At 70.2% G+C, this 51,470-nt stretch carries 46 protein-coding genes, 1 tRNA gene and 4 pseudogenes; 37 read left to right on the top strand and 14 right to left on the bottom strand.

Annotated elements, in window-relative coordinates:
• Window positions 1–203: 203 nt before the first annotated feature.
• The 5 genes from ACXYMW_RS14635 to ACXYMW_RS14615 all read left to right on the top strand — a co-directional run bounded on the left by ACXYMW_RS14635 (window position 204) and on the right by ACXYMW_RS14615 (window position 3,092).
• Window positions 204–536 carry a tyrosine-type recombinase/integrase gene (locus ACXYMW_RS14635; protein ID WP_459036063.1) on the top strand — a complete coding sequence of 111 codons (333 nt, stop codon included), beginning with the start codon at window positions 204–206 and terminating at the stop codon, window positions 534–536.
• Window positions 529–843, top strand: a complete 315-nt coding sequence (locus ACXYMW_RS14630; RefSeq protein WP_459036062.1) for a tyrosine-type recombinase/integrase — start codon at window positions 529–531, stop codon at window positions 841–843. Before ACXYMW_RS14635 ends, ACXYMW_RS14630 begins: the two co-directional genes overlap by 8 nt.
• A 391-nt stretch (window positions 844–1,234) precedes the next feature.
• Entirely contained in the window at window positions 1,235–1,618 is a 384-nt protein-coding gene (locus ACXYMW_RS14625) for a hypothetical protein (RefSeq protein WP_459036061.1), read from the top strand.
• 146 nt (window positions 1,619–1,764) lie between these two features.
• Window positions 1,765–1,950, top strand: coding sequence for a helix-turn-helix transcriptional regulator (locus ACXYMW_RS14620; RefSeq protein ID WP_459036060.1), 186 nt, complete (start codon window positions 1,765–1,767; stop codon window positions 1,948–1,950).
• A 653-nt stretch (window positions 1,951–2,603) separates the two neighbouring features.
• Window positions 2,604–3,092, top strand: coding sequence for a hypothetical protein (locus ACXYMW_RS14615; protein WP_459036059.1), 489 nt, complete (start codon window positions 2,604–2,606; stop codon window positions 3,090–3,092).
• A 1,487-nt stretch (window positions 3,093–4,579) separates the two neighbouring features.
• On the opposite strand, the gene ACXYMW_RS14610 is transcribed toward ACXYMW_RS14615, so the two are convergent.
• A tRNA-Ser gene (locus ACXYMW_RS14610) sits at window positions 4,580–4,669 on the bottom strand.
• A 325-nt stretch (window positions 4,670–4,994) separates the two neighbouring features.
• Between ACXYMW_RS14610 and ACXYMW_RS14605 the strand changes: the two are divergent.
• From ACXYMW_RS14605 to ACXYMW_RS14575, 7 genes and pseudogenes are all read left to right on the top strand, one after another.
• Window positions 4,995–5,838: pseudogene (locus tag ACXYMW_RS14605) on the top strand (SPOR domain-containing protein).
• A gap of 90 nt (window positions 5,839–5,928) precedes the next feature.
• Window positions 5,929–7,113 carry a D-alanyl-D-alanine carboxypeptidase family protein gene (locus tag ACXYMW_RS14600; protein WP_459036058.1) on the top strand — a complete coding sequence of 395 codons (1,185 nt, stop codon included), beginning with the start codon at window positions 5,929–5,931 and terminating at the stop codon, window positions 7,111–7,113.
• On the top strand, window positions 7,110–7,748 hold the full coding sequence (tmk, locus tag ACXYMW_RS14595; RefSeq protein ID WP_459036057.1) for a dTMP kinase: 639 nt from the start codon (window positions 7,110–7,112) through the stop codon (window positions 7,746–7,748). The genes ACXYMW_RS14600 and tmk overlap by 4 nt, the downstream gene beginning before the upstream one ends.
• Window positions 7,745–8,887 carry a DNA polymerase III subunit delta' gene (locus tag ACXYMW_RS14590; protein ID WP_459036056.1) on the top strand — a complete coding sequence of 381 codons (1,143 nt, stop codon included), beginning with the start codon at window positions 7,745–7,747 and terminating at the stop codon, window positions 8,885–8,887. Before tmk ends, ACXYMW_RS14590 begins: the two co-directional genes overlap by 4 nt.
• A gap of 131 nt (window positions 8,888–9,018) precedes the next feature.
• Complete coding sequence (locus ACXYMW_RS14585; protein WP_459036055.1) at window positions 9,019–9,822, top strand: TatD family hydrolase; 804 nt, start codon at window positions 9,019–9,021, stop codon at window positions 9,820–9,822.
• Window positions 9,819–10,619, top strand: coding sequence for an MBL fold metallo-hydrolase (locus tag ACXYMW_RS14580; RefSeq protein WP_459036054.1), 801 nt, complete (start codon window positions 9,819–9,821; stop codon window positions 10,617–10,619). Before ACXYMW_RS14585 ends, ACXYMW_RS14580 begins: the two co-directional genes overlap by 4 nt.
• A 4-nt stretch (window positions 10,620–10,623) precedes the next feature.
• Window positions 10,624–11,553, top strand: a complete 930-nt coding sequence (locus tag ACXYMW_RS14575) for an AEC family transporter (protein WP_459036053.1) — start codon at window positions 10,624–10,626, stop codon at window positions 11,551–11,553.
• Here ACXYMW_RS14575 and pcaQ read toward each other — a convergent pair.
• Complete coding sequence (gene pcaQ, locus ACXYMW_RS14570) at window positions 11,550–12,482, bottom strand: pca operon transcription factor PcaQ (RefSeq protein WP_459036052.1); 933 nt, start codon at window positions 12,480–12,482, stop codon at window positions 11,550–11,552. The genes ACXYMW_RS14575 and pcaQ overlap by 4 nt on opposite strands.
• 88 nt (window positions 12,483–12,570) lie before the next feature.
• On the opposite strand from pcaQ, the gene pobA reads away from it, so the two are divergent.
• The 6 genes from pobA to ACXYMW_RS14540 all read left to right on the top strand — a co-directional run bounded on the left by pobA (window position 12,571) and on the right by ACXYMW_RS14540 (window position 16,798).
• Entirely contained in the window at window positions 12,571–13,740 is a 1,170-nt protein-coding gene (pobA, locus tag ACXYMW_RS14565) for a 4-hydroxybenzoate 3-monooxygenase (RefSeq protein ID WP_459036051.1), read from the top strand.
• Window positions 13,741–13,760: 20 nt separating this feature from the next.
• Entirely contained in the window at window positions 13,761–14,141 is a 381-nt protein-coding gene (gene pcaC, locus ACXYMW_RS14560; protein ID WP_459036050.1) for a 4-carboxymuconolactone decarboxylase, read from the top strand.
• On the top strand, window positions 14,138–14,869 hold the full coding sequence (gene pcaH, locus ACXYMW_RS14555) for a protocatechuate 3,4-dioxygenase subunit beta (RefSeq protein ID WP_459036049.1): 732 nt from the start codon (window positions 14,138–14,140) through the stop codon (window positions 14,867–14,869). Before pcaC ends, pcaH begins: the two co-directional genes overlap by 4 nt.
• 5 nt (window positions 14,870–14,874) lie before the next feature.
• Window positions 14,875–15,489 (top strand): protocatechuate 3,4-dioxygenase subunit alpha, encoded by a 615-nt coding sequence (gene pcaG, locus ACXYMW_RS14550; protein WP_459036065.1) that lies wholly within the window; start codon window positions 14,875–14,877, stop codon window positions 15,487–15,489.
• Between the two features lie 7 nt (window positions 15,490–15,496).
• Window positions 15,497–16,333: a beta-keto acid cleavage family enzyme gene (locus ACXYMW_RS14545; protein WP_459036048.1), complete on the top strand. Its 837-nt coding sequence runs from the start codon at window positions 15,497–15,499 to the stop codon at window positions 16,331–16,333.
• A 150-nt stretch (window positions 16,334–16,483) separates the two neighbouring features.
• Window positions 16,484–16,798: a hypothetical protein gene (locus ACXYMW_RS14540; protein ID WP_459036047.1), complete on the top strand. Its 315-nt coding sequence runs from the start codon at window positions 16,484–16,486 to the stop codon at window positions 16,796–16,798.
• On the opposite strand, the gene ACXYMW_RS14535 is transcribed toward ACXYMW_RS14540, so the two are convergent.
• On the bottom strand, window positions 16,795–17,730 hold the full coding sequence (locus ACXYMW_RS14535) for an aminotransferase class IV (RefSeq protein WP_459036046.1): 936 nt from the start codon (window positions 17,728–17,730) through the stop codon (window positions 16,795–16,797). The genes ACXYMW_RS14540 and ACXYMW_RS14535 overlap by 4 nt on opposite strands.
• Window positions 17,731–17,911: 181 nt before the next feature.
• Between ACXYMW_RS14535 and ACXYMW_RS14530 the strand changes: the two genes are divergently transcribed.
• The 7 genes and pseudogenes from ACXYMW_RS14530 (at window position 17,912) to ACXYMW_RS14500 (ending at window position 24,677) form a co-directional block, all read left to right on the top strand.
• Complete coding sequence (locus ACXYMW_RS14530; RefSeq protein WP_459036045.1) at window positions 17,912–18,877, top strand: metal ABC transporter solute-binding protein, Zn/Mn family; 966 nt, start codon at window positions 17,912–17,914, stop codon at window positions 18,875–18,877.
• 10 nt (window positions 18,878–18,887) lie between these two features.
• Window positions 18,888–19,733, top strand: a complete 846-nt coding sequence (locus ACXYMW_RS14525; RefSeq protein WP_459036044.1) for a metal ABC transporter ATP-binding protein — start codon at window positions 18,888–18,890, stop codon at window positions 19,731–19,733.
• Window positions 19,730–20,632, top strand: a pseudogene (locus ACXYMW_RS14520) (metal ABC transporter permease); the annotation flags it as partial. The gene ACXYMW_RS14525 and the pseudogene ACXYMW_RS14520, both read left to right, overlap by 4 nt.
• Window positions 20,633–20,652: 20 nt before the next feature.
• Window positions 20,653–21,576, top strand: a complete 924-nt coding sequence (locus tag ACXYMW_RS14515) for a metal ABC transporter permease (RefSeq protein ID WP_459036043.1) — start codon at window positions 20,653–20,655, stop codon at window positions 21,574–21,576.
• Window positions 21,577–21,799: 223 nt separating this feature from the next.
• Complete coding sequence (locus tag ACXYMW_RS14510; protein ID WP_459036042.1) at window positions 21,800–23,017, top strand: NAD-dependent epimerase/dehydratase family protein; 1,218 nt, start codon at window positions 21,800–21,802, stop codon at window positions 23,015–23,017.
• Complete coding sequence (locus tag ACXYMW_RS14505) at window positions 23,014–23,844, top strand: glycosyltransferase (RefSeq protein WP_459036041.1); 831 nt, start codon at window positions 23,014–23,016, stop codon at window positions 23,842–23,844. Before ACXYMW_RS14510 ends, ACXYMW_RS14505 begins: the two co-directional genes overlap by 4 nt.
• Window positions 23,841–24,677, top strand: coding sequence for an NAD-dependent epimerase/dehydratase family protein (locus ACXYMW_RS14500; protein WP_459036040.1), 837 nt, complete (start codon window positions 23,841–23,843; stop codon window positions 24,675–24,677). Before ACXYMW_RS14505 ends, ACXYMW_RS14500 begins: the two co-directional genes overlap by 4 nt.
• Here ACXYMW_RS14500 and ACXYMW_RS14495 read toward each other — a convergent pair.
• A complete protein-coding gene (locus ACXYMW_RS14495; RefSeq protein WP_459036039.1) occupies window positions 24,671–24,964 on the bottom strand; it encodes a glucose-6-phosphate isomerase in 294 nt (97 codons plus the stop codon). The two genes, ACXYMW_RS14500 and ACXYMW_RS14495, sit on opposite strands and share 7 nt — an antisense overlap.
• 179 nt (window positions 24,965–25,143) lie before the next feature.
• On the opposite strand from ACXYMW_RS14495, the gene ACXYMW_RS14490 reads away from it, so the two are divergent.
• From ACXYMW_RS14490 to ACXYMW_RS14480, 3 genes are all read left to right on the top strand, one after another.
• Window positions 25,144–27,006: an ABC-F family ATP-binding cassette domain-containing protein gene (locus ACXYMW_RS14490; protein ID WP_459036038.1), complete on the top strand. Its 1,863-nt coding sequence runs from the start codon at window positions 25,144–25,146 to the stop codon at window positions 27,004–27,006.
• 272 nt (window positions 27,007–27,278) lie between these two features.
• The gene (locus ACXYMW_RS14485; protein WP_459036037.1) at window positions 27,279–27,914 is read left to right on the top strand and encodes a MarC family protein; all 636 of its coding nucleotides are present in this window, start codon (window positions 27,279–27,281) and stop codon (window positions 27,912–27,914) included.
• A gap of 44 nt (window positions 27,915–27,958) precedes the next feature.
• Window positions 27,959–28,540 carry a retropepsin-like aspartic protease family protein gene (locus tag ACXYMW_RS14480; protein WP_459036036.1) on the top strand — a complete coding sequence of 194 codons (582 nt, stop codon included), beginning with the start codon at window positions 27,959–27,961 and terminating at the stop codon, window positions 28,538–28,540.
• Here ACXYMW_RS14480 and ACXYMW_RS14475 read toward each other — a convergent pair whose 3' ends face one another.
• Both ACXYMW_RS14475 and ACXYMW_RS14470 read right to left on the bottom strand, forming a co-directional pair.
• A complete protein-coding gene (locus tag ACXYMW_RS14475; protein WP_459036035.1) occupies window positions 28,541–28,999 on the bottom strand; it encodes a DNA polymerase III subunit chi in 459 nt (152 codons plus the stop codon). It abuts the gene before it with no gap.
• 28 nt (window positions 29,000–29,027) lie between these two features.
• Complete coding sequence (locus tag ACXYMW_RS14470; protein WP_459036034.1) at window positions 29,028–30,500, bottom strand: leucyl aminopeptidase; 1,473 nt, start codon at window positions 30,498–30,500, stop codon at window positions 29,028–29,030.
• 152 nt (window positions 30,501–30,652) lie between these two features.
• Here ACXYMW_RS14470 and lptF point away from each other — a divergent pair, with 152 nt between their 5' ends.
• Genes lptF through rsmA form a run of 6 tightly spaced genes read left to right on the top strand, consistent with a single transcriptional unit; the run spans window position 30,653 to window position 38,110 of the window.
• Window positions 30,653–31,765, top strand: coding sequence for an LPS export ABC transporter permease LptF (gene lptF, locus ACXYMW_RS14465; protein ID WP_459036064.1), 1,113 nt, complete (start codon window positions 30,653–30,655; stop codon window positions 31,763–31,765).
• A complete protein-coding gene (gene lptG / locus ACXYMW_RS14460) occupies window positions 31,762–32,856 on the top strand; it encodes an LPS export ABC transporter permease LptG (RefSeq protein WP_459036033.1) in 1,095 nt (364 codons plus the stop codon). Before lptF ends, lptG begins: the two co-directional genes overlap by 4 nt.
• Window positions 32,853–35,015, top strand: coding sequence for an LPS-assembly protein LptD (locus tag ACXYMW_RS14455; protein ID WP_459036032.1), 2,163 nt, complete (start codon window positions 32,853–32,855; stop codon window positions 35,013–35,015). Before lptG ends, ACXYMW_RS14455 begins: the two co-directional genes overlap by 4 nt.
• Complete coding sequence (locus ACXYMW_RS14450) at window positions 35,000–36,283, top strand: peptidylprolyl isomerase (protein WP_459036031.1); 1,284 nt, start codon at window positions 35,000–35,002, stop codon at window positions 36,281–36,283. Before ACXYMW_RS14455 ends, ACXYMW_RS14450 begins: the two co-directional genes overlap by 16 nt.
• Complete coding sequence (pdxA, locus tag ACXYMW_RS14445) at window positions 36,280–37,278, top strand: 4-hydroxythreonine-4-phosphate dehydrogenase PdxA (protein ID WP_459036030.1); 999 nt, start codon at window positions 36,280–36,282, stop codon at window positions 37,276–37,278. The genes ACXYMW_RS14450 and pdxA overlap by 4 nt, the downstream gene beginning before the upstream one ends.
• Entirely contained in the window at window positions 37,268–38,110 is an 843-nt protein-coding gene (rsmA, locus tag ACXYMW_RS14440) for a 16S rRNA (adenine(1518)-N(6)/adenine(1519)-N(6))-dimethyltransferase RsmA (RefSeq protein ID WP_459036029.1), read from the top strand. The genes pdxA and rsmA overlap by 11 nt, the downstream gene beginning before the upstream one ends.
• 42 nt (window positions 38,111–38,152) lie before the next feature.
• Here rsmA and ACXYMW_RS14435 read toward each other — a convergent pair whose 3' ends face one another.
• From ACXYMW_RS14435 to speB, 5 genes are all read right to left on the bottom strand, one after another.
• Window positions 38,153–38,860, bottom strand: a complete 708-nt coding sequence (locus tag ACXYMW_RS14435) for a DUF4167 domain-containing protein (protein ID WP_459036028.1) — start codon at window positions 38,858–38,860, stop codon at window positions 38,153–38,155.
• Window positions 38,861–39,067: 207 nt separating this feature from the next.
• Window positions 39,068–39,910 carry a peptide chain release factor N(5)-glutamine methyltransferase gene (gene prmC / locus ACXYMW_RS14430; RefSeq protein ID WP_459036027.1) on the bottom strand — a complete coding sequence of 281 codons (843 nt, stop codon included), beginning with the start codon at window positions 39,908–39,910 and terminating at the stop codon, window positions 39,068–39,070.
• Window positions 39,907–40,956: a peptide chain release factor 1 gene (gene prfA / locus ACXYMW_RS14425; protein ID WP_459036026.1), complete on the bottom strand. Its 1,050-nt coding sequence runs from the start codon at window positions 40,954–40,956 to the stop codon at window positions 39,907–39,909. Before prfA ends, prmC begins: the two co-directional genes overlap by 4 nt.
• A 304-nt stretch (window positions 40,957–41,260) precedes the next feature.
• Window positions 41,261–41,671: a DUF1499 domain-containing protein gene (locus tag ACXYMW_RS14420; protein WP_459036025.1), complete on the bottom strand. Its 411-nt coding sequence runs from the start codon at window positions 41,669–41,671 to the stop codon at window positions 41,261–41,263.
• A gap of 23 nt (window positions 41,672–41,694) precedes the next feature.
• Window positions 41,695–42,660 carry an agmatinase gene (gene speB / locus ACXYMW_RS14415; protein WP_459036024.1) on the bottom strand — a complete coding sequence of 322 codons (966 nt, stop codon included), beginning with the start codon at window positions 42,658–42,660 and terminating at the stop codon, window positions 41,695–41,697.
• Window positions 42,661–42,756: 96 nt separating this feature from the next.
• Here speB and mazG point away from each other — a divergent pair, with 96 nt between their 5' ends.
• Together mazG and ACXYMW_RS14405 are read left to right on the top strand one after the other, a co-directional pair.
• Window positions 42,757–43,566, top strand: coding sequence for a nucleoside triphosphate pyrophosphohydrolase (gene mazG / locus ACXYMW_RS14410; RefSeq protein ID WP_459036023.1), 810 nt, complete (start codon window positions 42,757–42,759; stop codon window positions 43,564–43,566).
• 207 nt (window positions 43,567–43,773) lie between these two features.
• Window positions 43,774–44,775 (top strand): Fe(3+) ABC transporter substrate-binding protein, encoded by a 1,002-nt coding sequence (locus ACXYMW_RS14405; protein ID WP_459036022.1) that lies wholly within the window; start codon window positions 43,774–43,776, stop codon window positions 44,773–44,775.
• A 116-nt stretch (window positions 44,776–44,891) separates the two neighbouring features.
• Here ACXYMW_RS14405 and ACXYMW_RS14400 read toward each other — a convergent pair.
• From ACXYMW_RS14400 to ACXYMW_RS14390, 3 genes and pseudogenes are all read right to left on the bottom strand, one after another.
• Window positions 44,892–45,044: pseudogene (locus ACXYMW_RS14400) on the bottom strand (IS6 family transposase); the annotation flags it as partial.
• A 197-nt stretch (window positions 45,045–45,241) separates the two neighbouring features.
• Entirely contained in the window at window positions 45,242–49,354 is a 4,113-nt protein-coding gene (locus ACXYMW_RS14395; RefSeq protein WP_459036021.1) for an Ig-like domain-containing protein, read from the bottom strand.
• 246 nt (window positions 49,355–49,600) lie between these two features.
• The gene (locus tag ACXYMW_RS14390; RefSeq protein ID WP_459036020.1) at window positions 49,601–50,704 is read right to left on the bottom strand and encodes a helix-turn-helix transcriptional regulator; all 1,104 of its coding nucleotides are present in this window, start codon (window positions 50,702–50,704) and stop codon (window positions 49,601–49,603) included.
• A gap of 113 nt (window positions 50,705–50,817) precedes the next feature.
• On the opposite strand from ACXYMW_RS14390, the pseudogene ACXYMW_RS14385 reads away from it, so the two are divergent.
• Window positions 50,818–51,056, top strand: a pseudogene (locus tag ACXYMW_RS14385) (transposase); the annotation flags it as partial.
• Window positions 51,057–51,470 lie beyond the last annotated feature (414 nt).

Raw genomic sequence — 51,470 nt, 5'->3', positions numbered from 1 at the left:
CCTGGCTCAACGACTACAACACCGTCCATCCACATTCCGCGCTGGCAATGCGCTCGCCCGTCGAGTTCAGATCAGCGCTCAACTCCAGCCAGGCTGTCCGGTGAAATGGGGGGCACTCCAGGTGGTCCGGTTTCAGTCTTAGTGCATGACGGTTCTCGGCGCCAAGGTAGATGTCTGGGGCGGGTGTGATCCGCCATCGCGGGATGGCCAGTGAATATGGCGGCAAGACAACCCGGCCGACACCATCGCTTCCGCCCTGCCTCGCCAGCAGAAAAGCCAGGAGCCGCGCAAGTCCGTGCCCTTATGCCGACCTGCCGCGCTTTATGGCGGAACTGGGCACGGCCAGAGCCGGCGACCTGACCAAGCTGGCGCCGGAACTGGTCATCCTCACGGCCTGCCGATCCGGCGAGGTTCGTTTGGCCCGGTGGGAGGAAATCGACCTGGAGCGCGCCGAATGGACCATCCCGGCGGAGCGCATGAAGGCAAAGAAGGCGCACCGCTTTCCGCTATCGGGCTCTGGGGACGCGCATGGGTGATACCAGCGGCCTTGTGTTCCCCGGCACCAAAGCGGGCAAGCCGATCTCTGACATGACGTTGACGAAGCTAGTCAAGGCGATGGGCTATGACGTGCACGTTCACGGCTTCCGCTCGCCGTTCAAGGTCTGGGCGCAAGAGCGGACGAACGTGCCACGCGAGGTAACGGAAGCGGCGCTGGCGCACACCATCGCAAACAAGGCAGAGGCGGCTTATGCCCGGTCCGATCTGTTTGAAAAGCGTAGAGATTTGTCGGTTAACTGGTCAGAAGAAATCAACGACTGTGCGAAATCTTTTAGAAAAGCTTGATGTTCCACCCTATAAATTATGTCCCGTTTTCACAACTCGCTGAATACCCTCACGCAGTCTCAGTGGACTATACAGGGGCGAAAATTTGGAAAGACAGGAAGGAAATCCTTCGCCGGGGTAATGAAAACCTTTTTTAACCTATGTGCGAAGGAAATTCGAATTGTAGCCTCTTGGTGCATTGGTAAAGGCTTAGAATTGTATAAACCTACCATTTGTTCGCCGGCGGGCCAACTTTTTAAAATTTCGGACCCCCTCACTCGTCACATAGATCAAATCGCCGTCCGCGCCTACAGTTGGCCAACACGAGACAATGAGTACTTACGTTCGGTATGGGAAGCAATCGATGTGGATGACCCCACTACCATTCTCTTCAATGGATTCATCTACATAGATGTATTTTCCGGCACAGTATGTGTCAGGAATTGCCCTGAGGAAGGCACGCCGAGAAAAATCTCTTACCCCTTGGTATGAGCACGAGGTGAAAGCCATCAAGAGCTTTGACGGCTGGGCAATATGCTTTCCACAAGAACATTTCCCGGACTCAATGCACTCTTTTCTCGATGACCTTGAGCTCAATGAAGACATATTACATGAATTCACCCACCCATCTCCTGCACACCAAAAGAATGTTGGTCGTCCGTCGAAGCGTCTTGCCGCGCGGAAGGCTTACCGACGCGTTCTCCCGGCTGGCCACGGAGACCTACCTTGGAAAGTCGTTGCGGCTCAACTCTCCGAAATTCTGGGCACTTCGCTGGCGCCACGAACAATTAAATGAGCGCTATCGGAGGACAAAAACACCACAAACGGGTCTTAAACGCGCCAAAATGAGCCTCCGTATTTTGCCGAAATTGACGCCCTTCTGTAACGATGAATGAGAGTGATGTTCTGGCAAGGCTCAACGGAAGCTAAGGAGATGCTGCCTTGCCTGAACGACATTACTGCCGTCCCACCGTCGAAGAATTGACCGGCCTTAGTCGCTCGACGATCTACTCACTTATGGACCGCGGAGACTATCCGCGCCCGATAAAACTCAGTGCCCGCATCGTCGCCTGGCCCGAAAGCCGGATTGACACCTGGGTCGCCCAGCGCGCATCCCGCCAATTGTAAGAAACCCGCAACCCGGATTCCGGGGCGCGGGCTTCGAACACTTCGCGGGCTGAACACCGCGAGGCATATCGCGCTGCATCCCGTCCGGCAAGGACGGAGTATCCATATGACATCCCACGAACGGTTCTATTCGAGCCCTACCCAAACATTCTGGGCTTGTCGCTCCCTGATCGACGGCCGCACCATCAGCCACAAGACGGAGATCCGCAGGTTCGCGGCTGGCGGCTCGCCGCGATCTGTGAACGGCTTCGCCGCCAATACAACTGGCCGATCCTGACCGAATACAGCGGCCCGGAGAACACGGCGTATTACCGGCTGGCACAAGGCTACGACCTTCGCCGACTCCGCTTCCCGCCCTCGGTCTGGTCCCTCGCAGACGAGGTGGCGCGATGACGGCCCGGCAGATCGAACGCCTGCGCCGCCGTCCCGGCCTGAGCCGCCCCGTGGCCCGCCTGGTCGCGTCCCTCGCCTTCGGGGTAACCGGTGACCGGTAGAACCTACCGGCTGGAAGTAGAGGCGCGCGATTGCCGCCTCTACCGCCTCCCTGGCCCGGGCGTGGCGCCCGGGACGCCGCCTTTGATGCTCGGCACCTGCCGCAGCCCCCGGATTGCAACAACGCTTCTGATGGCGCTCGCCGCGCAGGAGGTGAAAGCGTGAGCCGCAAGACCTTAAAGCGCGGCAGCGGCGGCCGGCACGTCCAAACCAGGGAATGGTTTCAGGCGATGGAGGCTTGGGCCACTCTGAAGCCCGACCCGCGGGCGCTCTACATCGAGCTGAAGCGACGGTACAACGGCACGAACAACGGGCGCATAAGGATGGCGGTGCGCGAGGCGGCGGAGCTTCTGAACGTTCACTTTAACACCGTGCGGTCGTACTTCGCGGACCTGATCGACCGCGGTTTGGTGCAAGAAACCCGGCGCGGACATCTCGGCGCCGAAGGCCGCGGCATCGCCACCACCTGGGCGTTGGCCGAACTCCCCGGCGCGGACGGTCCGCGACCAGACCTGTCCTTCAGCACCTGGTCGCCAAAGCGCGATCCCGGCCCGAAATCGGTGCAGGCCTGTCACGATGGTTGTGCACGAACGGCCGATCCGCACCGGCGAGCCCCGCCTGGCAGCACGAAAACTGTGCCATGCTCCTAGACGAGCCTGCCACAACACGGGTGCCATTCTATACATCTAGCCATGGGCCGCAGCATCGGATGGCGTGTGTCGCGGGGCATCACCCAGAAGCGGTACGGGCCGGGACGGCGCAAACGGTCTAATGGTGCGCACTGCCCCAAATCGCGCCCTCATGGCATGGGCGACCAACCGAGCGAGCGCCTTGATGTGTACGGTCTCCCACCGCCGAGTTCCGAGATGGGCGTGGCATCGCGCCCGTTGCCGACCAAGGGTGGTCGCCAGAACTTAGACGAGTTCGCCAAAATGGTCGACGGTTCGTTTGCGTGTGAAACCTGCCTGGCGGATGTATTGCATCGGCCAGGCAGGCGAGGGATGGCATAAAACCTAGGGTGAAAAGCCTTCTGGGTAGAATGCTCCAGGGTGTCGCAACCCCTAGCTCCAGTGCATCGGGCTACTAGGTCCGCGGCCAAATGACCTGACCGCATATCGCTGATTCTTGTTATCCGCTCTTACCGAAACGCGACGGCAGATGCCGATTCTGGGTTTCGGGGAACCGCGGCCTGCACTGTCCGGCGAGCCGTGAAGCATGACGCACCCCTTTTGCGACACACTGTGAACGCCGCGCCTACGCAAAGCCGCCCAGCCGCGGGCTATATGTTATGAAATGTTGCCAGCCATCTTATCGGCAGCGATCTGGAACATGCGGTCCTGTAGCTCGGGGGACGGGAGGGAGCGCGCGAGCGCCCGTTGCGTCTCGCCAGGCGAGCTCGTGGCAACGCCACGCCAGAAGACATCACAAGAAAAAGGAGCAACCCCCTCACGGGCGACGCCAAACCACTCCGGGCAGTCAAAAGCCATGGCCGAGAACCCTCAGTACCTCGTTTCGATGTTAACCAGTTTGCAAGATCTGCCAGCACCGAGGAATCGGGTGAATCCCGTGCGCTCTGTTCATCCATCAGTCATAGCCGGCCGAACCGGGCGTATCGTTATCAGTTCCGAAACGGCTCGCTCTGCTTCGCCGCGAATTCGCCACAAATGGCGCGACGCGTTGCGACGAGCTCGTGAGGTGACGATGTCACGAGGTGAGGCGTCACAGATTGACCTGCGCGTTAACACATTCAGCGCACAGTTCGCGCACAGAACGCTGCTCAGCGATGTCGCGGGTTTCCTGTCCGCGACGCATCGTGTATCCTCAATCGTCCTACTGGGCCGCCCTCGGGCGGCTCACTTTTTGCTTACGATCAAGCGACGTCGGTTGGACATGACGCTAGGGGGGGCCAAACCTAAGCTGAACCGCACAGGTACCGGTGGTCTACGACAATAAAGCGCAGTCACATTTCAGACCTTCCGGGCGAGAGGTAACAAGCGCCACCGTGACCTTCTCACGCAACTCGGGGCGCTCAACCCTATCAGAGCCGAAGCGCGCGAATGTTGGCGGGTAAAATGGGGGACGCAGGGGCAGCTCAGTCCAGAAATGTATTATTTTTTATGGGTTTAACCAAAAACATTGGCGGAGGCTGTGGGATTCGAACCCACGGACCCCGTGAAGGGTCAACGGTTTTCAAGACCGCCGCATTCGACCGCTCTGCCAAGCCTCCGACAGCGCCGTGCCTAGCTTCCGCGCCACGATTCTGGAAGCCGCGGCGGAGAAAAACCGCCGGCTCCGCGGCGGAGACTTTTCTTGTCCCGCGCGAGCCGGTAGGCTGCGGCCTGCCAGCGCCGCGGGGGTTCGGCAGCCGCGGGACCAGCGCCGGGAGGCGCGCCCCGGCGGGACCTGCGCGGGGGCCGATCCGGGGCACGGGCGCGCGGCGTGGCGGGACAAGAACCGGCGGAGCCGGCGGCCCGGGGCTGAAGCAGGGCAAGAACGAGGGACAGGCACTCCATGAGCACAGGATTTGCAATCTCGGGGCGGGCCGCCGCCGCATCCCGGGCCGCGCCGGCGCGGCGCTGACCGGGCTGGCGGCGCTGGCGCTTCTCGCGGGCTGCGAGGGCGGGCCGTCCTCGCGTCCCGGCAAGGGCGAGGCGGCGACCCGCGGCGCGGCCGGCGCCACGGTCACCGCGGAGCGCGACGTCGAGGCCCCGGAGGTCTTCCAGGCCGTCGAGAGCGGGCTCTGGGACGGCCGGCCGTCGCTGGGCGGCGTCTGGGTCGCGCATCCCTCGGTCCAGGAGCCCGAGCGGGTGATCATCCGCAACGAGACCAACGGCCAGTTCGTCATCGGCGCGCTGTTCCGCCGCGAGATCGAGAATCCCGGGCCGCGGCTGCAGGTCTCCTCGGATGCCGCGGCGGCGCTGCAGATGCTGGCGGGCCAGCCGGCGATGCTCAACGTCGTCGCGCTGCGCCGCGAGGAGGGTCCGGCCCCCGCCGCCCCGAGCGGCGATCCGGCGGTCCTGGCGGGCGCGGCCGAGCCCGCCGAGGCGGAGGCGCCCGGCGGCCTCGCCGTCCGCGGCACCGGCGCCCGCCGAGACCGTCGCGGCCGCCCCGGCGCCCGCCCCGGCCGCGGCCGCGCCGGCGGCCTCGGGGCTCGGCTCGCCGCTGGCCAAGCCCTATGTCCAGATCGGCATCTTCAGCGTCGAGCAGAACGCCGAGAACACCGCCACGGCGATGCGCCAGGCCGGCATGGTGCCGACGATCAAGAGGCAGGAATCCTCGGGCAAGACGTTCTGGCGCGTGGTGGTGGGCCCGGCCCAGACCGACGCCGAGATCGCCACCCTGCTGGAGAAGATCAAGGCCAAGGGCTTCACCGATGCCTATGCGGTGGGCAGCTGACGCCCGCGACCGCGAAACCGTGACTGGGCAGGCTGACCCGGGCGCTGTAGCCTTCCCGACCGACCCCGTCCGAGACCCGAGGAGTTGCCGATGAACCCCGTCCTGCGCGCCCCCCTGGCGGCCCTGTTCGCCCTCGTCGCCGCAATGGCGCTCGCCGCGGGCCCGGCGCTGGCCTTCGACACCAGCGCCCGGGCCGCCTTCGTGCTCGACCAGAAGACCGGCACGGTGCTGCTGGCCAAGAATGCCGACGAGGCGCTGCCGCCGGCCTCGATGTCGAAGCTGATGACCCTCTACATGGCCTTCGAGGCGGTCAAGGAGGGCCGGCTCGACCTCGAGGAGCGCCTGCCGGTGAGCCAGCACGCCATGTCCTACGGCGGCTCGACGATGTTTCTCGACACCACCGACCGGGTGAAGGTCGAGGACCTGCTGCGCGGCATCGTCGTGCTCTCGGGCAACGATGCCTGCGCGGTGATCGCCGAGGCGCTGAGCCCGGACGGCACCGAGCGCGGCTTCGCCGAGCTGATGACGCGGCGCGGCCAGCAGATGGGCATGACCAATTCGGTGTTCAAGAATTCCAACGGCTGGCCGGCCGAGGGCCACGTCATGTCGATGCGCGACCTGGCGCTTCTGGCCTCCAAGCTGATCGAGGACTTCCCCGACTTCTACCCGATGTTCGCCGAGCAGCGCTTCGAGTTCGACGGCCGGGCGCCGCAGAACGTGCGCAACCGCAACCCGCTGCTGGGGCTCGGGATCGGCGCCGACGGGCTCAAGACCGGCCACACCCAGGCTGCGGGCTACGGCCTCGTGGGCTCGGCCCAGCAGGGTGACCGGCGGGTGATCTTCGCGATCACCGGGCTGGCCAGCGAACGCGCCCGGGCCGAGGAGAGCGAGGCCATCGTCAACTGGGCGTTCCGGCAATTCGCCGAGAAGACCATCGCCAAGGGCGGCGCGCGGATCGCCGAGGCCGAGGTCTGGATGGGCGCGCAGGACCGCGTCGGGCTGGTCTCGGACAAGGATGTCGACCTGCTGGTGCCGGTGCTGACCGGCGCGCCGCTCGAGGCCGAGGTGGTCTATACCGGCCCGCTGCAGGCGCCGATCGCCAAGGGCCAGAAGCTGGCCGACCTGCTGGTCCGGCCCGAGGGCCTGCCCGAGCACCGGGTGCCGCTGGTGGCCGAACATGCCGTGCCCGGCGCCGGCTTCGTGACGCGGGTGATGACCGCCGCCGGGGTCCTGCTGAAGCGGATGGTGCCGGTCTCGCAGGACGTCATGGGATGACCCGGGACGGGCGCGGCCTCTTCATCAGCTTCGAGGGCATCGACGGCTCCGGCAAGTCGACCCAGGCGCGACGCTTGGCCGAGAGCCTGCGCGCCGCGGGCCGCGACGTGGTGCTCACGCGCGAGCCCGGCGGCAGCCCCGGAGCCGAGGAGATCCGCGCCCTGCTGCTGACCGGCGATCCCGAGCGCTGGTCGGCCGAGACCGAGCTCTTGCTCTTCACCGCGGCGCGGCGCGACCATGTCGAGCGCACCATCCGCCCGGCGCTCGCGGCCGGCCGGGTGGTGATTTGCGACCGCTTCGCCGATTCCACCCGCGCCTACCAGGGCGCCACCCGGGGCGACCTGCGCGCCCGCGTCGATGCGCTCCACGCGCTGATGATCGGGCTCGAGCCCGACCTCACCTTCGTCATCGACATGGATCCGGCCCGGGCGCTGGGCCGCGCCGAGGCGCGCGCCGGGGGCGAGGCGCGCTTCGAATCCTTCGGGCTGGAGATGCAGCAGGTGCTGCGCCGCGCCTTTCTCGACATGGCGGCCTCGGCGCCGCGCTTCCAGGTGGTCGACGGCGACCGCCCCGCCGACGCGGTGGCCGCCGATCTGGCCGAACGCGCGGCCGCGGCCCTGCGGGTGACCGCGTGAGCGAGCCCGCCGCCCTGCCCGAACCCGACCGGCTGGAAGGCGCGCCGCATCCCCGCGACACCGCCGCGCTGCTGGGACAGGAGGCGGCCGAGCGGGCCTTCCTGGACGCCTTCGCCGCGGGCCGGCTGCACCATGGCTGGCTGATCACCGGGCCGCGCGGCGTCGGCAAGGCGACGCTGGCCTGGCGCATCGCGCGCTTCCTGCTGGCCCATCCCGACCCCGAGGCGGCGGACGGGCTGTTCGGCGCGCCGCCGGTGCCGGACCGGCTGGAGATCGCGCCCGACCATCCGGTGGCGCGCCGGGTGGCGGCGCTGTCGGAGCCCGGGCTCACCCTGCTGCGCCGCGGCCCGACCGAGAAGGGCGACCGGCTGGCCACCGAAATCCTGGTGCGCGAGGTGCGCAATCTGAAGCGGCGGCTGGCACTCTCGGCGGCCGATGGCGGGCGCCGGGTGGTCATCGTCGACGCCGCCGACGAGATGAACGTGCAGGCGGCCAACGCGCTCCTGAAGCTGCTCGAGGAGCCGCCGGCGCGCTGCGTGCTGCTGCTGGTCTGCCACCAGCCGGCGCGGCTCCTGCCGACCATCCGCTCGCGCTGCCGCGAACTGCGCCTGCGCCCGCTCGCCGCGTCCGACATGGCCGCCGCGCTGGCCCAGGCCGGCGCCGAGATCCCCGAGGCCGAAGCGGCTGCGCTGGCCGAGCTCTCGGCCGGATCGGTGGGGGCGGCCTGGCGGCTCCTGGCGCTCGACGGGCTGGCGCTCTACGACGAGATCCTCGAATTCTTCGCCGCCCTGCCCGACCTCGACCGCACCCGGGCGCTGGCGCTCGCCGACCGCGTCGCGCTGCGCGGCCGCGAGGCCGAGCGCGACCTGCTGGTGGAACTGGTCGACCTGGCGCTCACCCGGCTGGCCCGGACCGGCGCGCTGGGGCAGCCGCCGGAGCGCCCGGCGCGCCCGGGCGAGCCGGCGATCCTCGCCCGCCTGGCGCCCGGCCCGGCGGCGGGCCGGGCCTGGGCCGAGACCGCGCAGGCGGCCGGCGAAAAGGTGCGCCGCGGGCTCGCCGTCAATGTCGATGCCGCGGCGCTGCTCTTCGACATGCTGCAGACCCTGCGCGACACCGCGGCCCGCGTCCGCGCCGCCTGAGCCGTCCCGCAGCCCCCGGCCCCAGCCCCGGCCCCTGACCGCGCTCCTGCCGCGCGCGCAAGCCCGGGCCCGCCTTGAATCTCCCCCATCGATCCTAGATACCGGCCCCGACCCCGGAGGATCAGGACGCCATGAAGCCCGCGCCCATAACCGACAGTCACTGCCATCTCGACTTCCCGGATTTCGACGAGAACCGCGCCGAGGTCATCGCCCGGGCGGTGGAGGGCGGCGTGCACCGCATGGTGACGATCTGCACCCGGCTCAGGAACGAGCCCGCGGTGCGCGCCATCGCCGAGGCGCATGACCCGGTCTTCTACGCCGCCGGAACCCACCCGATGAGCGCCGCCGAGGAGCCGCTGGCCGGCGTCGAGGAGCTTGTCGCGCTGACCCGGCACCCGAAATTCGTGGCCATCGGCGAGACCGGGCTCGACTACCACTACACCTCGGACAGCGCCGAAATTCAGCAGCGCTCGCTGGCCATCCACATCGAGGCGGCGCAGGAGACCGGCCTGCCGCTGATCATCCATGCCCGCGCCGCCGACGCGGACATGGCGCGCATCCTCACCGAGGCCTGGCGCCGCAAACCCTATGCCTGCGTCATGCACTGCTTCTCCTCCGGCGCCGAGCTGGCGCGCGCGGCGCTCGACTGCGGCTTCTACCTGTCGATGTCGGGCATCGCCGCCTTCCCGAAGAGCCGCGAGCTGCGCGACATCTTCGCCGCCGCGCCGCTGGAGCGCATCCTGGTCGAGACCGACAGCCCCTACCTCGCGCCGCCGCCCTATCGCGGCAAGCGCAACGAGCCGGGCTACACCGTCCACACCGCCAAGGTGGGCGCGGAACTCTTCGGCCTCTCCTACGAGGCCTTCGCCGCCGCCACCGAGGCCAATTTCGAGCGGCTCTTCGCCAAGGCCGCGTCCTGGGACGCCGCTGCATGACCGGCGAGCTGCGCGCCACCATCCTCGGCTGCGGCTCCTCGGGCGGGGTGCCGCGGCTGGGCGGGCATTGGGGGGCCTGCGACCCCGCCGATCCGCGCAATGCCCGGCGGCGCTGCTCGCTGCTGGTCGAGCGCGAGACCGTGGACGGCATCACCCGGGTGCTCATCGACACCTCGCCCGACCTGCGCGCCCAGCTCCTCGATGCCGGCATCGGCGAGCTCGACGCGGTGCTCTACACCCATTCCCATGCCGATCACGTGCACGGCATCGACGATCTGCGGATGATCGTCTTCAACATGCGCCGGCGCCTGCCGGTCTGGGCCGACGGCCCGACCCAGGAGGCGCTCTACGCGCGCTTCGGCTATGCCTTCATGCAGCCCGCCGACAGCCCCTATCCGCCGATCCTCGACATGCACACGATCGCCGGGCCGGTCACCGTCGAGGGCGCCGGCGGTGCGGTGACCTTCGAGCCTTTCGCGGTGCATCATGGCAGCATCGATGCGCTGGGCTTCCGCGTCGGCGGCCTCGCCTACCTGCCCGACGTGGCGCAGATCCCCGATGCGGCCTGGCCCAAGCTCGACGATCTCGACATCTGGATCCTCGACGCGCTGCGCCGCGATCCGCACCCCACGCATTCGCATCTGGCGCAGTCGCTCGACTGGATCGCCCGTGCCCGCCCGCGCCGCGCGGTGCTGACCAACATGCATATCGACCTCGATTACGCGACCCTGCAGGCCGAGACCCCGGATCATGTCACGCCGGCGCACGACGGCATGGTCCTGCGCCTTCCGACCTGAACGGATGCAGTCGCTTCTCGAGGTCATCCTGCCGGTCTTTTTGGTGATCGGCGCCGGCTACGCCGTGGTCTGGCGCGGCATTTTCGCGGATTCGGCGGTGGACGGGCTGATGGCCTTCACCCAGAACATCGCCATTCCCTGCCTGCTGTTCCGCGCCATCTGGACGCTCGATCTCGGCGCCAGCTTCCGCTGGGAGCTGCTGGTCTCCTTCTATGCCGGCTCGGCCGCCGGCTTCGCGCTCGGCTCCGGCGTGGCGCGCTACGTCTTCGGGCGCGAGTGGGAGGACAGCGTGGCCATCGGCTTCTGCTGCCTGTTCGCCAATTCGCTGCTGCTCGGCCTGCCGATCACCGAGCGCGCCTACGGCGCCGGGTCGCTGGAGGCCAACTACGCCATCATCGCCATGCATTCGCCGTTCTGCTACGCCCTCGGCATCACCGCGATGGAGATCGCGCGCGCCCGCGGCACCTCGCCCCGCGCCCTGCCGGGGCGGGTCTTGAAGATGATGCTGCACAACGCGCTGGTGATCGGCATCCTGCTCGGCGCCGCCTTCAACCTGCTCGGCCTGGGCCTGCCCCGCCCGGTGACCGAGGCGCTCGACATGATCATCCGCGCGGCGCTGCCCGCGGCGCTGTTCGGGCTCGGCGGCGTGCTCTACCGCTACCGCCCGGACGGCGATTTCCGCATCATCGGCTTCGTCTGCGCGGTGACGCTGCTGCTGCATCCGGCGATCACCTGGGGGCTCGGCCGGACCTTCGGCCTGACCGTGGCGGAGTTCCGGTCCGCGGTGGTCACCGCGGCCATGGCGCCCGGCGTCAACGCCTATGTCTTCGCCAACATGTATGGCCGGGCCAAGCGCGTCGCCGCCTCCTCGGTGCTGCTCGCCACCGGGCTCTCGGTGCTCACCACCTGGGTCTGGCTGGCGCTTCTGCCCTAGCCCGGGTGCGGCACAATCCCGGCCCGCGGCAGCGCCCGGTCGAGCGCCGCGCGCAGCATCTGCCATTCCGGGCCGGTGCCGCTGCCCTCGCGCACCGTGAGGCCGACCGGGCCCAACGTCATCTCGGTGGCGAAGGGCAGCCGGGTCAGCATGCCCGCCGCCACCTCGGCCGCCACCACGCCCTCGGAGATGACCCAGACGGCATCCGCGCGCTGCGTCTCCGCGCGCCCGAAGGCGCCCGAAACCGTCTCGATCCGGCGCGGCAGCTCGGCGATGCCGTGGGCCAGGCAGAAGCGGTCGACGAGGCCGCGGATCGCCGCCCCCTTGGGCGGATAGATCACCGGCCAGTCGGCGATCCGGCGCGGGTCGGTCTCGCCCGCCAGCGGGTGGCCGGGGCGCACGATGAAGGCCACCCTCTCGTCGTAGAGCTGGGTGAAGCTCAGCCCGGTCATGCTGTCGGTGCCGCCCATCCGCCCGATCACCAGATCCAGCGTGCCGCGCCGCAGCAGGTCGATCAGGTAGTCGTGCGGCCCGTCGATCAGCTCCAGCACGGTGCGCGGCGAGATCTCGGCATAGGCCTCGAAGAGATGCGGCAAGAGCCGCGCCGCCACCGAGGGCAGCGCCCCCACCGCGAAGCGGCGCCGACCGCCCTGCCGCGCCATCTCGCCGACCTCGCCGACGCCCTGAGCCAGGGCTGCGAGGCCGGTCTCGGCGAAGCGCCGGAGCACCTCGCCCTGCGGCGTCGGCCGAACCCCGGCGCGCGAGCGGTGAAACAGCCGCGCGCCGAGAATCTCCTCGAGCTCCTTCAGCGTCTTCGAAACCGCCGGCTGGGTCAGCGCGAGGGTCTCGCCGGCGCGCTTCAGGCTGCCGGTCCGGGCGATCTCGACGAAGGTCTGGAGATGGCGCACCTTGATGCGGCGATCGAGCATTGCTTTCCTTTTATGGCAAGTATCGGCGCCCAGAACTCATTTTACTTTTCGATCGGGGAAAGGCAAATCGGAACCAAGGAGGACCGACATGCGGACACAAGTGGCGATCATCGGCGGCGGCCCGGCGGGGCTCCTGCTTGGACAATTGCTGACCCGGCGCGGCATCGACAACGTCGTGCTCGAGCGCCGCACCAAGGAGTACGTGCTCGGCCGCATCCGCGCCGGGATCCTGGAGGCGGGGCTGGTGGGGCTTCTCGAGGAGGCCGGGGTGGCCGACCGGTTGCACCGCGAGGGCTTCGTCCATGACGGCACCCACATCGCCTATGGCAACGACGAGTTCTCGATCAACTTCAAGGAATTGACCGGCAAGACCGTGACCGTCTACGGGCAGACCGAGGTGACGCGCGATCTCTACGCCGCGCGCGAGAGCGCCGCCGCGACGACGCTGTTCGAGGTCGATCACGTGCGCATCGAGGGCGCCGACAGCGATGCCCCCGCGGTGGTCTTCGAGCAGGACGGACAGGAGAAGCGGCTCGCCTGCGACTTTATCGCCGGCTGCGACGGCTTTCACGGCGTCAGCCGGCAGGCGATCCCGCTGTCGGTGCGGCGCGAATACGAAAAGGTCTATCCCTTCGGCTGGCTCGGCATCCTGTCGGAAACGCCGCCGGTCGATGACGAACTGATCTATTCCGGCTCTGAGCGCGGCTTCGCGCTCTGCTCGATGCGCAACGCCAACCTGTCGCGCTACTACATCCAGTGCTCGCTTTCGGACCACGTGGAAGACTGGAGCGACGCCAATTTCTGGGAGGAGCTGAAGCGCCGCATCCCCGAACGCGCCGCCGACAAGCTGGTCACCGGGCCGTCGATCGAGAAGAGCATCGCGCCGCTGCGCTCCTTCGTCTGCGAGCCGATGCGCTGGGGCCGGCTGTTCCTCTGCGGCGACGCCGCCCATATCGTGCCGCCGACCGGCGCCAAGGGACTGAACACCGCCGCCTCGGACGTCCAGTACCTCTACAACGCGCTGCGCCACCATTACGAGGACGGCGACGACAAGAGCCTGGAGCGCTATTCCGAGCAGGCGCTGGCCCGGGTCTGGAAGGCCGAGCGCTTCTCCTGGTCGACCACCAACCTGCTGCACCGCTACCCGCACCAATCGCCCTTCGACCTGAAGATGCAGCAGGCCGACGTGGCCTTCCTGCGCTCCAACCGCGCCGCGCAGCAGGCCTTTGCCGAAAACTACGTGGGCTTGCCCTACTGATCCGCCCGAGGAGACCCGAGATGACCGACCGCTACGCCACCGGCATGCAGGTGCGCCGCAAGGTTCTGGGCGACGCCCATGTCGACCGCGCCGAGGCCGCCAGGACACCGTTCGACACGCCGTTCCAGGAGATGATCACCGAGACCGCCTGGGGCAATGTCTGGGCCTCCGACCGGATCAGCCTGCGCGAACGCTCGATGCTGACCCTGGCGCTGCTTGCCGCCACCGGCAATTTCGAGGAGATCCCGATGCATATCCGCGCCACCGCGAATACCGGGGCGAGCCGCGAGGACGTGCTCGAGGCGTTCCAGCACGTCGCCATCTATGCCGGGGTGCCGCGTGCCAACCACGCGCTGAAGCTCGCCAAGCAGACCTACGCGGAAATGGGAGACACGCCATGACCCGGCCCGAGGGCAGCTATTTCGCCCGCGACCTGAACCGCCACCCGCCGGCCCTGACGCCGGGCTACAAGACCTCGGTCAAGCGCAGCCCGCAGGCCGCCAAGATCGCCATGCCGACGACGCTGTCGGAAGAGACCGGGCCGGTCTTCGGCCACGATATCCTGGGCGAGCTGGATCACGACATGATCCACAACTTCGCCGCCCCGGGCGAGTCGGCCATCGGGCCGCGCATCGTGGTCTACGGCCGGGTTCAGGACGAGACCGGCCGCCCGGTCCCGGGCGCGCTGATCGAGGCCTGGCAGGCCAATGCCGGCGGCCGCTACCGCCACAAGAAGGAGGGCTATCTTGCCCCCCTCGACCCGAATTTCGGCGGCTGCGGGCGCTGCATCACCGACGAGAACGGCTTCTACGAGTTCCGCACCATCCAGCCCGGCCCCTATCCCTGGCCGAACGGGCCGAACGACTGGCGCCCGGCGCATATCCACCTGTCGATCTTCGGCCCGGCCTTCGCGCAGCGCCTGATCACCCAGCTCTATTTCGAGGGCGACCCGATGATCTGGCTCTGCCCGATCGTCGGCACCATCGACAGCCGCGAGGCGATCGAGAGCCTCGTGGCCCGGCTCGACATGACCGCGACGGTGCCGATGGATGCCCGCGCCTACCGCTTCGACATGGTGCTGCGCGGCCGGCGCCAGACCTTCTTCGAGACCCGCAAGGAGGGCATGTGATGCCGATGACCCGCCTCGACTACCTCGCCGAGACCCCGTCGCAGACCGCGGGCCCTTATGTCCATATCGGCCTGACCCCGAATTTCGCCGAGATCGGAGGGGTTTACCCGGAGGATCTCGGGCGGAGCATGAAGACCGGCCCGGTCCAGGGCGCGGAGATCACCCTGCGCGGCGCGGTCTATGACGGCTTCGGCAAGCCCCTGACCGACGCCATCGTGGAGATCTGGCAGCCCGACGCGGCGGGGCTCTTCAACTCGCCCGCCGAGACCCGCGGCGCGGCCGATCCGAACTTCACCGGCTGGGGCCGCACCCCGGGCGACGCCGAGACCGGCGAGTTCACCTTCGAGACCGTGAAGCCGGGCCGGGTGCCGTTCCGCGACGGCCGCCTGCAGGCGCCGCACGTGACCTTCTGGATCGTCGCCCGCGGCATCAATCTCGGCCTGCAGACCCGGATGTACTTCGCCGACGAGGACGCGGCCAATGCCGAGGATCCGGTGCTGGCCCGGATCGAGCACCGCAGCCGCATCGCCACGCTGCTCGCCCAGCCCGAGGGCGCCGGCGCCTACCGCTTCGACATCCGGCTGCAAGGGCCGGACGAAACCATCTTCTTCGACATCTGAGGCGATCATGACCAAACCCTGCATCATCTGCGTCGCCATCACCGGCTCGCTGCCCACCAAGGCCGACAACCCGGCGGTGCCGATCACCGTCGCCGAACAGGTCGAGAGCACCCAGGAGGCCTTCGAGGCGGGCGCCAGCATCGCCCATTGCCACGTCCGCAACGACGACGGCACGCCGTCCTCCGACCCCGACCGCTTCGCGCGGCTGAAGGAGGGCATCGAGACGCACTGCCCGGGCATGATCGTCCAGCTCTCCACCGGCGGCCGCTCCGGCGCCGGCAAGACCCGCGGCGGCATGCTGCCGCTGGCGCCCGACATGGCCTCGCTCTCGGTCGGCTCGAACAATTTCCCGACCCGGGTCTACGAGAACCCGCCCGACCTCGTGGACTGGCTGGCCTCGGAGATGCGCGCGCACCAGGTCAAGCCGGAGATCGAGGCCTTCGACCTGAGCCACATCCACCAGGCGGTGGCGATGAACCGCGACGGGCGCATCCCGGGCCGGCTCTACGTGCAGTTCGTGATGGGCGTGAAGAACGCCATGCCGGTCGACCGCGACACCTTCGACTTCTACATCGCCACCATGAAGCGGCTGGCCCCCGAGGCCGAATGGTGCGGCGCCGGGATCGGCCGGCACCAGGCGACGCTGAACGAATGGTGCATCGCCGCGGGCGGGCATTGCCGCACCGGGCTCGAGGACAATATCCGGCTCGACCGCGACACCCTGGCGCCGTCGAACGCGGCACTGGTGCGGCGCACCGTCGAGCTCTGCCAGAAGCACGATCGCCCGGTCGCGACCTGGCAGCAGGCGCGCGAGATCCTCGATCTGCCGCTGCGCGCCGCCTGACCTGCCCGCCGCCCGGCGCTTGCCTTCGGGCGGCGCCGGGCGTATGGGCAAAGCACGCGCCGATTTGAGTTCAGATTGCGGGCGCGAAACAAATGCAGCTAAAGCGGAAGGGCCCCCGGCGCCTTTCGTCAGTGTCCGAGGAGTGCCGCCATGGAGACCGTTCTCCAGCCCTGCCCGATCCCGCTCGACCGCATCGCCGCCCTGGCCCGCGCCCTGCCCGGCTGCCGCCTCGAGCACCGCGCCGTGCTGACCTGCGACGACCCCGCCCGCGGGCTGGCCCGCGCCGCGACGCTGATCGCCGCGGCCGGGCTCGAGATCGTCGCCTGCGCCTGCGACGCCAGCGGCCGCATCACCGCCACGCTGGGCGATGCGGACGGAGGCGGCGCCGAACGCTTCGCGCGGGGGCTCGCGGGCAGCGGGCTCGCGGTCGCGGAGTGGCGCACCGACGCGGTCTTCCGCCCCTAGCCCGCCTGCTCGCCCACGTGCCGGCGGATCAGGTCGGCATAGAGCGCGCGAATGCGCTGGGTCATCGGCCGCTCGCCCGACCCGATCGGCTTGCCGTCGATCGAGGCCACCGGGGTCTGGGCCCCGAACGTGCCGGTCAGGAACGCCTCGTCGGCGCCGTAGGCCTCGTAGAGCGAGAAGTTCTTCTCGTGGACCGGGATGCCGTTCTGGCGGCAGAGCTCGATCACCTTGGCCCGCGTCACCCCGTTCATGCAGTAATCCCCGGTCGAGGTCCAAACCTCGCCGCGCCGCACGATGAAGAAGTTGCAGGCATTGGTGGTGTTCACGAAGCCCTGCGGGTCCAGCATCAGCGCCTCCTCGGCGCCCGCGGCCTCGGCCTGCAGGCAGGCGATGATGCAGTTCAGCTTGGAATGCGAATTGAACTTCGGATCCTGGCTGTGCGGCAGGCCGCGGACCTGCGGCACGGTGGCCAGGCGCACTCCCTCGGCCAGCGTCGCCGCCGGCTTCGAATGCTCCATGATGATGACCACGGTGGGGCCCGAGCGCGACAGGCCGGGATGCTGGAACGGCTTGTCCTTGACGCCCCGGGTGACCATCAGCCGGCAATGCGCGTCGGTGGTCATGCCGTTGGCCGCGGCGGTGCGGCGCAGCGCCCGCAGGATTCCGCCGCGGTCGAGCACCGGGTCGAGCGAGACCGCCCGGCAGGAGGCGAAGAAGCGGTCCATGTGCTCGTCGAAGAACGCCCAGACGCCGTCATGGAGGCGCATCCCCTCCCACATCCCGTCGCCCAGCATGAAGCCGGAATCGTAGACCGAGACCTTGGCCTCGGCGCGCGGCAGCAATTCGCCGTTGACGTAGATCAGGATGTCGCGGTTCCGCGGATCGGCCTCGGCATCGTGGGTGGTGCGGGCTTCGGCGTGCGGGTCGGTCATGGCGGGATCCGGGAACGGGGGCGCGGTGCCGCCTGTCTAGCAGGCCGCCCGCGGGTCAGGAACCGGCCAAAACGGCGGGGCGTCCCGCGGCTTGTTGCGAATGATTTGCAGGAGCATTGACTTTTGCGAACGATTCTCAATATCACTGGCGTCAGGACATGCGGAGATGCGGAGGATGGCGATGAGATTCGGACGGCGGACATTTCTGACGGGGCTGGCGGCGCTGGGGCTGACGGCGCTCGGGCTGGGGGCGCCGATGGCGCGGGCCGAGGCGCCTCTGGCGGTGGTCGCGACCACCGGCATGATCGGCGACGCGGCGCAGCGGGTCGGCGGCGACCTGGTGTCGGTGCGGGCGCTGATGGGCCCGGGCATCGACCCGCATGCCTACCGCCAGACCCGCAGCGACATCGCCGCCATGGCGCGCGCCGACCTGGTGCTGTGGCACGGGCTCTATCTCGAGGCGCAGATGGAGGAATTCCTGCACGGCCTGGCCGCCCGCACCGAGGTGGTGGCGGTGGCCGAGGCGCTGCCGCGCGACGCGCTGATCGCCCACGACACCTATGCCGACAAGTTCGACCCGCATGTCTGGATGGACCCGACCCTCTGGGCCGGTGTGGTCGACGAGGTGCGCGCCGCGCTGACCCGCGCCGCGCCGGACCATGCCGAGACCTTCGCCGCCAACGCCGCCCGGCACCGCGAGGAGCTGGAGGCGCTGGCGGAGTACAATGCCGGCATCCTCGGCACCGTGCCCGAGGAGGCCCGGGTCCTCGTCACCGCGCATGACGCCTTCGGCTATTTCGGCCGCGCCTACGGCTTCGAGGTGGTGGGCATCCAGGGCATCTCGACCGAATCCGAGGCCGGGCTGGCGCGCATCGCCGAGGTCGTCGACCTGCTGGTGGAGCGCGGCATCCGCGCGGTCTTCGTGGAAAGCTCGGTCTCCGACCGCAACATCCGCGCCCTGATCGAGGGCGCCGCGGCGCGCGGTCACAGCGTGGAGATCGGCGGCGAGCTCTATTCCGACGCGATGGGTGAGCCCGACACCTACGAGGGCACCTATCTCGGCATGATCGACCACAATGCCACGACGATCGCCCGCGCCCTGGGCGGCGAGGCCCCGGAACGGGGCATGTCCGACCTGCTGAACTGAGGAGCCCCGCATGCGCGACACCGCACCGCTCGCCTCGTCCCCGCGCTCCGCGCCCGAGCCCCCCGGCGCGCGCGCGACCGCCGGCGCGCCCCGCCCGGCCGCCGCCGAGGAGCCGCTCCGCGTCGCGGGGCTGAGCGTCGCCTACGGCGCCGCCCCGGCGATCCGCGACATCACGGCGGGGTTTCCCGGCGGCGCCATGTCGGCCATCATCGGGCCGAACGGCGCCGGCAAGTCGACGCTGCTGAAGGCGGCGCTGGGGCTGGTCCCGGCGGCCGCCGGCGAGGTCCGCGTCTTCGGCGCCGAGGTGGCGCGGATGCGGCACCGCATCGCCTACGTGCCGCAGCGCGCCGCCATCGACTGGGATTTCCCGGCCAGCGCCGCCGACGTGGTCGAGATGGGGCTCTACCGCCGCTCCGGCCTGTTCGGCCGGATGACCCAGGCGCTGCGCGCCGAGGCCCGGGCCTGTCTCGCCCGGGTCGGGCTCGAGGAGTTCGGCGACCGCCAGATCGGCCAGCTGTCGGGCGGCCAGCAGCAGCGCGTCTTCATCGCCCGGGCGCTGGCCCAGCGCGCCGATCTCTACCTGCTCGACGAGCCGCTGGCCGGGGTCGACGCGGCTACCGAACGCGCCGTAATCGACGTGCTCAAGGCGCTGAGGGCCGAGGGCCGCACGGTGATCTGCGTGCATCACGACCTGTCGACCGTGCGGGCCTATTTCGACCACGTGCTGCTGATCAACGGCCGCCGCATCGCCGAGGGCCCGGTGGCCGGCACCTTCACCGCGGCCAATCTCGACGCCACCTATGGCGGCCGGCTCGGTGCCGCCATCGGCGACCTGCCAGCCCGCTTCCCGTCATGAGCCCGTTCTTGTCCGCGCTGCTGCTCCAGGCCGGCTACAACGCCGCGCTGGTGGCCGCCGGGGCGGCGCTGCTCGGCGCGGCCTCGGGTGCTGCCGGCACCTTCCTCTACCTGCGCAAGCGGGCGCTGGTCTCGGATGCCATGGCGCATGCCACCCTGCCCGGGATCGCACTCGCCTTCATGCTGATGGTGGCGCTGGGCGGCGACGGCCGGGCGCTGCCCGGCCTGCTGGCCGGGTCGGCCGCCACCGCCGTTCTGGGCCTCTTCGTGGTCGACTGGATCACCCGCCACACCCGGCTGCCGGAGGATGCCGCGATCGGCGCGGTGCTCTCGGTCTCCTTCGGCGCCGGGGTCGTGCTGCTGACCGTCATCCAGACCATGAGCGCCGGCCGCCAGGCCGGGCTCGAAAGCTTCCTTCTGGGCGCCACGGCGGGGATGCTGCGCAGCGACGCGCTGACCATCGCCGCGGGCGGCGCGCTGGCCATGGCGGCGACCTGGGCGTTGCGCCGGCCGATGACGCTGGCGGCCTTCGATCCGGGCTTCGCCGCGGCCTCGGGCTGGAACCTGCGCCGCATCGACCTGGCGATGATGACGCTGGTGACGCTGGTCACCGTGGTCGGGCTGAAGATCGTCGGGCTGATCCTGATCGTCGCGCTGCTGATCATCCCGCCGGTGGCGGCGCGGTTCTGGACCGACCGGGCGGCGCGGGTGCCGTGGATCGCCGCCGGCATCGGCGCGGCCTCGGGCTATCTCGGCGCCGCGCTCTCGGCCTCGGCGCCGGCGCTGCCGACCGGGCCGATCATCGTGCTGACGCTGGCGGCGATCTTCGCCGTCTCGATGCTGGCGGCGCCGCGGCGTGGCGTGGCGGCGGCGGCGCTGCGGCGGCGGCGCACCGCGCGCGCTCTCAGGGGGGCGGCGTGATGGGCGCGGAATTCGTGCAATTGTCGCTGACCCCGATCTTGATCGGCGTGCTGGCCGCGATGGCCTGCGCGCTGCCGGGCAATTTCCTGCTGCTGCGCCGCCAGGCCCTGGTGGGCGACGCCATCTCGCACGTGGTGCTGCCCGGGCTGGTGGCGGGGTTCCTGGTCAGCGGCGCGATGACGGCGACGCCGATGCTCTTCGGTGCCGGCGGGGCGGCGCTGGTCGCGGTGCTGCTGATCGAGGCGGTGCGCCGCTTCGGCCGGGTCGAGCCCGGCGCCGCGATGGGGGTGGTCTTCACCTCGATGTTCGCCGCCGGCGTGCTGATCCTCGAGCGCACCGACACCTCGTCGGTGCATCTCGACGTCGAGCACGCGCTGATGGGCAACCTGGAATCGCTGATCTGGTTCGGCGCCGAGGGCTGGGGGTCGCTGCTCGACCCCGCGACGCTCGCCACCCTGCCGCCGGAACTGGGCCGCATCGCCGCCGCGGCGGCGGTGATCGCGCTCCTGACCGTTGGCTTCTGGCGCTGGCTGGCGCTCTCGACCTTTGATGAGGGCTTCGCGCGCAGCCTCGGCATCCCGGTGGGCGCGGTGGGGCTGGGGCTGGTCGCGGTGGCGGCGCTGGCGGCGGTGGCGGCCTTCGACGCGGTGGGCTCGATCATCGTCATCGCGATGTTCGTCTGCCCGCCGGCGGCGGCCCGGCTGATGACCGACCGGCTGGCCCGGCAGGTGGCCTGGAGCTTGGGCTTCGCGGCGCTTTCGGCGATCCTCGGCTACGTGCTGGCGGGCTACGGGCCGCTCTGGCTGGGCAGCCCCCACGCGGTCAGCGCGGCTGGCATGATCGCGGTGGTCTCCGGGGTGATCCTGGGGCTGGCCTGCCGCTTCGGGCCCTGCCGCCGCCGGACCGGCGGCGCCCCGGCCTGATCCGGCGCGGCAGAGCGCCGCCGACGCCGCGTCCAGGTCGCGTCCCGGGCGCGTCCCGGGCGCCGCCGGGACCGGGCGCGCGGGCCCGCGGCGGCAGCCGTGCCGCGGCCGAATCCCGACGCGGCTTGCGCGGGGCCGCGCGGGTCATCAAACTTTGGCTTTACACCGTGCGGGCCGAACGATAGCCGCTTCGGCCAACACGCATAGACGAAAGGCTCGGCCCATGCGCATCGCCATTCTCGGAGGGGACGGCTTCGTCGGCTGGCCGACCTGTCTGCACCTCTCGGCCCAGGGGCACGAGGTCCACATCGTCGACAACCTGAGCCGCCGCTGGATCGACACCGAACTGGGCGTGCAGTCGCTGACGCCGATGGATTCGATCCAGGAGCGCTGCCGCATCTGGAAGCAGGTCTCGGGCGAAACCATCCGCTTCCACCTGCTCGACCTCGCCAAGGAATACGAGCGCCTCAAGGGCTGGCTGATCGAGCACCGTCCCGACGCCATCGTGCATTTCGCCGAGCAGCGCGCCGCGCCCTATTCGATGAAGACCGACCGCCACAAGGTCTACACCGTCACCAACAACACCAACGCCACCCACAACCTGCTGGCGGCGATGGTGGAGGCCGATCTCGACGCCCATCTCGTGCATCTGGGCACCATGGGCGTCTACGGCTATTCGAGCGTCGGCGCGCCGATCCCCGAGGGCTATCTCGACGTCGAGATCGACACGCCCACGGGCAAGAAGGGCCAGCAGATCCTCTACCCGACGAAGCCCGGCTCGGTCTATCACATGACCAAGTCGCTCGATCAGATCCTGTTCCAGTTCTACGCCCAGAACGACGGGCTGCGGATCACCGACCTGCACCAGGGCATCGTCTGGGGCACCCATACCGACCAGACCCGCCGCCACGAGCAGCTGATCAACCGCTTCGACTATGACGGCGATTACGGCACCGTGCTGAACCGCTTCCTGATCCAGGCGGCGATCGACTACCCGCTGACCGTGCACGGCACCGGCGGCCAGACCCGCGCCTTCATCCACATCCAGGATTCGGTGCGCTGCATCGAGCTGGCGCTGAAGGACGCCCCGGCGCGCGGCGACCGGGTGAAGATCTTCAACCAGATGACCGAGACGCACCGCGTCCGCGACCTCGCGGACCTGGTGGCGAAGCTCACCGGCGCCCGCGTGGCCTACCTGCCGAACCCGCGCAAGGAGGCCGCCGAGAACGACCTGATCGTCGACAACGCCCAGTTCCTCGCGCTCGGGCTCGACCCCACCACGCTGGCCGAGGGGCTGCTGGCCGAGGTCGTCGACGTGGCGAAGAAATACGCCCACCGCATCGACCGCAGCCGGGTGCCGGCGGTCTCGGCCTGGACCCGCGAGCTGGGCAGCCGGGTGGAGCGCGACCCGGAGGGCAAGGCGCTCAAGTCGGCGTCGTGAGCGCGCTCCGGCCCGAGCGCCCGGCGGGCGATCCCCGCGCCTTCGTCACACTGGTGACCAACGCGGATTTCGCCCGCGGCGCCGCGGCGCTGCTGCACTCGCTGGCGCTGACCGGCAGCCGCGCGGACCGCGTGGTGCTCCACACCGACGCGGTGCCCGACGCCGCGCTGGCGCCGCTCCGGGCCGCCGGCGCGCGGCTGGTTGCGACCGACCTGCTGCCGACCTCGGACGAATTCAACGCCGCCCATGCCAAGGACCGGATCCACGGCCGCAACCCCTTCACCAAGGGCGAAAAGCCGCCCTTCCACACTCCGCTCGACAATTTCGCCAAGCTCCGGCTCTGGCAGCTCGATTACGCGCGGGTGGTCTTTCTCGACGCCGACACGCTGGTGCTGCGCCGCATCGACCGGCTCTTCGACTATCCCGAGTTCAGCGCCGCGCCCAACGTCTACGAGAGCCTCGCCGACTTTCACCGGCTGAATTCCGGCGTCTTCACGGCGCGGCCCGACCCGGCCACCTTCGATGCCATGCTGGCGCGGCTCGACGCGCCCGGCGCCTTCTGGAAGCGCACCGACCAGACCTTCCTGCAGGATTTTTTCCCCGACTGGCACGGCCTGCCGGTCTTCGACAACATGCTGCAATATGTCTGGTTCAACCTGCCCGCGCTCTGGGACTGGCAGGCCATCCGCGTGCTGCACTTCCAGTACGAGAAGCCCTGGCAGGACCATGCCAAGGCGGACCGCCTGCGCCCGCTGATCGCGCTCTGGCACGCCTATGAGCGCGGCGAGAGGCCCGATCTGGCCGCCCTGCCCGCTCCCGCGTCATGAGGATCGCGCTGACCGGGGCGAGCGGCATCGCCGGCGGCGCGCTGCGGCGCGGGCTGGGCGAGGCGGAGATCGTCACGCTGGGCCGCACGCTCCTGCCCGGCCTGCCGCATCTCGGCTGGTCGCTGGGCGCGCCCACGCCCGACCTCAGCGAATGCGACGCACTGATCCATGCCGCCTTCTCCCATGTGCCCGGCCGCTACCGCGGCGGCGAGGGAAGCGACCCCGAGGGCTTCCGCCGCGCCAATCTCGACGGCACCCGCCGGCTGTTCGAGGACGCTGCGGCGCAGGGCGTCGGGCGCATCCTGTTCCTGTCCTCGCGCGCGGTCTTCGACGGCCACCCGGCCGGCACGCCCCTGCCCGAGACCCTGCCGCCGCGCGCCGCCTCGCTCTACGGTCAGGTCAAGGCCGCGGCCGAGGAGATCCTGTTCGGCCTGCCGGTGACGGGGATCGCGCTGCGTGCCACCGGGCTCTACGGGCCCGGCCCGGCGATGAAGTGGGGCGACCTCTTCGCGGCGTTCCGGGCCGGGGAGCCGCTGCCGCCCCGGCGCGGCACCGAAATCCATGTGGACGATCTGGCCGCGGCCGTGCGGCTCTGCCTCGCCCTGCAGGAGGGCGGGCCGGTCCACGTCTCCGACCTGCTGCTCGACCGCCACGACCTTCTGGCGGAGGCGGCGCGGGTGATGGGCTGGACGCGGCCGCTGCCGCCGCGCTCCGCCGATCCGGTCAGCGTGCTCGACTGCGCGCGGCTGCGCGCGGCCGGGTGGCGGCCCGGCGGCTGGCCGAGGCTCGCCGCCGAACTGCCCTCCTATCTCGACGCGGCCGCGTCTCAGTAGCCGTAGCCGCCCGGGCACGGCGCCGGCTGGCCGTTGGGATAGCGGCAGGACACGGTGCGCGGCTGCGGCCGCGCGGTGCCGGCGGCGAGCGTGGAGCCGGCCGCGGCGCCGGCCAGCGTGCCCATGATCTTGCCGGTGCGGTCGGCATCCATCCGGTCGGCCACGGCCAGCCCCGCGGCGCCGCCGGCCAGGCCGCCGGCCGCGAAGCGCTGGTCCGGCGTCAGGTTCTGACAGCCGGCGAGGGCCACGGTGCCGGTGGCGAGGAGAATCATCAGGGTCTTCTTCATGGGAGCAATGCCTTTCTGCCCGAGTTGATGGGTCAGGCTGTACGCCCGCCCCCGCGGACAAGCGAAATCGCCGCGCTGTCATGCGATAACACATTGCCGGACATCACTTTTTCAGGGCGGCGCGCGCCCGGCGCACAGGACGCTTTCCGCCCGCCCCGGGCTCTGCTAGAGCGCGCCCCATGCTGAAGATCGAGGACATCTCCTATTCGGTCGAGGGCCGCCCGCTCTTCGAGGGCGCCTCCGCGACCATCCCGGCGGGCCACAAGGTCGGCCTCGTCGGTGCCAACGGCACCGGCAAGACCACCCTGTTCCGGCTGATCCGCGGCGAGCTGACGCTCGATGGCGGGGCGATCTCGCTGCCGGCGCGGGCCCGCATCGGCGGCGTGGCGCAGGAGGTGCCGTCCTCGGGCGTGAGCCTGATCGACACCGTGCTGGCCGCCGATACCGAACGCGCCGAGCTGATGGCCGAGGCCGAGGCGGCGACCGACGGCACCCGCATCGCCGAGGTGCAGACCCGGCTCGCCGACATCGACGCCTGGTCGGCCGAGGCGCGCGCGGCCTCGATCCTCAAGGGGCTGGGCTTCGACGACGACCAGCAGCGCCAGCCCTGCTCGGCCTTCTCGGGCGGCTGGCGGATGCGGGTGGCGCTGGCCGGCGTACTCTTCGCCCAGCCCGACCTGCTGCTACTCGACGAGCCAACCAACTATCTCGACCTCGAGGGCGCGCTCTGGCTCGAGAGCTACCTCGCCAAATACCCCCACACGGTGATCGTGATCAGCCACGACCGCGGCCTGCTGAACCGCGCCGTGGGCGGCATCCTGCATCTCAGCGAGAAGAAGCTGACCTATTGGCAGGGCCCCTACGACCAATTCGCCCGCCAGCGCGCCGAACAGCGCGCAGTGCTGGTCGCCGCGGCCAAAAAGCAGGACGCCCGCCGGGCCCATCTGCAAAGCTTCGTCGACCGCTTCAAGGCCAAGGCCTCGAAGGCCAAGCAGGCCCAGAGCCGGGTCAAGATGATCGAGAAGATGCAGACCATCACCCTGCCCGAGGAGGCGGCGGCGCGGGTCTTCAGCTTCCCCGCCCCCGAGCAGCTGTCGCCGCCCATCATCCATATCGAGGGCGGCGCCACCGGCTATGGCGACCGCAACGTGCTGGCGCGGCTCGATCTCCGCATCGATCAGGACGACCGCATCGCGCTGCTGGGGCGCAACGGCCAGGGCAAGTCGACGCTGGCCAAGCTGCTGTCGGACCGGCTGGACCTGACCGCGGGGCGGATGACCAAGGCGTCGAAGCTCAGGATCGGCTATTTCGCCCAGCACCAGGTCGACGAACTGCGCGTCGAGGAGACGCCGCTGCAGCACCTGCAGCGCGCCCGCCCGGAAGTGGCGCCGCCCAAGCTGCGCGCCCGGCTGGCCGGGTTCGGCCTCGGCGCGGCGCAGGCCGAGACCGAGGTCGGGCGGCTCTCCGGCGGCCAGAAGGCGCGGCTCTCGCTGCTCTTGGCGACGCTCGACGCGCCGCACATGCTGATCCTCGACGAGCCCACCAACCATCTCGACATCGAGAGCCGCGAGGCGCTGACCGAGGCGCTGAACCTCTATGACGGCGCGGTGATCCTGGTCAGCCACGACATGCACCTGCTGTCGCTGGTGGCCGACCGCCTCTGGCTCGTGCACGACGGCACGGTGACCCCCTTCGAGGAGGATCTCGAGGCCTATCGCCGGATGCTGCTGACGCCCGAGAAGCCGGCCCGCCCGGCCCGCGCCGCGGCCCCGGCGGCCCGGCCCGCGCGTCCGCCGCGCGAGCGCATCCTGGCGCTGCGCGCCGATCTCCGCCGCGCCGAGGAGCGCGTCGCCAAGATCGAGGAGATGCGCGACCGGCTCGCCAAGAAGCTCGCCGATCCGGCGCTCTACGAGACCGCCCGCGCCGGCGAGCTCGAGACCTGGAACCGGAAGTACGCCGAGGTCATGGAGGGCCTCCAGAAGGCCGAGGCGCTCTGGCTCGCCGCCCAGGAAAAACTCGACGCCGCCGAAACCCCCGCCTGACCCAGGCCCGCCCGCTTCTTCTGAGCAAAAATATCCCGGGGGAGTCGGCGCAAAAGCGCCGACGGGGGCAGCGCCCCCTCTTCCAGTTGAACCTGCGCTGCATGTATCGACTGTTTGCCTCCCGCAGGGTCGGCGGACCCCGAACGAAGCTGCCCTCAACGGCCGGACGGCGCCGCCTCTCCCCGTCGAACCCACGCCCTGCCCCCCTCCGGACCCGCCTGCGTCCGCGCCCGGCACTTGCCAGGGCCGGCGCCGGCGGCTAAGCGCGCGGCATGGATGCGGCCTTCCTGATCTCCGCCTTCGCGGCGCTCTTCGTGGTCATCGACCCGATCGGCATCACGCCGGTCTTCATCGCGCTGACCCGCGGCGCCGATGCCGCGCACAAGCGCGCCGTGGCGCTGCGCGCCTGCCTGATCGGGGCGGCCATCCTGCTGCTCTTCGCGGTCTTCGGCGAGGCGGTGCTGGGCACCGTGGGCATCACCATGCCGGCCTTCCGCATCGCCGGCGGGCTGCTGCTCTTCCTGACCGCGCTCGACATGCTGTTCGAGCGCCGCACCAAGCGGCGCGAGGACCGGGCGGAGAATGACGGGGCGCCGGACGACCCGTCGGTCTTTCCCATGGCGATCCCGCTGCTCGCCGGGCCGGGCTCGATCACCACCACGATCCTGCTCTTCGGGCAGGCCGAGGATGCCGCCGGCATGGCGGCGGTGCTGGCGGTGATGCTGTCGGTGATCGCCATCGCGCTGCTGCTGCTGCTGCTCTCGGCGCGGATCGAGCGGCTGCTGGGCAAGATCGGCATCACCGTGGTGACGCGGCTTCTGGGCATGCTGCTGGCGGCGCTGTCGGTGCAGTTCGTGCTCGACGGGCTGGCCGCGGTGGGCTTCGCCGGCACCCCGCCCGGCACTTAACACCCCGCCCCCGCCTGCCTAGATAGACGGGGAAAGGATCCTGCATGCCCGACATTCCCTACGGCCAGCTCAGCTACCTGGTGCTGCTCGGCGCGGTGCTGGTGTTCTGGATGTTCGTGCAGAACCGCCAGGGCCTCGGCCGCAAGCTGCAGGCTCTGCTGGCCTGGGGGCTGATCTTTCTCGGGCTGATCGCGGCGATCGGGCTCTGGGACGGCATCCGGCGCACCGCGATGCCGCGGCAATCGGTGATCTCGGAGACCGGCGCGATCGCCCTGCCGCGGGCCCCGGACGGGCATTTCTACGCCACGCTCGAGGTCAACGGCGCGGCCATCCCGTTCATGGTCGATACCGGCGCCAGCGGCACCGTGCTGACGGCCCGGGACGCCGAGCGCGCCGGCCTCGATCCGGACGCGCTGGCCTACCACGCCCAGGCGATGACCGCCAACGGCACGGTGCGCACGGCGCCGGTGACGCTCGACCGGGTGGCGCTCGGACCCTATGCCGACACCGCCGTGCCGGCCTATGTCAACGCTGCCGAGATGGGCCGCTCGCTGCTCGGGATGAGCTACCTGCGGCGATTTGCGCGGGTCTCGATCGAGGGCGACCGCATGGTGCTGGCGCGCTGATCAGCGCTCGGCCTTCTTCTCCCAACGCCCCGTTTCCTCGGACCAGTACTGCGCCGCGCAGCCGGCATCGGTGAGCGCCTTCCACTGCACCCGCGCCGCCTGCACCGCCGCCGGGTCGCCGCCGTCGAAGAGCACGCAGACCCGGCTGAGCCGCTGCACTTCCGCGGCCGCGACCTCGGCGCCGTCGATCGCCATCACGCAATGCGGATCGTTGGCCGCGCCGGCGCCGTCGCAGAGCAGCACCGGCTGCGCCGCGTCATGCGGCCCGCCGGCCCGGCCATGCGGCAGGAAGCCGTCGGCGGGCTCCAGCCAGAGCCGCTGGTCGAGCCAGTCGAGCCGCGCCGGGTCGGGGCCGCGCACCGCCACCCGCCAGCCCGCCTGCAGCGCCTTGTCGAGGAGCACCGGCAGCGTCTCCTCGAGCGGCCGCCGGGTCAGGTGGTAGAAATAGGCCGCTCCCATCCGCGCCCCCTCAGCCCCGCGCCGCGGCTCAGTCGCGGGCCTCGTGATGCGACCGCACCAGCCGGTCGAGCGTCAGCACGCCCCAGCCGGTCGCGCCCTTGGGGGCCAGCGGCAGGTCCTTGGCGGCGGTGGCGACGCCGGCGATGTCGATATGGATCCACGGCAGGTCCTCGCGCACGAAGCGCTTGAGGAATTCCGCCGCGGTGATGGTGCCGGCGGCGCGGCCGCCGGAATTCTTCACGTCGGCCACCGCGGACTTGATCTGCTCGGCATAGCCCTCGCCGAAGGGCATGCGCCAGGCGCCCTCGCCCTCGGTCTCGGCCGCCTTGGCGAAGCGCTGCGCGAAGCCGTCCTCGCTGGCGAAGAAGGCGGCGTTCTCGTGCCCCAGCCCGACGATCGCCGCGCCGGTCAGGGTGGCGAGGTCGATCATCGCCGCCGGCTTGTAGGTCTCCTGCGCGTACCACATGACGTCGGCCAGGACGAGCCGGCCCTCGGCATCGGTGGAGATCACCTCGATCGTGTCGCCCTTCATCGAACGCAGCACGTCGCCGGGGCGGTAGGCGCGACCGTCGGGCATGTTCTCGACCAGGCCGACCAGCCCGACCACGTTGGCGCGGGCGCCGCGCGCCGCCAGCGCCATCATAGTGCCGGCCACGGTGGCGGCGCCGCCCATGTCCATGGTCATCGATTCCATGCCCTGGCTCGGCTTGATCGAGATGCCGCCGGTGTCGAAGACCACGCCCTTGCCCACCAGCGCCAGCGGCGGCTCGCTGCCGCCGCCATTCCAGCGCATCACCACGAGCTGCGCCGGGGTCACCGAGCCGCGGCTGACGGCAAGGAAGGCGCCCATGCCAAGCTCCTCCATCTGCGCCTCGTCGAGCACCTCGATCTCGAGCCCGAGCTCGGCCAGGGCGCGCAGCCGGTCGGCGAATTCGGTGGTCGAGAGCACGTTGGCGGGCTCGTTGACGAGATCGCGCGCGAAGACCACGCCGCGCGCCAAAGCCAGCCGGTCGCGGGCCGCCGCCGCGACCTCCTCGGGGCGGCTGCAGAGCAGCGTGGCGGGCTCCGGCGCGGCTTCGGGCTTGCTCTTGTGGTCGGTGAAGGCGTAGCCGCGCAGCGCCAGGCCGAGCGCCATCTCGGCGCCGTGCCGGGTGCCCTCGACGAGGAAGGTGACGGCGCTGCGCCCGGCCCCGCGGGCCACCGCGGCGCCGGCGCGGCGCGCTTCGGCGACATCCGGCCGACGCTCGATCTTCACCAGGTCGACCGCCTCCGCCGCCATCCCGGCGGGAAAGCCCAGCGACAGCACGTCGCCGGATTTCAGCTTGTCCCAGCGCTCCGAGCTGCAGGCGCGCAGCACCGCGCCCTTGGTGAGCCGGTTGAGCCGCCGCGCCCCCTGGCCCAGCGTGCCGTCGGCGGGGATGCAGACGGCGACCCGCCCGGCGGTCTCGGCCAGCGCGTCGAGCTCGAGGGGCTGAAAGCGGATGTCGCGAAGCTCGGTCATGCGGTCCTGTCTCCCGTTCGGTCCGGCGCCAGAGGTAACCGCCGGCGCCCGGCTTGGCCAGTGCCGGCTTTCGCGCCGGCCGCCGATCCGCTAGTCTCCGCGCCAACACGGCACCGGGACCGGGGGTGAGGTTGGGCAGATTCGACAGATACATGCTGTCGCGCTTCATGATGCTGTTCGGCTTCTTCGCGCTGGTGCTGGTCTCGGTCTACTGGGTCAACCGGGCGGTGATCCTGTTCGACCGGCTGATCGGCGACGGCCATTCGGCGGCGATCTTCCTGGAGTTCACCGCGCTGTCGCTGCCCAACGTGATCCGGCTGGTGCTGCCGATGGCGGCCTTCGCCGCCACCGCCTACGTCACCAACCGGCTGGCCGGCGAATCCGAGCTCACCGTGGTGCAGGCCACCGGCCGCTCGCCCTGGCGTCTGGCCCGCCCGGTGCTGGTCTTCGGGCTCCTGGTGATGGCGATGATGCTGGTGCTGAGCCACGCCCTGGTGCCGGCGAGCCTCGCCCAGCTGCGCGAACGCGAGGGCGAGATCGCCGAGTCGGTGAGCGCCCAGCTCCTGCGCGAGGGGGTGTTCCTGCACCCCTCGGACGCCGTCACCTTCTACATCCGCGAGATCTCGCCGGACGGCGAATTGTCGGACGTCTTCCTCTCCGACCGCCGCCAGGAGGGCCGTTCGGTGACCTACACGGCGAAGACCGCGCTGGTGCTGCGCGAGGCCGGCGAGACCCGGCTGGTGATGCTGAACGGGCTGGCGCAGACGCTGAACGAGGACGACCAGCGCCTGTCGACCACCACCTTCGGCGATTTGACCTACGACATTTCCGGGCTGATCGAGGCCGGCGGGCCGCCGCGCCCGCGCACCTACACGATGTCGACCGCCGACCTGCTGCTGCGCACCGAGGAGATGGCCGAGGCCGCCAGCGACAGCATCGGCGAGGTGCTCGAGGAGGCGCATGGCCGGTTCCAGCAGCCGCTCCTTGCCGTGGTCGCGGCGCTGATCGGCTATGCCGCGCTGATGACCGGCGGCTTCAGCCGCTTCGGGCTCGGCCGGCAGATGCTGCTGGCGATCTCGCTGATCGTCGCGGTCAAGCTGGTGGAAAGCGCGGTCACCGCGCCGGTGCGCGCCAACGGCGCGCTCTGGCCGCTGGTCTACCTGCCCTCGCTGGTGGGTTTCGTTCTGGTGGGCGGGCTGCTGCACCTGGCCAGCCGGTCGTTCAGGCCGCGCCGCGGCGCCGCCCCGGCGGAGGGCGCGGCATGACCCTGCACCTCTATTTCGCCCGGCGCTTCCTCAAGGTTTTCGGCAGCATCTTCGCGATCTTCCTGCTGTTTCTCGGCCTGCTCGACCTGATCGAGCAGCTGCGCCGCTTCGAGGGCGAGGCGAGCTTCGCCCAGGTCGCGGGCCTGACGGTGCTGAACGCGCCGGCCTCGCTCTACGAGATGCTGCCGCTGATCATGATCCTGTCCTCGATCGCCCTCTTCGTCAGCCTCGCGCGGTCGTCGGAACTGGTCGTGGCGCGCGCCGCCGGGCGCTCCGGCCTCGCCGTGCTGGCCGGTCCGGTGACGGTGGCGGCAGCCGTCGGCCTGCTCGCCGTGGCGATCCTCAACCCGATGGCGGCGGCGACCTCGAAACGCTCGGAGATCCTCGGCGAGCGCTACGCCAACGGCGATTCCAGCGTGCTGTCGATCGGCGCCGAGGGGCTGTGGCTGCGCCAGGGCGACCGCAGCGGCCAGACGGTGATCCGGGCGGCCCGCGCCAATGCTGACGCCACCATCCTCTACGACGTGAGCTTCGTGGTCTACGATTCCGACATCGGTCCGGTGCGCCGCATCGAGGCCGCCGAGGCGGAACTGGGCGACGGCGCCTGGATCCTGCGCGAGGCGCGGTCTTGGCCGCTGGCTCCGGGGCAGAACGCCGCCGCGCTGGCCGAGGACGCGGCCGAGCTGCGCATCCCCTCGACGCTGACCCGCGAGAACATCCGCGACCGTTTCGGCCGGCCCTCGGCGGTGCCGATCTGGGAGCTGCCGCAGCATATCGACGAGCTCGAGCGCGCCGGCTTCTCGGCCCGGCGGCACATCGTCTGGTTCCAGATGGAGCTGGCGCGGCCGCTGTTCTTCGTGGCGCTGGTCCTGCTCGGGGCGGGCTTCACCATGCGCCATGCCCGGCTCGGCCGCACCGGGCTCGCGGTGCTGACCGCGGTGCTGTCGGGCTTCGGGCTTTACTACGTCCGCAACTTCGCGCAGATCCTCGGCGAAACCGGCCAGATCGATCCGATCCCGGCCGCCTGGGTTCCGCCCGTCGCGTCGCTGTTCCTGGCGCTCGGGCTCATCCTGCAACGGGAGGACGGATGATCCGCCGGCTCTGCCTCTGGCTTCTCGCCTGCCTGCCCCTGTCCGCCCTCGCCCAGGGCGCCGGCCCCGCCGATCCCGCCATCCTGGTCGCCGACCGCGTGCTGGTGGAGGGCCAGTCGCGGCTGGTTGCCGAGGGCAACGTGGAGGCGCTGCACGACGGCACGCGGCTCAATGCCCGCCGCATCGTCTACGATCAGGACAGCGGCGTGCTGACCGTCGAGGGGCCGGTGCGGCTGGTCGATCCCGAGGGCAACGTGCTGATCGCCGACAGCGCCGAGCTGGAGCGCGATTTCGAGGCCGGGCTGCTGCGCGGCGCGCGGCTCGTGCTCGACCAGCAATTGCAGCTCGCCGCGGTCGAGGCGCGCCGCATCGACGGCCGCTACACCGCGCTCAACCGCGTGGCGGTGACCTCCTGCCAGGTCTGCGGCGCCGATCAGGTGCCACTCTGGCAGATCCGCGCCAGCCGCGTCATCCACGACGAGGTCGGCCAGCAGATCTATTTCGACCACGCGCAGTTCCGCATCCTCGACGTGCCGGTGGCCTACCTGCCGCGGCTGCGCGTGCCCGACCCGACGCTGGAGCGCGCCCGCGGCTTCCTGACCCCGACGCTGCGCAGCTCCACCCTGCTCGGCTTCGGCATCAAGGTGCCGTATTTCGTCCCCGTCGGCCCGCATCAGGACTTCACCTTCACGCCGTACCTGTCGCCGGTCACCAAGACGCTCGAGACGCGCTACCGCCGGGCCTTCCGCTACGGCGACCTCGAGGTGAACACCGCGATCAGCCGCGACACGCTGCGCAACGACGAGACCCGCGCCTACCTGTTCGCCGAGGGCGCGTTCCAGCTGCCGCGGCGGTTCCGGCTCGACTTCGACATCGAGACGGTGACCGACGAGGCTTATCTCGACACCTACGACTATTCCGGCAAGGACCGGCTCGACAGCGCGGTGACCCTGAGCCGGACCACCGCCGACAGCTATTTCGAGCTCGGCGCGATCCATTACGAGACGCTGCGCGACGACGAGAGCGACGCCACACAGCCGACGATCATCCTCGACGGGCAGTGGGAGCGGCGGTTCTTCCCGAAGCTCTACGGGCTGGGCGGCGAGGTCCGGCTGGGCGCCGAGGCGCATGGCCACCTGCGCTATTCCGACCGCGCCACCGACGGGCCCGACGCCGATGCCGAGATCGACGGCCGCGATGTCGCCCGGCTCACCGCCGAGGCCAGCTGGCAGCGCCGCTGGACCCTGGCGGGCGGTGTCCGGGCGGGCCTCTCGACGCATCTCTGGGCCGACCGCTTCCGCATCCGGCAGGACGTGACCAGCGCCGAGCGCGCGGCGCAGCTGACCCCGGGGGTCGCCGCCGATCTGCGCTGGCCCTGGGTGCGCACCGGCGCCGGCGGCGCGCGCTATCTCATCGAGCCGCTCCTGCAGACGGCCTGGATCGGCGGCGACCGGCTGGACATTCCGAACGACGAGAGCACCCGGGTCGAGTTCGACGAGGGCAACCTCGAGGCGCTGTCGCGCTTTCCCGCCGCCGACCGCCGCGAACGCGGCCGGGTGACGGTGGCCGGGCTGCGCTGGATGCGCCGCCAGCCCGAGGGCTGGAGCGCCGGGCTGGCCCTCGGCCAGGTCTGGCGCGCCGAGGAGGACGGCGATTTCAGCCGCTCCTCCGGGCTCGACAGCGGCACTTCCGACCTTTTGGTGGCCGGGCACATCGCCAATGCCGAAGGGCTGCGCCTGACCGCGCGCGGCCTGCTCGAGGATGCCGCAACCAGCGTCTCGAAGGCCGAGGCCCGCGCCAGCTGGGAGACCGCCCGCTTCGAGATCGGCGCCTCCTACCTGCTGATCGGCCGCGACCCAGACGAGGACCGCGAGGCGGCGCAGTCGGAATGGAGCTTCGACGGCGCCTACAACGTGAACGAGTCCTGGTCGACCGACACGTTCTGGCGCTACGACCTGGTCGAGGACCGGCTGTCGCGGGCTGGGCTCGGCATCGCCTACGAGACCGAGTGCATCGAAGTGGGCTTTTCGGTCTCGCGCCGCTTTGCCTCATCCACTAACCTCGAGCCGTCAACGGATTACGGCCTCTCGGTCGCGCTGAAGGGTTTCGGCGGGACCGGCAGCGCCAAGGAGAGACGTCGCACATGCAAGAGCTTCTGAAGACCCTGGCACCCCGGGCCGACCGTCTGCGCGCCGGCCTTCGCCCGCTGGCGCTGGCCACCGCGCTGGGGCTTGCCGCGCTGCCCGGGGCGGCACCGGCGCAGAACCTCTTCGGACCCGCGATCACCGTGAACGAGGAGGTGATCACCGGCTACGAGCTGCAGCAGCGCGCGCGCATGAACGAGGTGCTGAACGCCCCCGGCAATCCCAGCGAGGTCGCCCGCACCCAGCTCATCGATGACCGGCTGAAACTGGCCGCGGCGCGCCGTCAGGGCATCGTGCCCAGCGAGGCCGAGATCGCCGAGGGCATGGACGAATTCGCCGGCCGCGCCGATCTCAGCCGCGCCGAGTTCGTGCAGCGGCTGGGGCAGGCCGGCATCGCCGAGCAGACCTTCCGCGACTTCGTGCGCGCCGGGGTCGCCTGGCGCAACCTGGTCCGGGAGCGTTTCGGCGCCGAATCCGCGGTGCCCGAGATCCGCATCGAACGCGCCGAGCGCGCGCTTCAGGCCGAGGGCAGCGCGGTGCGCGTCGCGCTGTCGGAGATCATCATCCCGGCGCCGCCGCCGCAGGCCGAGCGGGCGATGGCGCTGGCGCAGGAGATCTCCACCTACCGCAGCGAGGCGCAGTTCGCCGCCGCGGCCCGGCAATACTCCGCCACCCCGAGCCGCGCCGAGGGCGGGCGGCTGCCGTGGCAGGACCTGACCGATCTGCCGCCGGTGCTGCAGCGCATCGCGCTGTCGCTCTCCCCCGGCGAGGTCTCCGATCCGCTGCCGATCCAGAACGGCGTGGCGATCTTCCAGCTGCGCGGCGTCGAGGAGGCGGGCTACCGCCCGGCCGAGGTGGCGCGCGTCGATTACGCCATCTATCACCTGCCCGGCGGCCGCAGCCGCGAGACCCTGGCGCGGGCGCGGGTGATCGCGGAGACCACGGATCGCTGCGACGACCTCTACGGCCTCGCCCAGGGCCAGCCGCAGAGCCGGCTGCAGCGTCAGGAGGCGGCGCCGGGCCAGATCCCCACCGAGATCGCCTTCGAACTCTCCAAGCTCGACCCGGGCGAGATCTCCACCGCGCTGACCGGCGGCAGCGGCGAGACGCTGATGGTGCTCATGCTCTGCGACCGCACCCGCGCCCGTCCCACCGGCGAGGGCGAGACCGCGGAGGAGGCGCGGCAGGCGCTGGAATTGTCGCTGCGCAACCAGCGGCTCGGCCAGCTCTCCGAGCGCTATCTGGCGCAGCTGCGCGCCGAAGCCCGCATCGTGGAGCGATGAGCCCGGCCCCCGTCGCGGTCAGCTGCGGCGAGCCGGCAGGGATCGGCCCGGAACTGGCCGAGGCGGCCTGGCATGCGCTCGGCCCCGCCCTGCCCTTCTTCTGGATCGGCGATCCGCGCCACTTGCCCGGCAGCGTGCCGCACCGGGTGATCGCCGGCCCGGCAGAGGCGGCTTCCGCCGCCCGGGACGGCCTGCCGGTGCTTTGGCTCGACTTCGACGGCCCGCGGATCCCCGGCCAGCCGCAGCCCGCCCATGCCGCGCGCGTGGTCGACGCCATCGCGCGCGGCGTGACGCTGGTGCAGGACGGCGCGGCCTCCGCGCTGTGCACCCTGCCGATCCACAAGCAGGCGCTGGCCGAGGGCGCGGGCTTCGCCTTTCCCGGCCATACCGAGTATCTGGCCCATCTGGCCGGCGGCGTGGAGGTGGCGATGATGCTGGCCTCCGACCAGCTGCGGGTGGTGCCGGCGACGATCCACATTCCCCTGGCCGAGGTGCCCGCGGCGCTGACGCCCGACCTGCTCGAGACCCGCATCCGGATCACCCATGCCGGGCTGCGCGACCTCTTCGGGCTGGCGCGTCCGCGCATCGCCGTGGCGGGGCTCAACCCGCATGCCGGCGAAGGCGGGCGGATGGGCCACGAGGAAGAGCGGGTCATCGCGCCGGTCCTGGCGCGGCTGCGCGCCGAGGGGCTGGACCTCGCCGGGCCGCTTTCGGCCGACACGATGTTCCACGCCGCGGCGCGCGCACGCTACGACGCCGCGGTGGCGATGTATCACGACCAGGCGCTGATCCCGATCAAGACGCTGGATTTCGACCGCGGCGTGAACCTGACGCTGGGGCTGCCCTTCATCCGGACCTCGCCCGATCACGGCACCGCCTTCGACATTGCCGGGCACGGCGCGGCCAACCCGGCCTCGACGCTGGCGGCGCTGCGGCTGGCCTGGCGGCTGGCCGGCGGCGCGGATCCCGAGACGAAAGAGACGCATGGCGATTGACACCCTGCCGCCGCTCCGCGAGGTGATCGCGGCGCATGGTCTGAGCGCGCGCAAGTCGCTGGGCCAGAACTTCCTGCTCGACCTCAACCTGACCGCCAAGATCGCCCGCATGGCGGGCGACCTGTCGGGCATGGACGTGCTGGAGATCGGCCCCGGACCGGGCGGGCTGACCCGCGGGCTCCTCGCCGAGGGGGCGCGCCGCGTCCTCGCCATCGAGAAGGACCGTCGCTGCCTGCCGGCGCTCGAGGAGATCGCCGCGGCCTATCCCGGCAGGCTCGAGATCCTGTCGGGCGACGCGCTCGAGATCGACCCGCTGGCGCATCTGCGGCCGCCGATCGCGGTGGCCGCCAACCTGCCCTACAATGTCGGGACCGAGCTCCTGGTGCGCTGGCTGACGCCGGCGGACTGGCCGCCGTTCTGGACCTCGCTCACGCTGATGTTCCAGCGCGAGGTGGCCGAGCGCATCACCGCGGCGCCGGGATCGAAGGCCTATGGCCGGCTGGCGGTGCTGGCGCAGTGGCGCGCCGAGGCGCGCATCGTGCTGTCGCTGCCGCCCGGCGCCTTCACGCCGCCGCCCAAGGTGTCCTCGGCGGTGGTGCGGCTGGAGGCGCTGGCGGCGCCGCGCTTCCCGGCCGATCCGCGCATCCTGTCCAACGTCACCGCCAAGGCCTTCGGGCAGCGCCGCAAGATGCTGCGCGCCAGCCTGAAAGGGTTGCACCCGGACATCGGCGATCTGATCGAGGCTGCCGGGCTCACCCCCACCGACCGCGCCGAACAGGTGCCGCTGGAGGGGTTCTGCGCCCTGGCGCGCGCGCTCGAAGCGGCGCGCTGAGGGGCTGAGGCCGCCGCGCCCGCGGGGCGCGGCGGCGTCGGATCACTCGGCGACCTTGGGCTCGGCCTCGGCGGCGGTCGCGTCCTTGTCCTTGTCCTGCTTGGGCTTGCGGGCGCGCTTGGGCTTGCCCTCGCCGTCGCCCGCCGCCTCTTCGCCCTCGGCCTTGCGGCGCGGCGAACGCCGGCGCGGCTTGGGCTTCGGGGCCTCCTCGGCGGCGCTCTCCGGGGTCTCGACGAGCCCGCTGTCGCCCTCGTCATTCTCCGAGGAGAAGTCGAGCACGTCGGTCTCGGAGGGCTGCTGCGCCGGGCGGCGCTGCTCCTGCGGACGCCGCTCCTCGGCGGCCGGGGCGGTCTCGCCCGAGGCGCGGCTGTCGCTGTCGCCCTCGGCGCTGCGGGCGTCCTGCGAATCCTGCCGTTCGGCATCGCGCTCGGCGCGTTCGCGGTCGCGCTGTGCCTGGCGGTCGCGGTTCTCACGTTCCTGCTGTTCGCGGCGATTGTCCTGCTCGCGCTGCGCCTCGGTCAGCAGGCGGAGGTAATGCTCGGAATGCTGCTGGAAGTTTTCCGTGGCGACCCGATCGTTGGCCAGCTGCGCGTCACGGGCGAGCTGGTTGTACTTGTCGATGATCTGCTGCGGCGTGCCGCGGACCTTGCCGTCGGGACCGGAGCTTTCGAAAACGCGGTTGACCACGTTCCCCATCGAGTTCCGGTTGCGGTTCGACTTGGACCGCGAGCGTGATTTGGATGATCGCATGTGTCGAGCTTCAGCCCTGCTTATGAACGTTCGGTGATCCCGTCTCGGGCGCGCCTGCGCCGGTTCAGCGGTCGAATCACGTCGCTTTCTGGCTTGATGTCGGGGGGGATCGCGAGGCCATCCGCTGGCCCGACACCCTCTGACTAAACCCTTTGCCGCCCGGTTTACAAGCGGAAATGCCCCGAAACTTCGGAATGCCGGGCGAATTCAGCGCATTTCGGCCGCCACCACCCGGTCGCGGCCGTCGAGGTCGGGCAGCACGCGCACCGCGGCGAGCCCCGCTGCGGCGAAAATCGCCGCCACCGCCGGCCCCTGGGCGGCGCCGATCTCGACCAGCAGCCGCCCGCCGGGCGCCAGATGCCCGCCCGCCCCCGCGGCGATGGCGCGGTAGGCCGAGAGCCCGTCGCCGTGATCGGTCAGCGCATCGGCGGGTTCGTGGTCGCGCACCTCGGGGGCGAGCGCCGCCATCTCGGCGGCGGCGATGTAGGGCGGGTTGGAGACGACGAGGTCGAAGCGCGACGCCGCCGGCACCGCCTGCCACCAGGCGCCGTGGGCAAACTCTGCCCGGCCCGCGCAACCCAGCGCCCCGGCATTGCGCCGCGCCACGTCGAGCGCCGCCGCGCTCAGATCGGTGCCGAGCCCGGTGGCGGCGGGCCGTTCGGCCAGCAGGGTGAGTAGGATGCAGCCGCTGCCGGTGCCGAGATCGAGCACCCGGGCAAAGCCCCGCGCCAGCGCCTCGGCCACCAGGCTCTCGGTCTCGGGGCGCGGGTCGAGCACGTCGGGCGTGACCTCGAAGCTGCGGCCCCAGAACTCGCGCCGCCCGGTCAGATGGCTCACCGGCACCCGCGCCGCGCGCCGGGCCACCAGCGCCGCGAAGGCGGCTTCCGCCTCGGGGGCGAGCGGGTCGGGCAGCGCCAGAGTCAGGCGTGCCGGCGCGATGCCCAGCGCGTGGGCGAGCAGCCGCCGCGCGTCGCGCCCCGGATCGTCCACGCCGGCCGCGTCGAGGCGGCGCGCGGCTTCCGCCAGATGCGCCGCGGCGGTCCGGCTCATGCCTCCATCTCGGCCAAGAGCGCCGCCTGCGCGTCCTCGGTCAGCGCGTCGATGATCTCGTCGAGATCGCCCGCCATCACCTGGTCGAGCCGGTAGAGCGTCAGGTTGATGCGGTGATCGGTGAGCCGGCCCTGGGGAAAGTTGTAGGTGCGGATGCGCTCCGAGCGGTCGCCGGTGCCGACCTGGGCGCGGCGCAGGCCGGAGCGCTCCGAGGCGGCGCGCTGGCGCTCGGCGTCGAAGAGCCGGGCGCGCAGCACCTGCAGGGCGATGTCGCGGTTGCGGTGCTGCGACTTCTCCGACGAAGTCACCACGATGCCGGTCGGCAGGTGGGTGATGCGCACCGCCGAGTCGGTGGTGTTGACGTGCTGGCCGCCGGCCCCCGAGGAGCGCATCGTGTCGATGCGCAGATCGTTCGGATCGATGCTGACATCGACCTCGGCGGCCTCGGGCAGCACCGCCACGGTGGCCGCCGAGGTGTGGATGCGGCCGCCCGACTCGGTCGAGGGCACGCGCTGCACGCGGTGCACGCCGGATTCGAATTTCAGCCGGGCAAAGACCCCTTCGCCGGCGATCCGCGCCACCAGTTCGCGCAAGCCCCCGAGCTCGGTGGCCTGCTCCTCGATGACCTCGACCTGCCAGCCCCGCGCCTCGGCGTGGCGCTGGTACATGCGCCAGAGATCGGCGGCGAAAAGCGCCGCCTCCTCGCCCCCCGTGCCGGGCCGGATCTCGAGGATCGCGGGCCGGCTGTCGGCGGCATCGCGGGGCAGCAGCGCCAGACGCAACCGCTGCTCGGCCGCCGGCAGATCGGCCTCGAGCCGCTCGGTCTCCTCGCGCGCCAGATCGCGCATCTCGGGGTCGTCGAGCAGCGCGCGCGCCTCGTCGAGCCCGTCGCGCAGCCGGCGCCAGGCGGCGATCTGCTCGACCACCGGGCGCAGCTCGGCATATTCGCGCCCCAGGGCGGCGATGTCGCCCGAACCCTCGGCCATGCGGGCCTCGAGATACTCGAAACGCTGGGTGATTTGGCGCAGGCGCTCTTCGGGAACCATGCCGGGTTCTGTCACCGAAAGCCGCGCTTTGGTCAAGCGGCGCGCCATGCTAGCCTGCGCCATGGCACAGACGATCTGGGCGCTTCTGCTGGGATTGGCCGCCGTCGATGACGGCGCCGCGCCGGACGCGCCGACCTATCCCGGCGGTCGCAAGATCGAGTGCTACTGCACCGACAGCACCGGCGACCGCGTCGAACTGGGCGAGGTGATCTGCCTGACCGTCGACCGGCGCAGCTTCCTGGCGCGCTGCGAGATGTCGCTCAACGTGCCGATGTGGCGCGAGATCGGCACCGGCTGCCCGAGCTCAGGCCTCCGGCCCGAGCGTGGTGAGCCAGCCCTCGACGCGGCGGCGGTTGACCCCGGCATCGGCCTGGCCGAAGCGCTGCCGTCCCCAGATCTCGATGCCGTCATCGCCGCGCTGGACGGTGGTGTAGTCGGGAAAGCCGAACCATTTCGAACGGCTGACATAGGTCGCCCGGCCCTCCTCGACGCTGCCGGCAAGGCGCTCGGTGCGCGGCGTGGACAGGATGATGCGCTCCAGCGCCGCCATCCGGTCCTCGCCGCCGGCGATCCGCCGCCGCACGCCGGAGGCCAGATCCTGGTCGGCGGTGACCTGCGGGTCGACATGCCAGCGCTCCGGGTTCGAGGGCGCGAAACGGATGAAGGCGAGGCCGAACACGACCGCCAGGATGATCAGCCAGAACAAGTACTTCACGCGGTTGCTCCCCTGCTGCGACGCTAGGCGCGGCGGCGGGTCCAGGCCCAGAGGCACAGGATCTCGGTGGCGACATGGGCGCCGGCCACCGCCGTGGCCCCCGTGGTATCGAATGGCGGCGAAACCTCAACCACATCGCCGCCGACGATGTCGAGACCGGCAAGCCCCCGCAGGATCGCCGCCGCCTGCGCCGAGCTGAGACCGCCCCAGACCGGCGTGCCGGTGCCCGGCGCGAAGGCCGGGTCGAGCGCGTCGATGTCGAAGGTCAGGTAGGCCGGGCCGTCGCCGACGATGCCGCGCACCCTGTAGGCCACCGCCTCGGGGCCGGTGCGGTGCACCTCGGCGGCGTCGATCTTGGTCACGCCCAGCATGTCGGGATTCTCGGTGCGGATGCCCACCGCGACCGACCGCGCCGGGTCGATCAGCCCCTCCTTCACCGCCTTGTAGACGAAGGTGCCGTGGTCGATGCGGTCGGGATCGTCGTCGACCCAACTGTCGGAATGGGCGTCGAACTGCACCAGCGCCACCGGCCCGTGGCGCTCGGCCACCGCGCGCAGGATCGGCAGGGTGACGAAGTGATCGCCGCCCAGCGTCAGCGGCGCCGCCCCGGCGGCGAGGATGCGGCGGATATGCGCCGTCACCGCCTCGGGCAGCGTGCGCGTGTTGGCATAGTCGAAGGCCACGTCGCCGAGATCGGCCACGGCAAAGTCCTCGAGCGGCGAGAAGCCCCAGCCATAGGGCGGGTCGCAGGGCTGCAGCAGCGACGCCTCGCGCACCGCCCGCGGCCCCAGCCGGGCGCCGGGCCGGTTGGTCACCGCCTGGTCGAAGCAGACGCCCGAGACCGCCACATCGACGCCGGCGAGGTCCTTGGTGTAGCGCCGGCGCAGGAAGGAGGGCGCCCCGGCAAAGACGTTCTCGAAGGACAGGCCGCGCAAATCCTCGCGGGTGAAGGCGTGGTCGATCTGGGTCTTGGCGTCCTCGAGAGCCATCCGGGCGGTCCCTTTCTGGTGGCACGCCGCCGGCTGGACTCCGGCGGCGCTTTGGCGCATTCGGCCCATGTGAACCCCAGACGCGGGAGAGGCGCAATGACCGACGACCTGATTCACGACCCCGCCGGCGGCATGCCCCGGCTGATCGAGATCATGCGCCGCCTGCGCGACCCCGAGACCGGCTGCCCGTGGGACGTGGCGCAGGACTTCGCCTCCATCGCGCCGTACACGATCGAGGAGGCCTACGAGGTCGCCGATGCCATCGCGCGCGAGGCCTGGGACGAGCTCAAGGGCGAGCTGGGCGATCTGCTGCTGCAATCGGTCTACCACACCCAGATGGCGGCCGAGGCCGGGCTGTTCGACTTCGACGACGTCGCCAACGCCATTGCCGACAAGATGGTGGCCCGGCATCCGCATGTCTTCGGCGACGAATCGAACGCCAAGTCGGCCGCGCAGCAGGTCGCCGACTGGGAGCGCATCAAGGCCGCGGAGCGCGCCGCCAAGGCCGAGACCGGGGTGCTCGACGGCGTCGCGAAGGGGCTGCCGGCGCTGACCCGCGCGGTCAAGCTGCAGAAGCGCGCGGCGCGGGTCGGCTTCGACTGGCCCTCCACCGACGAGGTCATCGACAAGATCGTCGAGGAGGCGCAGGAGCTGCGCGAGGCCAGTGATCCCGCCCATCGCGAAGAGGAGTTCGGCGACCTGCTCTTCGTCATGGCCAACCTCGCCCGGCATCTCGACATCGACCCCGAGGCGGCGCTCCGGGCGGCCAACGCCAAGTTCACCCGCCGCTTCGAGGCCATCGAGCAAGGCCTCGCGGCGCGCGGCAAGCGTCCCGCCGACAGCGACCTGGCGGAGATGGACGCGCTCTGGGATGCCGCCAAGCGGGCGGAGAAGCGCACCGCCTGAGGCGCCCGCGGCCGCCCCCGCCCGGCCCCTTGATCGACCCGAGCCGCATGCATGGCGCGCCGCGTGGCGGGCGCGCGCATCTTTCGGCGCGCCGGGCGCCCGCCTGCGGCAAGTTTTTTTCCGAGCGTTTTGATCGGCCATTGACCCTAGTCTTTCGCTCGGGTTTAACGGCGCCAGTCCGAAACACGTGACGGAACGGAGAGCTTCATGACCATTCGTCTCACCCCGGCGCTTCTGGCGCTGATCGCCGCGAGCCCCGCCCTCGCCGAGGTCAACATCTACTCGCAGCGCCAGCCCGAGCTGATCGCGCCGATCACCGACGCCTTCACCAAGGCCACGGGCATCGAGACCAACGTGGTCTATCTCGACGAGGGCCTGACCGAGCGCCTCGCCGCCGAGGGCGACCGCACCCCCGCCGACATCATCATGACGGTCGACATCTCGCGGCTCAGCCAGGCCGTCGAGGCCGGCGTGACCCAGCCGGTGGAGAGCGAGGCGCTCGCCGCCAACATCCCCTCCGAATTCCGCGACCCGGGCAACCAGTGGTTCGGCGTCACCACCCGCGCCCGCATCGTCTACGCCTCCAAGGAGCGCGTCGATCCGTCCGAGATCACCAGCTACGAGGATCTGGCCTCCGACCAGTGGGAAGGCCGCATCTGCACCCGCTCGGGCACCCACCCCTACAATCTCGCCCTGCTCTCGGCGGTGATCCACCACAAGGGCTATGATGCCGCCAAGGAATGGGCCCAGGGCCTGAAGGACAACCTGGCGCGCAAGCCACAGGGCAACGACCGCGCGCAGGTCAAGGCGATCTGGGCCGGCGAATGCGACATCTCGCTCGGCAACACCTATTACATGGGCAAGATGCTCGAGGACGAGGAACAGCGCGAATGGGCCGAAGCGGTCAGCGTGCTCTTCCCGGCCTTCGAGGAGGGCGGCACCCACATGAACGTCTCCGGCGTGGCGATGACGGCGAACGCGCCGCATCCCGAGGATGCCCGCGCCTTCATGGAATTCCTGGCCTCGCCGGAAGCCCAGGAAATCTACGCCGAGGTGAACTACGAATTCCCGGTCAAGCCGGACGTGCCGCGCTCCGACCTGGTCGCCGGCTGGGGCGAGTTCGAGCCCGACAGCGTCAACCTGATGGACCTCGCCGCGCTGCGCGAGGACGCGCTGAAGATCATGGAAGAGATCAACTTCGACGGCTGAGACCGCGCCGGGAGGCGCTCCGCCGCCCCCACCGCGCCGAATCCAGGCTTCGCGGCCGGCCCCCACGGGCTGGCCGTTTCCGTTTCCGGCCGCACGCCGAAAAGGGGCGACCGGGACCGGACGGTTTCATGGCTCACATCGCGGCCGCACTCGTGCGGCACGTTCTCGACGGGTCGCAACGACAGCGGAAAGCGGATCCCGAGCATGACCGCGGGCCGGATGATCTCGAGGGATGCCTTGAAACGGCGCCACAGGCTGCGTTTTCTCACCCCTGAGGCTGCGGGGCCGCAGAAGGCGGCGCACGCGAAGGTGCTCGGGCGGATCCCCTGACGCTAAAGCAATTCGGCGTCGCTCGTCACGCCAAGCAGACCTTTCAGCAAGACCGAACTGTCGTCGCTGAACGTCACCAATGTGCTGTCGTTTCCGCCCATGCCATCGGTGTCGACCTCGGACCGCGCCGCAATGCTCAGCCCCCCTGAAGGACGAGCGCCTCTCCAGCGGTATTCAGTTCGAAATCGAGGATCGTGACCGCCCCCTGCCCGGGATTGAAGACAAAGATATCGGCTCCGCTGCCGCCGGTCAGGGTATCGTCGCCAAAGCCGCCCGCCAGCCGGTCGGCGCCGCTGCCGCCGTCGAGCATGTCCGCGCCATTGTTGCCATTCAGGGTGTCGTCGCCATCGCCCCCGGTGATCGTATCGTCCCCGAAGAGGCCGTTCAGCTCTTCGGCCGCCGCCGTTCCGGCTATCCCCGATCCGAACACCCCGCTCCCGTCGGGTTCGTAGCCTTGACCGCTGGTTTGATCGACCTGGAAATTGGCCGCCGAAAGGGCATTGGCATCGGTGTTCTGCAGCAGGATCAGCGTCTGATACGCATCCCCGCCCCCGTCGAAATCGATCTGGAAAAGAGCGTCCGTACCGCTCTGAAGCAGCCGCAGGTAGCCCGCCCCGAACGGGTTCGACGCGCCGTCCCATCCCGTCAGCCGGTAGGTCAGAAGGTATTCCAGGTCGATGCTGTCCTCGGCCGGGTCGAAGTCGGTGATCGTGGCCTGGGCGTAGGGGCCGGCGGCCGAGTTCGCCGGGTCGATCACGTCCGCGCCGGCGCCCAGCGTGATCGTCGGCAGGCCCGCCTGGGACGCATTGCCGGCCAGGCTCAGACGAAGGTGATCGTCCCCCGCGCCGGCATCCACACTGTCGCTGCCATAAGCGCCCACATTCGTGATCACGTCGTTGCCGTCGCCGGCCTCCACCGTGTTGGACCCCCGGCCGAGGAGGGTGATGCTGTCATTGCCGGCCCCGCCGCGCAGGACATTGTCATCATAGCCGCGCAGAACGTCGTCACCGGCTCCGCCGTCGAGCGTGTCGCTGCCCGATCCGCTCTCCAAGACATCGTCGCCGTCGCCCCCGGCGAGGCTGTCGTCTTCCGACCCGCCATCGAGATAATCGCGCCCGGCGCCGCCGGACAGGCTGTCGTCGCCCAGGTAGCCCACCAGGGTGTCGCTCCCCGAGCCGCCGCTCATCGTGTCGTGGCCCTCGCCGCCATAGAGGCGTCCGCCGCCATCGCCGCCCTGCAGGACGTCGTTCCCGGCCTCGCCGTAGAGGTAGTCGAGATCCGTATCCGCCCCGCCGATCAGCACGTCGTCCCCGGCCCCGCCAAAGAGCGTATCCCGCCCCGCTCCGCCGTCCAGAAGGTCGGCCCCGGGCAGGCCCTCCAGCCGGTCGTCGCCCTCGCATCCCTGGATGAAATCTCCCTGGATCGTGCCGCTCAGGCTGTCGTTGCCCGCCGTGCCCTTGATCAGCGATCCGTCGAGCACCGTCAGCGTCATGGTGGTGGAGCTGGCCTGGCCGTCATCCTCCGACGCCGTCACCCGCAGGGTGTAGAGGCCGATGTCGCCTTGCTGCGGGGCATTGGCCGCGAAGGATAGCTCTCGCGTGGCGGGGTCGAAGTCCAGCCAGGAGGGCAGCGCCGAGCCGTCCTCGAGCGCCACCGAATAGGTGATCGGCCCGCCCTCGTCGTGGTCGGTGAAGAGATCGGCCGGCAGGACATAGCTGAACGCGGTGTCGTTGAAGCCCGCCTGCGGGGCCGTCGCGCCGGTCAGGATCGGCGGGTCGTCCACGCCGGAGACAATGAGCGTGACCGTCGCCGTGTCGGTGCCGCCATTGCCGTCAGAGACGGTGTAAGTGAACGTATCCTCCATCGTCTCACCCTCGGCCATCTCGTCTAGGGTGGTCGAGGTGGTCGGGTCGTAGGTGACGGTGCCGTCGCCGTTCAGGATCACCGTCGCGCCCAGCGCCGAGGTGCCGGAGACCGACTGGACTGTCAGCGTGTCGCCATCAGGGTCGGCGTCGTTGCCCAGCAGGTCGGCAGCGGCAATGCTATAAGCGGTGTTTTCGTCGGTAATGCCGCTTTGTTCGCTGCTCCAGACGTAGTTGATGCGGGAATAATCGACATGATCCCTCACATACGCAGACCAAGCATCGCCGAACGGCGCATAGTAGCCCGCCGGGTCAGCATCCTGCTTGAAGTCATCATCGAATACTTTCCATGGCTTACCCCAGCCGTCGTACCAAGCGGTATCCGTGATGGTAGCGGGATCAAGAGAGGCGGAAATCGAAATGCGGTAATCATCGGCTTGTCCGCCAAAGATCAGTGCGGCAGCTTCCTTGGCCGAGTAGACCGGGGGATTACTACCCCAAGGCGCGCCGTCGGAAACGCGATAGGATCCGATGTAAGCCAAAGTTAAGGAGAAAATCTCGTCGTTATTCGCCATCGGCGGCTCGTTGTCGTTGACGCCCTCGACCACCAGCGTGGCCGTGTTGGCCGTCGTGGCGCTGCCGTCGGAGACGTCGTAGCTCACCGTCAGCGTGCGGTCCGTCCCGGTGTCGAGCGCATCGTATTGCGACGGGTCGATGGAGATCGTGCCGTCGCCGTTGTCGGTGAAGGCCACTGCGGCGCCGAGATCGTCGGTCACCGTGATCGTCTGGGCCGACAGCGTGTCGCCTTCGGGGTCGGTCTGTCCGGCGAGCAGGTCGATGGTCACCGCGGGGTCATCCTCGGTGACGCTGCCCGCGTCGATGGGCGTGACCACCGGCGCGTCGTTGGTGCCGGTCACCGTGACGGTGACGTCGTTCACCGCCGTGGCGCCGTGCCGGTCGGTGGCCGTCACCTGCACGGTGACGTCGCGGGTTTGCCCCGCGGCCAGGTCCTGGAAATCCGCGCCCGGAGCGAAGCTCAGCGTGGTGCCGGCGATCGAGGCGCTGCCCTCGGCGGGCGCGCCGGTGACGGCGTAGCTCAGCGTGCCGCCGTCGTCGTCGCTGTCCGGGTCGGCGCCGAGCGCCGCGAGATCGACGACGACGCTCGGCCCGTCCTCGGACGCGGCGGCGATGCCCGCCGCCAGCGTCGGCGCGTCATTGGTGCCGGTCACCATGACGGTGACGTCGTTCACCGCCGTGGCGCCGTGCCGGTCGGTGGCCGTCACCTGCACGGTGACGTCGCGAGTCTCGCCGTCCGCGAGGTCCTGGAAATCCGTGCCGGGAGCGAAGCTCAGCGTGGTTCCGGCGATCGCCGCGCTGCCTTCGCCGGGCGCGCCGGTGACGGCGTAGCTCAGCGTGCCGCCGTCGTCGTCGCTGTCGATATCGGCGCCGAGCGCCGCGAGATCGACGACGACGCTCGGCCCGTCCTCGGTGGCGGCGGCGATGCCCGCGGCCAGCGTCGGCGCGTCGTTGGTGCCGGTCACCGTGACCATCAGGCTGGCCGAGGCCGTGGACCCGTCCGTCGCGGCGGTCGTGTAGGTCAGAACGACCGTGCGGGTCTCCTCCGCGGCGAGGGCATCGGCGATGGCCGTGATGCGTGTCGACCCATCCCGGTCGACTTCGATCGTGCCGAGCGGCAGGCCATCCTCGGAAACGAGGCCCCCGGAAAAGGTGCTCCCGGATTCGGCCAGCCCGGCGACGCCGGTGACAACGACCCCCGCCGCCGCGCCGGCCCCGTCGGTGGTCTGATCGTTCGCGAGAATGTTCAGAATGTTGCCGGGCGTGGGCGGCGCCGAATTCTCGGCAACGGTCGCGGCATCGTTCTTGGCCACGCCGGTCCCTTCGTGACCCAGTTTCAGCGAGCCGTCCCGGCTGCCGCCCTCCTCGCCCACGGAGGTGTAGCGGATGCCGAAATCCGCCATGTTGAGCATGTCGAGCGACAACGGGCCGGAGTCCGACACGAGCCGGAAACTCGCCGAGCGAATGTCGTCGCGCGACATGCCCGAGCTTCCGAACTCGATGCCGACGTCGAAATCTCCCAGCTCATTCGACACGCTGCCCTTGATATTGGCGTCCTTGCCAAGGGTGTCGACGTCCCCGTTCCCATAGGCCTCATCGGTCACCACGCCGCTGCCGCCATCATCCGCATGCAAAGCGAGCATCGTCGCATCCACGCCTTCCAGATCGAAGAACAGCGCGCGCAGATCGCCGATGGATGCACTGTTGTCGGCTATGCCGATCTCGAAACGCAGCGATCCGTCGGCCATTTCGCGGATGCTGATAGTGCTCCGGACCTCGCCATCGATTGTGAAGGAAATGCTGCGTTCCATCCGAGACCTCGTGCATCAAATTGCTTTTGTTCAAATGCCGCTGCACGTCGCGCAGCCGCTTATCTCGCTTCGCCCGCGCGCATGCGGGGCGATCCATTCTTTTCCGAGTCGGTCGAGCTGACTGTTACCGCACGCAGAATTCCTGCTCAGCCACCCCAAATGCAGAGGAAGCATGGCATTTCCGGCAGGCTGCGCATCCTCCATCTGGAGGTTGACGTCTCCCGAATCCCGGGCCCGTGGGCGCCGTCAGACGGCGCAACGTGCGACCAGGCTCACGAGTTGCGGCTGCCTGCAGGTTCCGGTCTTGGCGAAAGGCGCTCGGAGATAGGAGCGTACGGTTTCGAAAGTGACGCCGAGATTGGACGCGATATCCTGGGTCGACAGCCCGGCCAGAAGCGCGGCCGCAACCTCGGTTTCGCGCGCGGTCAGCCCGAACAGACGCGCGAATTCCGCCAGATCGGGATCGCCGGCGCCGAGCGCCTCCAGGAGAACAAGGCATTCGGGCCCCCGGAAGTAGCGCATGCCCTCGGCCCATGGCCAGGCCATCACCGTGAGCTTCAGGGGCATGCCGGGCGGATCGGCCACGAGAAGAACATGCGTGCCCGATCCGGTCGGCTTCACACAGGGTGCGGCCAGGCAGGCGTCGATCCGGTCGGCCACGTGCTTGTCTCGGAACGACACGCGCCCGGTGGGGCCAACCGACATGACGCGTCCGAGTTCCAGCTGCCGGAGGGCCTCGCCGCTCGACGCGCGCAGGCTGCGGCGCGGGCCGAGGACCATGGTCCCGGCACCGGGTCTTTCGGCCTCCGCCGCGTTGGGAGCCGGCCGCCGCTGATAGAACTCGAAGGCGCGCCGCAGGTCCGGGACGAGGGCCCGAAGCGCGGCGAGGGCTTCGCGCTCCGATTGGGTGTCCTGGACGTCCCCCAGCACGCTCAGGAAGAAATGGCACTCTTCCTTGCGGGTGATGGTCACCCCGATCGCCCCTTGCAGATCGTTGGGCCGGAGATAGTCGTTGTAGAACTCGGTCTTCAGCAGCGCCGCGCGGTCGAACATCGCGCTATCCGGCACCGCCACGCCGATCGGTCTGCGGGTCGCCGCCGCCATCCAGGGATTCAGGGCGCAGTAATGGTCGGCGTAAGACCGAAGGGCCGCGGGGTCCATCCCGGAGGCCAGGGAGAATGCACCCCGGTCGCGCGAGGCATCGTGGTAAAACAGCGTCGCCGCGCCGTTCGGGAGAAAGTCGCGCAGCGTATCGAGGAAATCCTCCCACCGCACCTCCCCGAGGATCGCCGACATGATCTGGCCTCGAAGATCCCCCACCCGAGATTGAAAATCGCAATGCTTGGTCATGAAATGCTTCCCCTAAATGCAGGGAGCGTAACAGGCCGAAGAGCCCTCGATCAACGCACCGACGCGGGGGGCACACGGGGTGGTGGCATTGGGGGGCCTCTGCCCTCTCGGCCCGGCATCGCACCAAGTTGCACAGCACCAATCCGATCGAGCGGCTAAACCGCGAGATCAAGCGACGCATCGACGTCCTCGGCATCTTTCCGAACGGGGCATCGATCCGGCGCCTCGTCGGTGCGATCGTGATGGAGCAGACCGAGGAACGACGGTCCAGCGCGCCAGATACAGGACGCTGGAGACGCTTGCGCCCGTCAGCGATGCGCTCAGCGTCGGCCTCCCTGCAGCGCAGAGCGACCGACCTGCTCGGCCCGCTCGGAAGCGCGAGGCCCACGGCCGGCTCCACGACCTCTCGGGACATCATCCAGGCGGTCTGCCCAATTGCACGTCACACGGCCTGCGGCGCGCGAGCGACAGGCTGGCAGAAGCTGGGGCGCCACCTCGGGACAACATGGCCGCCACCGGTCACCGCACGCTTACGAAGGTGACGCGCTACACGCAGACTATGAATCGTCCCGCCCTGGCCGCTGATGCCATTGCGAGGCCACGGCAAAACACAAACTGAACGACGAAGTCGCGATCCTGGCCTGCCCCTATCGGGTGGTCCGGTTTCAGTCTTAGTGCATGACGGGTCTCGGCGCCAAGGTAGATGTCTGGGGCGGGTGTGATCCGCCATCGCGGGATGGCCAGTGAATGGCCTCCGGAGCTGGTG

The sequence above is a fragment of the Roseivivax sp. CAU 1761 genome (genome assembly GCF_054482755.1).
Note: the sequence above shows the minus strand (reverse complement) of the source record. Positions and strands in the feature narration are given on the sequence as shown.

Bases quoted from the DNA above. Each gene is read 5' to 3' on its own strand.
- ACXYMW_RS14635 (WP_459036063.1), top strand. From the start codon at position 204: ATGGCCAGTGAATATGGCGGCAAGACAACCCGGCCGACACCATCGCTT.
- ACXYMW_RS14630 (WP_459036062.1), top strand. From the start codon at position 529: ATGGGTGATACCAGCGGCCTTGTGTTCCCCGGCACCAAAGCGGGCAAG.
- ACXYMW_RS14625 (WP_459036061.1), top strand. From the start codon at position 1,235: ATGTATTTTCCGGCACAGTATGTGTCAGGAATTGCCCTGAGGAAGGCA.
- ACXYMW_RS14600 (WP_459036058.1), top strand. From the start codon at position 5,929: ATGAACCCCGTCCTGCGCGCCCCCCTGGCGGCCCTGTTCGCCCTCGTC.
- tmk (WP_459036057.1), top strand. From the start codon at position 7,110: ATGACCCGGGACGGGCGCGGCCTCTTCATCAGCTTCGAGGGCATCGAC.
- ACXYMW_RS14585 (WP_459036055.1), top strand. From the start codon at position 9,019: ATGAAGCCCGCGCCCATAACCGACAGTCACTGCCATCTCGACTTCCCG.
- ACXYMW_RS14580 (WP_459036054.1), top strand. From the start codon at position 9,819: ATGACCGGCGAGCTGCGCGCCACCATCCTCGGCTGCGGCTCCTCGGGC.
- ACXYMW_RS14575 (WP_459036053.1), top strand. From the start codon at position 10,624: ATGCAGTCGCTTCTCGAGGTCATCCTGCCGGTCTTTTTGGTGATCGGC.
- pcaQ (WP_459036052.1), bottom strand. From the start codon at position 12,482: ATGCTCGATCGCCGCATCAAGGTGCGCCATCTCCAGACCTTCGTCGAG.
- pobA (WP_459036051.1), top strand. From the start codon at position 12,571: ATGCGGACACAAGTGGCGATCATCGGCGGCGGCCCGGCGGGGCTCCTG.
- pcaC (WP_459036050.1), top strand. From the start codon at position 13,761: ATGACCGACCGCTACGCCACCGGCATGCAGGTGCGCCGCAAGGTTCTG.
- pcaH (WP_459036049.1), top strand. From the start codon at position 14,138: ATGACCCGGCCCGAGGGCAGCTATTTCGCCCGCGACCTGAACCGCCAC.
- pcaG (WP_459036065.1), top strand. From the start codon at position 14,875: ATGACCCGCCTCGACTACCTCGCCGAGACCCCGTCGCAGACCGCGGGC.
- ACXYMW_RS14545 (WP_459036048.1), top strand. From the start codon at position 15,497: ATGACCAAACCCTGCATCATCTGCGTCGCCATCACCGGCTCGCTGCCC.
- ACXYMW_RS14540 (WP_459036047.1), top strand. From the start codon at position 16,484: ATGGAGACCGTTCTCCAGCCCTGCCCGATCCCGCTCGACCGCATCGCC.
- ACXYMW_RS14535 (WP_459036046.1), bottom strand. From the start codon at position 17,730: ATGACCGACCCGCACGCCGAAGCCCGCACCACCCACGATGCCGAGGCC.
- ACXYMW_RS14530 (WP_459036045.1), top strand. From the start codon at position 17,912: ATGAGATTCGGACGGCGGACATTTCTGACGGGGCTGGCGGCGCTGGGG.
- ACXYMW_RS14525 (WP_459036044.1), top strand. From the start codon at position 18,888: ATGCGCGACACCGCACCGCTCGCCTCGTCCCCGCGCTCCGCGCCCGAG.
- ACXYMW_RS14515 (WP_459036043.1), top strand. From the start codon at position 20,653: ATGGGCGCGGAATTCGTGCAATTGTCGCTGACCCCGATCTTGATCGGC.
- ACXYMW_RS14510 (WP_459036042.1), top strand. From the start codon at position 21,800: ATGCGCATCGCCATTCTCGGAGGGGACGGCTTCGTCGGCTGGCCGACC.
- ACXYMW_RS14500 (WP_459036040.1), top strand. From the start codon at position 23,841: ATGAGGATCGCGCTGACCGGGGCGAGCGGCATCGCCGGCGGCGCGCTG.
- ACXYMW_RS14495 (WP_459036039.1), bottom strand. From the start codon at position 24,964: ATGAAGAAGACCCTGATGATTCTCCTCGCCACCGGCACCGTGGCCCTC.
- ACXYMW_RS14490 (WP_459036038.1), top strand. From the start codon at position 25,144: ATGCTGAAGATCGAGGACATCTCCTATTCGGTCGAGGGCCGCCCGCTC.
- ACXYMW_RS14485 (WP_459036037.1), top strand. From the start codon at position 27,279: ATGGATGCGGCCTTCCTGATCTCCGCCTTCGCGGCGCTCTTCGTGGTC.
- ACXYMW_RS14480 (WP_459036036.1), top strand. From the start codon at position 27,959: ATGCCCGACATTCCCTACGGCCAGCTCAGCTACCTGGTGCTGCTCGGC.
- ACXYMW_RS14475 (WP_459036035.1), bottom strand. From the start codon at position 28,999: ATGGGAGCGGCCTATTTCTACCACCTGACCCGGCGGCCGCTCGAGGAG.
- ACXYMW_RS14470 (WP_459036034.1), bottom strand. From the start codon at position 30,500: ATGACCGAGCTTCGCGACATCCGCTTTCAGCCCCTCGAGCTCGACGCG.
- lptF (WP_459036064.1), top strand. From the start codon at position 30,653: ATGCTGTCGCGCTTCATGATGCTGTTCGGCTTCTTCGCGCTGGTGCTG.
- lptG (WP_459036033.1), top strand. From the start codon at position 31,762: ATGACCCTGCACCTCTATTTCGCCCGGCGCTTCCTCAAGGTTTTCGGC.
- ACXYMW_RS14455 (WP_459036032.1), top strand. From the start codon at position 32,853: ATGATCCGCCGGCTCTGCCTCTGGCTTCTCGCCTGCCTGCCCCTGTCC.
- ACXYMW_RS14450 (WP_459036031.1), top strand. From the start codon at position 35,000: ATGCAAGAGCTTCTGAAGACCCTGGCACCCCGGGCCGACCGTCTGCGC.
- pdxA (WP_459036030.1), top strand. From the start codon at position 36,280: ATGAGCCCGGCCCCCGTCGCGGTCAGCTGCGGCGAGCCGGCAGGGATC.
- rsmA (WP_459036029.1), top strand. From the start codon at position 37,268: ATGGCGATTGACACCCTGCCGCCGCTCCGCGAGGTGATCGCGGCGCAT.
- ACXYMW_RS14435 (WP_459036028.1), bottom strand. From the start codon at position 38,860: ATGCGATCATCCAAATCACGCTCGCGGTCCAAGTCGAACCGCAACCGG.
- prmC (WP_459036027.1), bottom strand. From the start codon at position 39,910: ATGAGCCGGACCGCCGCGGCGCATCTGGCGGAAGCCGCGCGCCGCCTC.
- prfA (WP_459036026.1), bottom strand. From the start codon at position 40,956: ATGGTTCCCGAAGAGCGCCTGCGCCAAATCACCCAGCGTTTCGAGTAT.
- speB (WP_459036024.1), bottom strand. From the start codon at position 42,660: ATGGCTCTCGAGGACGCCAAGACCCAGATCGACCACGCCTTCACCCGC.
- mazG (WP_459036023.1), top strand. From the start codon at position 42,757: ATGACCGACGACCTGATTCACGACCCCGCCGGCGGCATGCCCCGGCTG.
- ACXYMW_RS14405 (WP_459036022.1), top strand. From the start codon at position 43,774: ATGACCATTCGTCTCACCCCGGCGCTTCTGGCGCTGATCGCCGCGAGC.
- ACXYMW_RS14395 (WP_459036021.1), bottom strand. From the start codon at position 49,354: ATGGAACGCAGCATTTCCTTCACAATCGATGGCGAGGTCCGGAGCACT.
- ACXYMW_RS14390 (WP_459036020.1), bottom strand. From the start codon at position 50,704: ATGACCAAGCATTGCGATTTTCAATCTCGGGTGGGGGATCTTCGAGGC.